Here is a 57,671-nt window from a genome sequence, read left to right as displayed (position 1 = left end):
GCGACTAAATCAGCCGGAGCATTGTTGCCATTCTGGTTACGATGTACCTTATGAATGACTGCGCTTTGTTTCACTTTCAAATCAGATAATCGCACGCAACTAACCCTAAAAAATTTTGAACATTATACAAACAAATGAGAATAATTAACAAATCGGATTCGATTTCAATTCTCATTTAACAATCTAGCATCGACACGACTATTTTTTTAAATTACATTGCATTAAACCATTGTGATTTCTTGGTTTAATTTCAAAAATGAGCGGCACATGTTAAATAAAAAACCACGAATCCCGACCCCAGTCCAAATTCCAGAAACACTCAGTTTTTTACACGGATATCGTGATGATTTAATAGCTCAAACCGTCAGTCCACACACTCGAAATGCATATTTATCTGATTTAATTCAATGCAGTGAGTGTCATACGCATGTCATGACTGATTGGAGCAGTGACGACATTTCAGATGTCTTGCTCAGCCTGACTAAACAAGGAAAAAGTCCACGCTCGATCGCCCGCTCACTTTCTGCACTGCGTTCATTTTTCAAGTTCTTACGCGAACAAAAAATACGCAGCGACAATCCAGTTGCAATCCACAAAACACCCAAATTGGGTCGTGCCCTACCAAAGGATTTATCTGAAGCAGATGTTGAAGCCCTGATTAATGCCCCAGACCTCAACACCGCATTGGGTCTACGTGATCGTGCCATGCTCGAAGTGCTGTATGCCTGTGGTTTACGTGTCTCTGAGTTATTAAATTTAAGATTAGAACTGATCAATCTGAAACAAGGCTATTTACGGATTACCGGTAAAGGCAATAAAGAGCGCTTAGTTCCTTTAGGTCAAATGGCGGTGGAATGGATCGAGAAATATTTAGCTGAAGCACGTCCCGTCTTATACAAAAGCGCAACCGATGCTTTATTTCTCACTCAACTCGGTGGAATGATGAGTCGCCAAAACTTTTGGTACGCGATTAAACGCTATGCGCTCATTGCAGGTATTCAAGCCGAATTATCACCACATACCTTGCGTCATGCCTTTGCCACGCATTTGCTCAACCACGGTGCCGACTTACGTGTCGTGCAGATGCTGCTCGGCCACAGTGACTTGTCTACCACGCAAATTTATACCCATGTCGCGCAAGTTCGTATGCAAAAATTACATGCAGACTATCATCCAAGAGCTTAACGGCAGGAAATATCAGACCAAGAAGTTCTATCGTGCCCGATATTTTTTGCTATGCTTACTCACCTGTTTGATAAAGCTAAAAGAAAAGGGTTGTTTATGTTATTTACCCGTTCAAAAATTTTTCTCGCATCGACACTTGTTGCCAGTATGGCGTTAGTGGCTTGTTCTAATTCAAATAATGACGAAAAGAAAGACGCGACATTAACGGCAAGTACACCTGCAACTGGTGAAGCTTCGAATTTATCTGAACGTAATGCTCAGCAGCGTTTAATTGATACTTTGCAATCCAATTTGCAAAAAGCCAATATCAATGCCAAAGTCACTGGGGTGAAAGCGACTGAAGTTCCTAATTTGTTTTGGGTGAGTTTTGAAGGCATGCCTGCAGTCTATGCTACAGCTGATGGTAAATACATTTTCCAAGGCGACGTGGTTCGTTTGGGTGAAAAACAACTCTTTAATGTAGGCGATACGCTACAAGCAGACGCCAACAAAAAACTATTTGATCAATTAAAAACCGAAGACTTACTAATCTATAAAGCCAAAGGTAAAACCAAACACGTGGTTTATGTGTTTACCGATGTCAGCTGTCCTTATTGCCATAAGTTACATGAACAAATGGATGATATTAATGCCCGTGGCATTGAAGTCCGTTACATCGCTTGGCCACGTGGTGAACAACACATGCCAATGATGGAAACTATCTGGTGTAGCAAAGACCGTCGTGCCGCATTTGATAAAGCCATTGCCGGTGAGCAAATCGAGCCAGCATCATGTAAAAACCCAGTGCGCAGCATGTATGAAATGGGTCTAAATATTGGTGTGAATGGTACGCCAGCGATCTATAACGCAGAAGGCAAACACATCGGTGCTTACATGTCGGCTTCCGAACTTGAAAGTGCGCTTAAATAACTAATTTTTATAGGCTAAATGAATGTTTTTTATGGGTGGGAATAAAGTGATTTCTACCCTAGAGTCCGAACGTTTTTTTAGCTATGATCTAAACTCACTTAAAGCAATGATGAAATAAATGGAGTGTGACGTGAAACCAGTTCGTCTGGCAATCCTCGGTCTTGGTACTGTGGGTGGTGGTGCCCTTAAACTACTAAAAGAAAATGCTGCTGAGATTAAACGTCGCACCGGTCGTGAAATTGAAATTACCCATGTGGGTACGCGTCGCCCTCGTCCTGATTTAGAACTACCTGCTTCAGTGAAGCAAAGTGCTGATTTATTAGATATCGTCCGTCAACCCGATGTAGACGTTGTGGTTGAAGTTATGGGCGGCATTCACCCTGCGTATGAAGTAATTCGTGAAGCAATCGTTCATGGCAAACAAGTGGTTACAGCCAACAAAGCTTTATTAGCTGAACACGGCAATGAATTATTTAAATTGGCCGATGATCATCACGTTCAGATTGCTTATGAAGCAGCTGTCGCAGGCGGTATCCCAATTATTAAAGTCCTCCGTGAAGGTTTGGCAGCCAATAAAATTGACTGGCTTGCAGGTATTATTAACGGTACAGGTAACTTTATCCTGACTGAAATGCGTGAAAAAGGTCGTGCCTTTGCAGACGTTCTCAAAGAAGCGCAAGAACTCGGTTATGCCGAAGCAGATCCAACTTTCGACGTCGAAGGAATCGATGCAGCGCACAAGTTAACATTGCTGGCTTCTATTGCTTTTGGTATCCCACTCCAGTTTAACAAAGTCTTCACTGAAGGCATCAGCAAAGTCACTGCGCAAGATGTCAAATATGCAGAAGACCTTGGTTTCCGTATTAAACATTTAGGTATTGCACGTCGTGCTGCAACGGGTATTGAGCTTCGTGTTCATCCAACGCTGATCCCTGAAGACCAACTGATTGCCAATGTAAATGGCGTTAAAAATGCTGTATTGGTTCAAGCCAATGCTGTTGGTCCAACGCTTTACTATGGCGCAGGCGCAGGTGCAGGCCCGACAGCATCAGCGGTGGTTGCTGACGTTGTCGATATTGTCCGTGACATCTCATATACCGAAGATGGCGCTGGTACAATTCCACAGCTTGCTTTTGAAGCACTGACCGATTTACCAATTCTTCCACGTGAAGAAATGACCACAGGATACTACATCCGTATTAATGCCGAAGATCAAACTGGCGTTCTTGCTGATGTCACTACGATTTTAAGCCGTGCAGGAATCAGCATCGATGCGATCATGCAACAGCCGCGCTTAAAAGACCTTATTCCTATCGTGATTCTGACTGATCCAGTCAAAGAATCTAAAATGGATGAAGCCCTTCAACAAATTCAAGCATTGCCTGTCATTCATGGCGAAATTGTACGAATTCGTTTAGAATCGCTTGATAATTAATCGGGTCGAGGGGAATATTTCAGTTCCTCTCGCCAAGCTCTACACACAATTGGAACATCATCATGTCTAATGCCAATCGTTATACTGGTTTAGTTGACCGCTATCGCGACCGTTTACCCGTATCTGCAACTACTCGCGCAATTTCTTTGGGCGAAGGTAATACGCCACTGATTAAGCTTGAGAACATTCCACGCATTATTGGCAAAAATGTTGAAATTTATGTGAAGTACGAGGGCTTAAACCCGACTGGTTCATTTAAAGACCGTGGTATGACCATGGCCGTAACAAAAGCAGTGGAAGCAGGCTCAAAAGCGATTATTTGTGCCTCTACAGGTAATACATCTGCTGCCGCAGCGGCGTATGCTGCACGTGCGGGTATTAAAGCATTCGTGTTAATCCCAGAAGGCAAAATTGCCATGGGTAAAATGGCACAAGCGATGATGTATGGCGCGGTAACGATGCAAATCCACGGTAACTTCGATGACGGTATGCGTCTTGTAAAAGAAGTTGCGGATCAAGCACCAGTTACGATTGTAAACTCAATCAACCCATACCGTCTGCAAGGTCAAAAAACCATTGCTTACGAAATCGTGGATGAGTTAGGTCGTGCACCAGACTACCACTGCCTACCTGTAGGTAATGCGGGTAACATCACAGCACATTGGATGGGTTATACCGAAGCTGTGGCGAATCAGCCTAAAGAAGAATTTGTACAAGTAGTTTATGATCCTGAAACTGATCAATTCACAGGTCCAAAACCTGCGGGTCTACCAACAATGGTGGGTTACCAAGCTGCTGGCGCGGCACCATTCCTACGCGGCGCACCTGTAGAAAACCCTGAAACTGTAGCAACTGCGATCCGTATTGGTAATCCACAAAGCTGGAACCATGCTAAAGCCGTAGTCCGCGACTCAGAAGGTTGGTTTGACGAACTGCAAGATGCTGAAATCTTAGAAGCACAGCGTCTACTATCTATGTACGAAGGTGTATTCGTAGAACCTGCTTCTGCAGCTTCTATCGGTGGCGCGATTCGTGACATCAAAGCAGGTAAAATTGCTGAAGGTTCTGTGATCGTATGTACTGTAACAGGTAACGGTTTAAAAGATCCTGACACTGCCATCAAGCAATGCCAAGATGCCGTAATGTTGTCGATTGATGCAACTATGGATCAAGTTCGTGATTCAATTCTGTCAAATATGTAATTTATATGCTGACTGAATAAAAAAAAGCCCTGCTCTTGCAGGGCTTTTTTTATATCTTGCATTCACTTCAGCATTTAAACGTTGAGTAAATCTAAATACTGAAAGAATGAAAAATCTGAAATCTTGTTAAATACGTTTTGGTAACTGGCTCGCCCAGTTCATTAAACGAGTCGCATCATTGGTTCGTGCCACTGAAGAATCCGCACCCAATAACACCACCACCGCTGGACGGTTATTCAGTGTGGTATGCATCACAACACAGCGCCCTGCTTCATTAATAAATCCTGTTTTTGAAATATTAATATTCCAACCACCATTACGCACTAAAGCATTAGTATTGTTTGATTTCAACACGCGGTAGCCCAAATTAAAGTCATAACTTGGTGTGGTTGAAAATTGACGAATCAAACCATACTGCGAAGCGGTATTCACCAAAATCCCCAAGTCACGTGCCGAAGCGACATTGCCTGGGTGCAAGCCAGTCGATTCCATATAATGAGTCGAGTTCATCCCTAATGAGCGTGCTTTCGCATTCATCGCTGAAATAAATGCAGAACGACCACCTGGATAAGTACGTGCTAATGCCGAAGCCGCTGGGTTTTCAGATTTCATCAAAGCAAATAGCAAAGCTTCTGCGCGGTTCATACTGTCGCCAGCACGCAGCGTTGAACTTGAGCTTTTACAGCCTGAACATGAGAAATCAGACTGTTGTAAGGTAATCTTTTCAGACATGTTTAATCGGGCATCTGAAATCACTACTGCTGTCATGAGTTTGGTAATTGATGCAATCGGTAAAGCGGTATTGCTATTTTTGCTATATAGCACTTCACCAGTTTGACCATCCATAACCAGTGCTGCACGCGCATTTACAGAGGGCTGTCCTGCGTATTGATTGGTATCAATAATACGGACCGTTTTCGATGGTGCTGTCTGTACCACACCGCCTGTACTACGTACAGAAGTAGTCACTTTCGTTGACCCTTGAGGAGATGGCTCTTCAGCGCTATAAGACACGTCACCGTTGAGTAACTGGTTTGCATCTTCAGATGACCAGCTAATATTTGACTGCTGATTTGCAGCACTATTCATCACAATTTCAGCAGAACTGAAACTGCTCATACTGAATAAAATTGACATGCCCAAAACGTGCATGAAGGATTTATTTAATTTTTTCACCATTGCTCACTCAACTCAGGATACTAAACATTTGCGCAAGACCAGCAATATGCCGTACATTGGTCACAACTACGAACATTTTTTGCTCACACATTGTGTATGAAGTTTTTCATTTCATATAAGAATAGGATTGCTAATTTTGTCGTTTCATTGCAAGCTTATTTTGCTTTATGTAACAAAAAAAACAGATTTTGATTTGAGGGAGAGTGTAGGTGATCACAGTTTTGGTGGTAGATGACCATGAATTAGTCCGTACTGGTATTTGCCGTATGCTCGAAGACCATGCAGATGTCCAAGTCATTGGACAAGCCGAATCGGGTGAAGATGCGATTACACTTGTTCGCCAACACCATCCAAATGTCGTTCTATTAGATGTCAATATGCCGGGGATCGGAGGTGTAGAAACCACACGTCGCCTACTTCAAACAGCGCCAGATACAAAAGTCCTCGCAGTCAGTGGACTTGCTGAAGAACCCTACCCGTCTTTATTGTTAAAAGCAGGTGCCAAAGGCTATATCACCAAAGGTGCACCAGTTACTGAAATGGTCCGTGCGATTAATAAAGTGATGCAAGGTGGCAAATATTTCAGTGCAGACATTGCGGAACAACTGGCTAGCTCATATTTGTCTGATACACAACAATCACCTTTTGACGCCCTGTCTGAGCGTGAAATGCAAGTTGCCATGATGGTGGTCAATTGTATTAGTGCACAAGAAATTTCCGATAAATTATTTGTTAGCGTTAAAACGGTGAATACCTACCGTTACCGCATTTTTGAAAAACTGAATATTGATAGTGATGTCAAACTAACTCACTTGGCGATTCGCTACGGGTTAATCAAACCTTAACACAACGTACATCCTGTTACTTATGACACAGCGTTCAATTCATAGTGAATTGAACCAGTATCATTTAGGCCTTTGGTACAGTGCTTATCGCTTTATCATCAGTGCCTGTCTGTTACTGGTCTTTTTACTGACCTACACTCAATTCAGTTCAGATTATGAATACCCACGTTTATACCTATATGTATTGACGATTTATTTGCTGTTTACCAGCATTCAATTCATGTCACTTGGACGTTTCAAAGTCCGGATCCCAAACCAGTTACTACTGTTATTCATTGTAGATGTCATTTCGCTGAGCTTACTGACCTTAGCCATCGATGGACCCAATTTACATTTGAGTTTGCTGTTTGTGATTACGATTTTTGCAGCATCCCTGTTATTAGATGCCCAAAAAGCTTTGGTCATCACCCTCATCGCTGTGATTTGCGTGGTGTATCAACTGTTTTTAGGTTCAATTCTTGAATTTACCTCACTCAAAAATTTAACCAACAGTGCGATTTTGGCTTTTTTATTTTGTGTGGTGTATGGCAGTGCGCAAATTGCCGTGAAACGTTTCCAGTTACTAGAAAATCTGAATTTTTCGCAATCCTTAGAGCTACATCGACTACAAAACATTAACCGCTATATCTTGGAGCAGATTGATACGGGCTATTTGGTGTTGGATGAAAACTGTCATGTGGTGCTGAGTAATCCTGCTGCTTGCCATTTACTCGGCATGCCAAATTTTTATCATCATGATCAATATCCACTGTATACCACGCAGCCCGATTTATTTGAATTACTCAAATTTGAAGATTTAAAAAGCGGTGAAAAATTCCAATTTGAATCCCAACAAAGCCAATACCACATTCAGGTACTCGTACAAAAACTCGTTGTGCCGCATCAAATGCTGACCTTGCTGATTTTACAAGATGCACAAAAACTCAATCAGCAAGTGCAACAACTAAAATTAGCCGCTTTAGGGCAACTCTCCGCCAGTATTGCACATGAAATTCGTAATCCTTTAGCGGCGATTGTGCATGCCAATGATTTATATCCGCAAAGTGATACCGAACAACAGCACATGTTGAATCATATGATTTCACGTCAAGCGGTGCGGATTGACCGAATTATTCAAGACACGCTAAATATGGTGCGTAATAAAGAAACCCACCCTACTCGTCTGAATTTAGAACAATTTTTACCGCTGTTCCTGCACGAAGATCTGGCAGACATTCAACAGAACATTCGGCTCAATGTACAGGCCAAAACCTTGATCGATTTTGATGAGGCACAGTTTAGACAAATTTTAATCAACCTGATTCGTAATGCGATTCGCCATAACAATCCGGACATGTCGTATATCGAAGTGGTGGCGCGTACGGATCAGAAAAAAGTCCAGATCGATGTCCGAGATTTCGGTCATGGGGTTGCTTTACAAAACCGCGCACAGTTATTTCAACCATTTTTTAGTACCGAAATTACTGGAACTGGTTTAGGATTATATCTTGCTCATAGCTTCTGTGAAGCGAATCAAGCACAGCTTTCCTATGTAGAAAAAAAACAGGGAGCTTGCTTTAGGATTGAGTGCTTACAAGCTGTTATTTAATTGTTTTTAGGGGAAAACTGTGGATTCACAACCACTGGTATTGTTAGTTGATGACGAAGAAGACTTATGTATGCTGATGCAGATGTCTTTATCAAGGATGGGGGTTAAAACGCATGTTGCACATCGCCTCGACGAAGCTAAAAAAGCCTTGTCTACCTATAGCTACGATGCCTGCCTAACCGATCTCAACTTACCCGATGGTAATGGTCTACAGCTCTTAGATTGGATGAATGAACACTGTCCTACACTTCCTGTTGCTGTGCTAACAGCCTATGGCAACATGGACATTGCCATTGCCGCATTAAAGGCGGGAGCATTCGATTTTGTCAGCAAACCGATCAATCCCAAACATCTTGAACAACTGCTACAAAAAGCCCTGAATAAGCCATTGGCTGAAGACATTACTTCGCAAGATGCTTTAGAACATAAAATGTTGATTGGTGAATCGCTTCCAATCCAGCAATTGCGTCGAACCTTAAAGAAAATTGCACGTTCACAAGCACCTGTTTTTATTACGGGTGAATCTGGTACGGGTAAAGAGGTCGTAGCCAATCTGGTTCACCGTTTAAGCAACCGTAATGAAGGGCCCTTTATTGCCATTAACTGTGGGGCAATTCCCACAGAGTTAATGGAAAGTGAACTTTTTGGCCATAAAAAAGGCAGCTTTAGTGGTGCCACCCAAGACAAACAAGGTCTGATTCAATCTGCACATGGCGGTAGCTTATTTCTGGATGAAATTGCCGAACTACCTTTAGCCATGCAAGTTAAATTGCTACGCGCAGTACAGGAAAAACGTATTCGTCCTGTAGGTTCAGACTGTGAAATTGATGTCGACTTCCGTGTGATCAGCGCCAGCCATCAGGACTTAGAAGCACTCGTCCAACAAGGTCGCTTCCGCCAAGATTTATTCTTCCGCATCCATGTGATGGATTTAGTGTTGCCTGCCTTACGTGAACGTGGCGACGATATCCTCTTATTGGCTCAACATTTTATTCAAAAAATTAGCCATGAATGGGAAATTGCTACTAAGCCTCTAACTGAACGTGCGAAGAGTTTCCTGCTCAGCCAATATTATCCAGGTAATGTGCGTGAACTCCGCAATATTATCGAACGCGCTATGACCCTCTGCGATGATGATCAGATTGATCTTCAACATCTGCAAAGTGCGCCATTAAGACAACCAAGTGCTCAGTTCAATTCCGCTCCAACAACGAATGAATCCGCTCAGCTTGCTGCAAACAGCAACGAACAGAGTGTGGTCCCTCGCAAACTACCTGAAGAAGGCTTAGAGCTCTTTTTAGAAAATATCGAAAAAGAAGTGCTCATGAATGCGTTGAACATCACCCACTGGAACCGAACCCTTGCCGCAAAAAAATTAGGCATGTCATTCCGTTCATTGCGCTATCGTTTGAAAAAATTCGGTTTAGATACCGAAGACGAAGAGTAAAAGTTTTCCAGCGTATTGCTGTTTATTTTTGATTCAGCAATAACTCTGCAACATGATCGACATAGTGATCTTCACGTGCATCATGTTGCAGCGGATAGTTATAGTCTGGCTGCACTCCAATTCCTTCAATCATTTTGCCATTCGGTGTCAGATATTGCGACACAGTCATTTGTAAAGCCGCACCATTACTCAATGGAAATAGTTTTTGAACCACACCTTTACCATAACTTTTCTCACCCGCTACCCATGCACGTTTATGCTCTTTTAATGCTGCGGTAAAGACCTCTGCGGCAGAAGCAGAACGATTGTTGATTAAAATACCAACTTTCATATTTTGAAATTCAAAACTCGGTAAAGCCTGAAACTGTTGGTCACCCTCAGATCGACTTCGAGTCGACACAATAATGCCCTGATTCAAAAATAAATCGGCAGACTCCACTGCTGCGGACAATAACCCACCGGGGTTATTTCTTAAATCAAACAATACAGCTTTGACACGTGAACCGTGACTTTCAATTAAACGCTTAATTTCATTGGCTGTATCTTGTTGAAAAACTTTTACGTGTAAAACTAAAACCTGATTATTTAATAATTTAGATTCTATATCTGTTTCAACTTTAGTGTTTCTGACCAAATTAACCGGTTGACTTGCAGTTATCAACTGTAGATTCAGCGTCGATCCGATACTGCCTGTGAGCAGGTGTCGCACTTGATCTTGATTAAGTTTTTTGAGTTCTTGATCATCAATTTTAAACACCGCCGCGCCATTTTTCAGACCTAGCTTTGCTGAATCGGCATCAGGCTTTAAATTGGTGATGACCCATTGCTGTAAACCTACATCAAAGCGCAAATTGAAATCGACACTCGCAATATCCCCTTCAGTGTATTGCAAAAGCTGCTTATAGTCTTCAGGTGAAAGATATCGTGAATAGCGGTCTAAACCACTGACCATGCCTTTGATGGCTTGTTGGAATAATGCATCGTCATTTTTTTCAACGACATAATTTTCTTTGACAATGCCATAGATCTGAACAAATTGTTGGATTGATTCGACAGGTACTTCGGCATAACTTTGTTCATAGCTGCCATCAAATTCATCGAAAGCCGACTTTGCTTTGTCGGCTCCCCATGTCGAATGACTAGAACACAGCAGCAAGGCTGTAAGGCTTACAACTGACATCCAGTGTGCTTTAGTCATTCATGCTTCCTTACATTTTAAGCTTCAAGAGTAATCAAGTTACGACCTTGCATTTCTGTTGGTACAGGAATGTGCATAAGCGTTAAAAGTGTCGGCGCTACGTCAGCCAAAACACCACCTTCTGCAATTGTTGCATTGGTCGGACCAACATAGATAAACGGCACAAGTTCAGTGGTATGTTGAGTATGCACCTGACCACTTTGATAATCCTGCATTTGCTCTACGTTACCATGATCGGCGGTCACTAGCATGTGACCTTTATTTGCCATCACAGCTTCATATACACGACCTAGGCACGTGTCTACGGCTTCAACCGCTTTGACTGCTGCATCAAATACACCAGTATGACCAACCATATCACCATTGGCATAGTTCACCACCAGTAAGTCGTACTCACCTGAATTAATTGCGGCAACCAATTCATCAGTGACTTCATAAGCACTCATTTCTGGTTTTAAATCATAAGTCGCAACGTTTGGTGATGGAATCAAAATACGTTTTTCACCCGGATATTCATCTTCACGACCACCACTGAAGAAGAAGGTCACGTGTGCATATTTTTCAGTTTCAGCAATACGAAGTTGTGTTTTACCCAAATTAGACAGGTATTCACCAATCGAGTTATGCAACGCTTCTGGCATATAAGCCACAGGTGCATCAATTGTTGCTTGGTAACGTGTCAACATGACAAATTTTGATAAAGCGGGAACCACTTTACGTTCAAAACCTGCAAAATCTTTTTCCACAAATGCTTTGGTAATTTCACGCGCACGGTCAGCACGGAAGTTCATAAAGACAACGCTATCACCATCTTGAATCGGTGCTAAATCACCAATACGCGTCGCTTTCACAAATTCATCTGATTCTTCAGCAGCATAAGCCTGCTCTAGACCTTCAACAGCGGTCGCTGCTGTACGCACTGCTTCACCTTCAGTTAAAAGACGATAGGCTTGCTCAACACGATCCCAACGGTTGTCACGATCCATTGCAAAGTAGCGACCAATCATGGTGGCAATACGACCTTGACCCGGATACTGAGCAAACAGTGCATCTAATTTTTCAAGCGAAGGTTGTGCACTTTTTGGCGGTGTATCACGACCATCAAGGAATGCATGAAGATAAACTTTTGCACCGCGTTTTAATGCCAATTCAGCCATCGCCGCAATGTGATCTTCATGTGAATGCACACCACCTTCAGACAACAAGCCCATAATATGTACAGCACGATTTGCTGTTTTGGCTTTTTCGACCGCATCGACTAAAACGTCATGTTCAAAGAACGCACCGGTACGAATATCTTTGGTAATACGAGTAAAGTCTTGATACAGCACACGTCCTGCACCAAGGTTCATGTGACCCACTTCAGAGTTACCCATTTGACCATCAGGTAAACCAACGTCTTCGCCAGAGCCTGAAATCAATCCATGCGGATGCTTTTCCTGCATTGCAGTCAAGTTTGGTCGTTTTGCTGCTAAAAAGGCATTGTCCTCGACCGCTTCGCGATGACCCACACCATCCATAATTACCAATACGTGTGGGATTTTGCCAGCAGTTGCATCCGTCATAATGAACACTCTTTCGTTTATAAATTAATCATACTATCTTACCGAATTTTCGGTGAAGACTCTATGTGACAACCATGGTTTATCTAGGTCATCAACATTGTTTTACTCAATCTTGCATGCACTTAACGTGCGCGGTGCAGCAGGTAGCCACCCGCTACAAACATCAAAATAATCGGTATAAAGACGAACCATGCAGGCGATGGTGCGTACACCAAACTTGCATAACCTAAGAAATCTTGTAAGTAGTAAAAGCCCAGTCCAGCAAATAAGGCAATCACTAAGCGGAAACCCATCGACTGTTGACGTAAAGGTCCAAAAATAAAAGAACACGCGATCACCACCAAGGCAATTAAAGCAAAGGGTGAACCAAACTTTTGCCAAAACGCCAATTGGTAAGTCTTCGGGACTTGGCTATATTCATGCATATAGCTCATAAAGCTCACCAATTGACTCGGTGATAGGTCTTCAGGGTCAATGGTAACCATATGCACATATTTAGGTTGCAACGCCAATGAAAGCGGCTGTTCAGCATTTTGCTTCGCCACGGCATCACCCGTCGCTAAGAGATCGACTTGGGTTGAATTTTGTAGCGACCAAGAGCCATTTTTGACAAAATTCCCTTGCTCCGCATCCAAAGTGCCTCGCAAACGATATTTTTCATCAAAATCAATAACCTGAACATCTTTAATTTGACCTTGCGAATTGGCATAGTCAATATAAATAAAGCGCTGACCTTCACGCGACCAATAGCCTTTGACTTCGCCCAGTTCAGCCGCAGTGCGGTGACTTTTGACGCTTTTGGCTTGTTCATTGGTATAGGGAATGACCCATTCGCTTAATGCAAAGGATAAAACCACCAAAATGAGTGCCGAACGAATCACCCAGCCCACAATCCGCCAAAGGCTGATGCCGACCGAACGCATCACAATCAATTCACTGTTTGAAGCTAGAGTCCCTAAACCCAGTACCGCTCCAATCAAGGCTGAAATTGGTAAAATTTCATATAAATAATTCGGTGAACTCCATAACACATACTGCAAAGCATTCCATGCGTTATAGCCTTCTTTCAGCGAGCCCAATTCACCTAAATAAGTAAAAAGCACTTGTAAGCCAGCCAATACCGCGGTCGAACCAAGCATGGCTAAAGCAGTAGTTTTGGTCACATGTTTTGCAACTATACGACGTGCCAACATTTTAAGACCTCACTCGCTGAATTTGTTTCTTAATTTTGGGCGCTAATTTTTGTTTACGCGAGAACAATGCTGCTGCAATACCGTAAATCACTAAGACCAGTGGATAAGCCCAGATGCCCATTTCATCTTTACTGATTCGCGTTTTGATCGCCATTAAAGCTACGATTAAACTGGCAAAAATAAGTAAGGCTGGGAACAGTTTTAGGTAACGCCCTTGACGAGGACTTACCTCAGACAAAGCGGTGGCAAGCAATAACGCCACCAAAATAGCGAACGGCACAAAAATTCGCCAACCAAGTTCACTGGCAACCACAGGATCATGACGGTTATCCCATAACTTCGAGGTTGGCAAAGCTTCTACTTCGGTACTTTCAAATTTTGCTTCTTTATCATTTTCTAAACGTAAACGATAGTTTTGGAATTCAGCTTGAGAATAGCGTGGTTGTCCCGGATAGATTTCGTAACGGCGACCTTCAACTAAGTCAACCACATTGGCATTATCATTGGGCACTTCGACGCGGGTCGCTTCTTTTGCCAAAATAATGACATCAGGCTTACCCTCTTTTTCTGCACGCTGATAAAAGAAAATATCTTTTAAGTTTTTACGGTCTTCTGACAAGTCCCCTGCATAAATGGTATAGGGCCCAGAGGAAATAAACTCTTTTGGTCGAACCAAGTCAAAGCCTGTTCGTACCGCTTGCGAAGTCGTTAATGCTTCAAACTGACGGATGCCCCAAGGCGAAGCCCACAGCATCAAAAATGCTTGAACAGCCATAAAGACCACAGTCATCGGCACCAATAAACGTGACAATTGATTTCGACTGACACCACTACCATTGAGCACAGCCATTTCATGATCGACATACAGACGACCAAAGACCAACATCAGACCAATAAAGAAACCGAGCGGAAGAATTAAGGTTAAAAATTCAGGCAAACGGTAGCCAATAATGCTAAATAAAATACTTGCATCTAAACGACCTTGCGCCGCCACACCAAAGTACTTGATCAAACGACCACCCATCATGATCAAGGTCAATAAGGCAATCACAACCAGTGATGTCGACACCACTTGCTTGACCAGATAACGCCGAATAATCAAATTAATTCTTCCAAAAATAGGGCCAATAAAAACTAGCGTTAGTTTACCCGAATGTAGAAAATATAAAACCTATACCCTTGTTGCTCATTGAAACTCTATTCATATAAATGTTTCAATGGTTTAATGGTTTATAAATTTAAAAAGGCATAAATACCGCACATGAAACTTTCTATTAATACGTCATTCCAAGCGAATGCGTCCAGCCAATATTTGTTGATATTAGTAGATTCTGAGCACGTTACAAATGCAGCTACTTCATATCAAATCAATGATTTAGATAATTTAATTGAAGCAACTCAATTTAAAGCAGCACTCAATGAAAGCCTGCCTTTGGTGGCGAACATTGCCGCTTGTCGCAATAGCGCTCTTTTAGGCCTCGGCAAAGTTGCTGAATTACAGGTCAATAAATTTGCAAAAATTGCACAAACCATTATTAAAGCGTCACAAAAAAAATTCAAACAGATCAGTGTCGATATCTCTGCCCTACCACAAGAACAACATTATTTATTTGCACTTAGCCTGACCCAAGCGGCTTATGCATTTGATGAATACAAGTCTAAGAAAAATGAATTTGTTTTGGAGCAGATCCATTTAATCGCTGCTGAAAGTCCATTAACCACTGCACAGCTTGAATTAATTTCTGCAGTGCAATCAGGTCAAAGTTTTACTCGTGACCTAGGTAACCGTCCGGGCAATATCTGCTTCCCTGAATATTTAGCCGAACAAGCTCAAGCGCTTGCAGCTGAATTCCCTGATCAACTCAAAGTGACTGTACTCGATGAACAGCAAATGGCTGATCTCGGTATGGGTGCTTTCCTTGCTGTGAGCAAAGGTTCTGACCGTCCAGGCCGTATTATTACCATCGAATACCTATCAAACCGTGAAGAAGCACCAGTGGTGCTTGTTGGTAAAGGTGTGACTTTTGATACGGGTGGTATCTCACTTAAACCAGGTGCAGGCATGGACGAAATGAAATTCGATATGTGCGGCTCTGCTTCGGTATTGGGTACTATCCGTGCGTTATGTGAAGCGAAATTACCGATTCATGTTGTGGGCGCAATTGCTGCTGCAGAAAACATGCCGTCTGGTCATGCCACTCGCCCAGGTGATATCGTGACGACCATGAGCGGTCAAACCGTTGAAATTTTAAATACCGATGCCGAAGGTCGTTTGGTGCTGTGCGATACCTTGACCTATGTAAAACGCTTTAACCCTGCACTGGTGATTGATATCGCAACCCTCACTGGTGCATGTGTTGTGGCATTGGGTTCAGTCCTTACTGGTATGTTCACTCCGGATGATGAACTTGCGGCTGAATTGACTGCTGCAGGTCAACATAGCTTTGACCGCGTATGGCGCATGCCCGTAATTGAAGATTATCAAGAACAACTTGATTCTCCATTTGCAGATATTGCCAACATTGGTGGTCCAAAAGCAGGTTCTGTAACAGCTGCATGTTTCCTTCAACGCTTTACGCGTGAATATCGTTGGGCGCATTTAGACATTGCTGGTACTGCATGGAACTCAGGTGCAAATAAAGGCGCAACAGGTCGTCCTGTGCCATTATTAATGCAATTCTTAGCGAATCGTGCTCAAGCGAATGGCTAAAGTTAGCTTTTATTTATTTGAAAAAAGTCCTGAACGACAAGTCGAAAGCACTTGTCGTTTATGCCGTAAGATCCTGCGTCAGCCTGTACGTATTTGGCTACATTGTGCTGACCCAGACTTACAGCAACAACTTGATGAACGCCTGTGGAGTTTCGATCACACAGGTTTCATTCCCCATGGTATCGATCAAGCCGAGGCAACGGTCTGTATTTCTGCCCAATTGCCTGAGCAAGCCGACTGGATTGTGTTTAATTTTAACGATCAAGCACTTGAACAGTTCGCGAGTTTTAGTCACATTATCGAAATTATTGAAAATAACGAACCCGCTAAAATTATCGGGCGTGAAAAATATAAACAATATCGACGTTTGGGCGTTCAACCACAGACCCATAAACTTTAACGTGATATTGGTTTTACCCTATTTGCAAGGAGATGCACCATGGCATTGAATGTCGGTCCAGACTTTAAACAGCGCTGGTTAAAAGTACCTGAAGCTATTCGTCAGACCTTTATTGATGACCTTGGTCGCGTTTGCGATGTACTCAATCCCAGTACAGACATTCAACAATGGCTGGTCAATGACCAACAACAGCAGCAAGTGTCTTTTGACAAAATTGAGTCTGCTTATGAAGATTTGAAAGCACAGCTGATTGAAGATGCTCGTATTCGCAAACAATTGGCTTTAGAAAAAGCCTTAGAAGAAAAACGTGAAGCTGAACAAGCCTATGCAGAACAACTGAGACGCGACGAAGAGTTACGCTTTGCTGCACAAACGCAAGCGCTCACCATGATGCAGCATAATCTTGATCGTGAAGTACAACACTATGCCGCTCGCTATCATAAAAACCCTGAAACGGGTTTAGCGGGATTAAGCCAAAGCTTATCGGTCAGCGAAGGACAAATGTTGTCAGAACTTGAAAGTGTACGCGTGCGTTTGGAACTTGAGGCAGAAACGCAAATCGAGATGGCCGTCAGTGATTTCCGTGCAAAATTGAAAGCTGCTGCACAAGAAGAAATTGACTATATCTTAGAAAACTCCAATTTTTCGACAGAATCTACATCGTCCCAAGCATCTTAAGCCGTCCATCGAAATCTGGTCACTGTCATTAAACTGACATGTATTTGCAACATGATGTTCATATGCCTGAAGCATTGTCCCTCAAAATACAATGCTTCAGGCATCCTAAAAATATAATCATGCATCCAGATGGGAATTCAATATGGACATCATTCACCAGATTACCCAGAAAATATCCTCTCTATCTGCTGGAGAACAATGGGACATTCGTGCCAAAGATCTTTGGCTGAGTCATTCAGACTTTCACAGTATTTCGGTTTATCTCAGCCGTGAATCAGAAAAAGGTGGTTTTAGCATTCAGCAACCGCCCCACAGCTCGATTTTTCAAACCCTTGATGTAGTGACCGTTACAAAACACTAAATTGTCATCTACTCCATAAAAAAAGCCCACAACTGTGGGCTTTTTTTATGTTTAAGTTTGGCTTAGACCAAATCTGCAACTGCAGAAACGGTATGTCCTAGGAAATAACCGATACCGAGTAGTAATCCAATCCAGATGAAACCACCTAGCACATTATAAAACATAAATGTGCCAAGGTTCATGCGTGCAGATCCAGCAGCAAAAGGCGCAAAAGAACGTACAAAGGGTACAAAGCGTGCGACTAAAATCGTTTTACCACCATGCTTCATAAAATATTTATTGGTTTTGACCATATATTCGGGCTTAAAGTAACGTGTGTGCTTATTAAAGTACTTAATGCCTAGCACGCTGCCCGTATAGTAATTGACGCAGTAGCCCAAGACCGATGCGACAAATAACATCAGCCCCATGGTGTGTAAATGCACCACTTCCGTCGTTGAGCATAATGCGCCGATGGCAAGCAAAAGGCTGTCTCCCGGCAGGAAGAACATAAATACTGAACCCGTTTCTGAAAATATCACCAGAAATAAAATGGCATAAATCCACACACCATAATTTTCCAATAACATGGGTAACCACTGTTCCAGATTCAGTAAGAAATCAATCATTATCACCTGTCTGATTATTCATCATATATGTCATTCCGCGACGCATTATCACCAAAAATAAAAAAACAGTCTAATTTTTCAATCAGACTGTTTGGTTTTCTTCGGTATCAACTTATTTCAAGAAGCCATTTTCAGCGAGAAAATCTAAGCTAATTTTTGATTGCGCTGTGGTCTCAGCGGCTTTATCGCCGAGCAATAAACGCTCAATATAACGTGCTAAAACATCTACTTCCAAGTTCACTTTAGCCCCAGCCTTCCATGTACCGATATTGGTTCGTTCCGCCGTATGCGGAATTAAATTTAAGCTCAGCACATTGCCACGTAAATGGTTAATCGTCAGGCTAATACCATCCACGGTCACAGAGCCTTTTTCCGCTAAATAGCGTGCAATTTCTTTCGGTGCGGTCACTTCAAAATAAATTGAACGTGCATCTGAACGAACTTGAGTGATTTCACCCACTGCATCGACATGACCACTGACAATATGTCCACCAAAACGCGTGGTCGGCAACATGGCTTTTTCCACATTTACTGCCTGCCCTGCTTTCCAGTGTTCCAAAGTGGTCCGATTTAAACTTTCACGTGATACATCAGCTGCATACCAATTGCTACCAAAGTCAATCACGGTTAAGCAAATGCCATTGGTGGCAATAGAATCTCCCAAATGCACATCCGACATGTCTAAATCTGTCTGGATACGCAAGCGGACATCGCCACCCACGTTTTGAATGCTTTCAACTTTACCTAGACTTTCAATAATGCCTGTAAACATGTTCAATCCCTGAAAAATATGGGGCGATGATTTTTACCACAAATCAAGTTGCGTGCTCACGCCAGAGGTATCGACACCACCTAATTCTGCAAAATGGTGCAATTGACTCAACAACTGACGGATTGGTGGACCTGATTTGGCATGCGTATCCGTGATGACAATAAACTCTAGTACGCGTGCACGTTCAGACTGACGCTGCTTACTCACGCGGTAACGTGGTACATCTTGCGTCAATAAGCTTACTCTGCCACGTTTTAAATTGGCTTGTAACAAATCTGTGGCGCTGATATTACCATCGGTTGAATAGCTCGTCAGGATGTAACGTGCATTGATGGTTTCTAATAATTTTTCATAAGCTTCTTTCGCATGCTTCGAAGAATTATATGGACTTGGACGTTCTTTACGCCATGCACGGTCGATTCCGCTCTTAAAGCCTTTGGTATCTGGCGTTGGTAAATCCACCTGATCCCATAACGTTAAGGCATTCAACACATGGTAGTTACTGCTATAAGCATGTTGGTTATATGGTGGATCGAGATAAGCCACATCTACTTCAAAGCCGCTCATTTGATTGGCCAAATGCTGTGCGTCGACACACCACATTTCCGCGGCGGGTTTTTTCGGATCACCAATTTCACAAAAACGACTTGGGGTCAGCCATAACAATGAACCGATACGATCTAAGGCTGCTTGGGTTTTACCGCCCCAACCATGATGGAAGCTTTTAAATACACCGCTGGTATTACTGACAAAACTTGCTGAATACAATAACGGTGCCAACAAAGCACTCATTTCCACATCATCAATTGCGCCTTGAGCTTGCCAAGTTGCAATTTGCTGACGAATCGCATCGATGCGCATGCCGTTACGACGTTTAAAGAATAAACGGTCACGTGCAGGATCGTAGATTTCATCATTACGTGGACACAAGTTATGGGTCACCCAACCTTTAACTTCTGGCAAACGGTTCAGATAATCAATCGCTTTCTGATAGCCACCCAACTCTTTAAACGCAGGTGCTTCAACGCAAGAGAGAATCGCGCTGTTCAAGGCATGGCTGTAGGGTTCCCAGTCATTGGCAATAACACGATAGCCGTTTTGACGTGCCAACCGTGACACCACACCCGAACCTGCAAAAAAGTCAGCAAATATCGGCGCACGACCATCTTCGCGTTTTAAGGTTCCCGTTTGCTCAAGTGCTTCTAAAATCAGATGTAATAGGCGGCGTTTGTTTCCCAAATAAGGAACCAACTGATGGAAAAGATATTCGTCTGTGGTACGAGCCGCATGACGACGTTTGTGATAAACCGTAGACTCTGAATTCATAGCGTCTCTTGAGAAGGGATTAACCTTAAGCGAATGTCATCACCCAATTGAGTGACATCTTTCAGCTTAAATCGAAGCTGCTCTGCCATGCGGTCAAATTCCGCATTAAACATCGCACGTGCTGACTGACCCAACAAGGTCGGTGCAACATAACTGATCATTTCATCGATCAAATGTTCTTGTAAGAAAGCGGTCGAAAGTGTCGCACCGGCTTCCACAAGGACATCATAAATTTGGAACTGTTGAACGCATGCTGCTAACAGATCGGCCAAAGGCTGAATTTCAAATTGTACCACGCCCAAGTCAGCAAGTTCCTGACGATATGGCCCCATGACCATCACGGTTTCAGGTTGCTGCAATATTTTTGCGCTTAATGGCAAGCGGCCTTGGCGATCTAGCACGATACGTTTCGGCTGAACCACGCTTCGCATATCAACAGCATCATCGAGTTGACGTACGTTGAGTAAGCAATCATCTGCTAATACTGTTTCCATCCCAGTAATCACAGCACCTGATATCGCACGCCAATGCTGTACATCTTGTCGCGCCATTGCACCGGTAATCCATTTAGACTCACCCGAGGCCATGGCAGTACGCCCATCCAGGCTCGATGCGACTTTGAGCCGGACATAAGGCATGCCCGTCGCCATGGCTTTTAAAAAGCCCAAGTTCAATTGATGCGCTTCTGCTTCACAAATACCTGTGATCACTTCAATGCCAGCATCACGTAGGATTTGTACACCTTTACCCGCAACCAATGGATTCGGATCGGGACATGCTACAACGACTTGAGCAACACCTGCTTCTACCAAACCTTTGGCACAAGGTGGCGTACGTCCATAGTGTGCGCAAGGCTCTAAAGTCACATAAGCGGTTGCGCCACGTGCGGCCTCACCTGCATCACGCATTGCAAAGACTTCGGCATGCGGCTGACCCGCTTTGGGATGAAAGCCTTCACCAACCAATTGACCGTCTTTGACAATTACACAGCCCACATTGGGATTGGGACGAGTGCTGTATTGCCCCTGCTGTGCCAATGCAATTGCACGCCGCATCCACTGTTGATGCTGCTGCAAAGGCACTTGATCTAACTCAGACATGTAATCACTCATGATAAAAATGGAAGCAGATGTGCATTAGTGCTCACGCTGCTGCATTTGTTCAATTTGACGACGAAAAGCTTCTACATCTTGGAAGTCTTGATACACAGAAGCAAAACGTACATAAGCCACATGATCTAAAGCAAACAAAGACTGCATGACAATTTCACCAATGGTGCGTGATTTCACGTCACGTTCACCCAAACGGCGAATTTGCAATTGAATATCACTGAGTACCGTTTCAATTTGCTCTTGCGTTACTGGACGCTTTTGCAAGGCATGCATGAGCGAGCGGCGGAGCTTGGCTTCATCAAAAGGTTCACTCTTTGAATCAGACTTGATGACACGCGGCATCACCACTTCATAGCTTTCAAAAGTTGTAAAACGTTCACCGCAACTAATACATTCACGGCGGCGGCGTATCTGACAGCCTTCAGCAGCAAGACGTGAGTCAATCACTTTACTGTCTTCAGCGTTGCAAAATGGACAATGCATAGCGGTTAAATTGAACAAATCCGAATGGATTTAGAGTGTAGCAAAAATTTTGAAATTTGTAGAGCTTTACGCTAGATATGGAAAAAAAACAGCCCTTTCGGGCTGTTTTACACAATATATTGATTTACTGTGATCTTATTATTCTACACGTTCACCATGTTGACTTAAGTCTAGACCCATACGTTCGTCATCAGCTTCAACACGGATGCCAATCACTAGATCAATCACTTTCAAGATAATGAATGTCATCACTGCTGAGTAAGCAATAGTCGCTAGTACGCCTTCGACTTGAACCCATAATTGATGCATTAAGTCGCTCGGTGCTTTATCACCCATGATGAATTCGCTGGCAAAGAATGCTGTAAGGATCGCACCCACGATACCACCGACACCATGTAGACCAAACGCATCCAAAGAGTCATCCGCTTTCAACGCACGTTTCAGCGCAGTAATCCCCCAGAAGCAAACCACACCACCGATCAGACCCATCGCTAAAGCACCACCAACTGTTACGAAACCTGCCGCAGGTGTAATCACCACAAGACCTGCTACTGCACCAGAAGCACCACCCAAGACAGACGCTTTACCACGAACCACTTTTTCAGTAATTAACCATGCCACTGCTGCTGCCGCTGCTGCAACTTGTGTTACCACCAATGCATAACCAGCTGAACCATTTGCACCTAGTGCAGAACCACCGTTGAAACCGAACCAACCTACCCATACAAGGCTTGCACCGATGACGGTTAACGTTAGATTATGTGGTGCCATAGATTCACGGCCAAGCCCCATACGTTTACCAAGCATGTACGCTGCAACAAGACCCGCAACACCTGAGTTGATGTGAACAACTGTACCACCCGCAAAATCAAGCGCACCGTCGTTACCTAACCAACCACCACCCCATACCCAGTGAGTAATTGGCGCATAAACCACGACACTCCAAATTGCGATAAAAGCAACAAAAGCACCGAATTTCATACGTTCTGCAATCGAACCACTAATAATGGCAACGGTAATGATGGCAAATGTCATTTGGAAAATAACAAAAAGAATCTCTGGAATCGTACCCGTCAACGCTTCTGTAGTGATACCCGACAACATAAATTTGTCTAAGCTACCGATAAAGGCATTGCCTTCACCAAATGCTAAGGTATAACCCACAATCACCCACGTTAAGCTCACGACACCTGCCGCAACAAAACTGTGTGCCATGGTGCTGAGTACATTTTTCTTACGGACCATACCGCCGTAAAATAATGCTAAACCGGGAATTGTCATGAGTAAAACAAGTGCAGTGGACACTAAAATCCATGCTGTATCACCTGTATCGAGCTTAGGTTCTTCTTCTGTAGGTGCTGGTTCTGCAGGTGCTGGCGCTGCTTCAACTGGAACTGCAGCTTCTGTTGTATTTAGCGTTGTTGTATTTGCAGTATCAACTACTGTGACTTCTTCTGTAGGTGCTGTTGCGCTTTCTTCAGCCCACGCAACAGAACCACCTAAAAGTGCACTGGACAAGCCGAGTGCAATTAGCATTTTTTTCATTCGTATCCCCCGACCTGATTTTCTGAGTTATTAGCTACTCAGCAAACTTCATGCCAATTTTTTAAACGGCATCTGCACCTGTTTCACCAGTACGGATACGGATGACTTGTTCCAGATTGCTTACAAAAATTTTACCGTCGCCAATTTTTCCTGTGCTTGCAACACGAGTAATTGATTCAATTACGGTATCGACCATTTCATCACTGATTGCGATTTCGATTTTTACTTTTGGTAAGAAATCAACCACATATTCAGCACCACGATAAAGTTCAGTGTGACCTTTCTGGCGACCGAAGCCTTTAACTTCAGTGACAGTGATCCCTTGAACACCATTTTCAGAGAGTGCTTCACGCACGTCATCTAATTTAAAAGGTTTTACAATTGCAGTTACGAGCTTCATGTTTTGTTTTCCTTCGGCTTATTTCACCTGTAAGGTTTTATGTTCAATTTTCATGCCAATATGACTACAGTCGGGGGAAAATAGTCAGCCCAGCATGAGATTTCTTTATAACCTATTTTATACGGATAATCTTGCGTATGCTTATAAAAATAGACGTTTTTACTAGAAGAATTACGATTTTACTGATCGATTAAACGCATATTTAAATAAAAGCACTATGGTCATGAATGTGGCGATGTTAAACTGCTGCCACCAATTCACTGAGGATGGTCAAAACAATGATTGAAACCTTATTACAAGCGATATTAGAACAAATCGATCAGCCGAAAAAAGACGTCGAACATAATCTTCGCAGCTTACTCAATGAAGCTGTGAGCAAAATGGATCTCGTATCTAAAGAAGAAATCGAACGCCAACGTACTGCACTGAATAATGCCAATTTACGTTTAAATGAATTGTTGAAACACGTCGAAGAACTCGAACAAAAAATTCAGAACAAAAAATAAGCACCTTTTTAGTGCAACAAAAGACGCATAACGATTAAAAATAATGCACCATAACGGAACAATAATATGTCTTTTGCCAAAATCTATACTCGGGGTTTGCTCGGCTTAAATGCACCCCAAATTGAAGTTGAAGTTCATGTCAGCCAAGGCCTACCGTCATTGACCATTGTGGGCCTACCTGAGGCCGCCGTCCGTGAAAGTAAAGACCGTGTCCGCTCTGCGATTATTAATAGCGGCTTTCAGTTTCCGACCAAACGTCTGACCATTAATCTAGCACCCGCAGATTTACCCAAAGATGGTTCACGTTTAGATCTCGCCATTGCTTTAGGGATTCTGATCGCGTCGGGACAACTTCCTGAAAATGCAGCAGATGGTTTTGAATTTATTGGAGAATTGGCACTTGATGGTTATTTACGACCTGTCAGTGGCATCTTAAGTATAGCCATTGCCTGTCAGCATATCGGGCATCATCTGATTCTACCGGCACTCAATGCCGATGAAGCGGCGCAACTGCCGGAGTTCCAAGTCTTTCCTGCACAGCATCTTAAGGATGTATGTGAACATTTAAGTCGTTCAGCCTTAATCAGTAGCCACCCTTCAACATCGTCAGCCAATCAACACAGTTACCCTTTTGATTTATCTGATGTGAAAGGTCAACTGAGACCACGTCGTGCTTTAGAAATTGCGGCGGCTGGCGGTCATTCCCTGCTATTTCGTGGCCCTCCAGGCACAGGTAAAACTCTACTCGCCTCGCGTTTGGCCAGCATTCTTCCGCCCTTAGATATGCAAGAAAATTTGCAAGTCGCGAGTATTTATTCCATTGCAGGTGCAAATCATCATTTTGGGCAGCGTCCATTTCGTGCGCCGCACCATACTGCGTCTGCGATCGCCCTCGTCGGTGGAGGATCAAATCCTAAACCGGGTGAAATCACCTTGGCACATTTAGGGGTTTTATTTTTAGATGAGCTGCCTGAATTTGATCGAAAGGTATTGGAGGTATTACGGCAACCACTCGAATCCAAAGAAATTGTGATTTCACGGGCTTCTCGTCAAATCACCTTCCCCGCAAATTTTCAATTGATCGCGGCAATGAATCCTTGCCCATGTGGCTATGCCTTTAATCAAGACAGCCGCTGTCAATGTAGTGCTGAAAGTATTAAACGCTATCAAAACCGTATTTCAGGTCCATTATTAGATCGTATTGATTTACATATAGATGTCCCGCCACTGGCAGCGCATGAATTACAAAGTTCGCAAGAGGTTGAAAGCTCAAGTACGGTTAGGCATCGTGTCATTCGTGCCTATGAGTTACAAATAGAGCGTCAGCAAAAATCCAATATGGCACTGACGCCGACGCAATTGGAGCAACAAGCAGTTTTGGATGCTACTGCACAGAATATTTTACAGTTAGCCCAGCAGAGAATGAATTTATCTGCGCGTGCTTATCATCGCGTATTACGTGTTGCCAGAACCATTGCCGACTTGGCTCAAAGTGAACACATTCAAGCTCAACACGTTTCTGAAGCGCTGTCCTATCGAAGCCAACTCAATGCTTAAAAAAATGGCGACCTAAGGTCGCCATTTTTAATGCTCTTTAAAATTAGAATTCGTATTTCAAACCAAATACGACTTTATTCTTTTGTTTTTCATCCGCACGGTCATAACCACCAACTGTGTAATTCATGCTTGCGGTAACACCTGTATCTGCTAAAGGCTTGCTTAGACCAATATCAAAGTGACGGAAACCAAAGCTTTCTGTTGTTCCTAAATTTTCTTCAAAATCACCTGAATCTTGATATGCATATAAACCAAGCGCGGTATCTAGACTGAAGTCTTTAGGAAGTGCATAGCTATATGATGCTTTGATATAAGTATCACCTGCATTACCCCATGAAACATCTTCAAGCAAAGTTTGCGCTGTTAAGCCAAAATCTTTATAGCTTAGCCCAAGCATTGTTTCTAAACCGTTTGCATCACTTGTATCAATATCATAGTAATAGTAGTAAGTTAGACCTGCTGTGTAACCAAGATCATCATTAATTGAACCGTTATAGCCCGCATAAAAATCATTTTCAAAACCATTCGGTAGGTCATCACCATAGTTTAATGTTGAACCCCACCAACCTGCATAGAAGCCTGATGCATGGCTATAATCCAAACCACCTTGGATTGTCGCATCTTTATTTTCAGGCACATTGGTAATACCACGTAAATTATAGCTAGACAGTACGCCGATATTTCCAGATACAGAATGCTCTGAAGCAGGTGCTTCAGCAAATGTAAACGTCGATGCTGCTCCAAGTACAGCGATTGATAAAGCTTTAAGTGCAAATTTCATGGTTTGTTCCCCCACATCGTGCGACGACGTATTTTTTGGTTATTTCGTTGAACTCAATGAGGTATTAGCAAGCGCTGTGCCATGTTAAAAAATATACACATATTTTTTTTATAAAGGTCACGATTTTGGCTTTCATAAAACATATAAGATACTGTTTTTATTTGTTATTTTTTAATTACTCTATTTAACTATTTTTCTCTAAATTTTTTTTTAGAATGCAGATTGTCAACTATTCAGATTATTTAAATCCTTAGGTTGATAGTTGTAACAGGATTTTAAAAATGCGCTTTTTTGAGTATATTTTTTCAACACCGATCTCAAAAATGCATAAAAAAAGTGCACAATCACCATTGTGCACTTTCAAAAATATGACCGAATACGATCAACTCGTTAATGTTAGAAAGAATAGGTCAATCCAACCACAACGTTATCGTCTAATTCCTCGCCTTCACGATCTTTACCGCCCCATACATAGTCAGCAGCAATTTCAAATCCAGTATCCGCAATCGGTTTACTCAAGCCTAAACGTGCTTCAGTGAACACCACATCTTCTGTGGTTGTTAATAGGCTATCATCACGACTGTCATTAAAAACAGAAACACCAAGCGATGAATTTAATGAAACATCATAAGGTAATGCATAGCTATAAGCAGCATTCAGATACACATCGCCTGCGTTGCCATAATTAACATCAGACAACAATACAGCCATGCTTGCAGTTAAATCTTTATAACTTATGTCCTGAATAAATTCGACGCCTGTCGTGCGACGCTTTTCAGAGCGGTCATCGTTATAAACTGAACCGCCACCTTGATAGACATAGGCCATCACTTGTGACTTATAGCTCCAATCTTCATTCAGTTCACGTCCATATCCAACATAGAAATCATGTTCAAAACCATGTGACTGACTGTCGTCCGTAGGGTCATAGTTGAGTCTAGAACCCCAATAGCCCGCGAACAGCCCACTGTTGTGTGCATATTCAAGTCCGGCTTGTAATGCAGCTTGATCATTTTCTTCACTCGCACGGTACACATATTTGTTTACCACGCCCAAACTTCCAGACCAATTCCCTTGTGCAGTTGTGGCTTGTTCAGTTTGTTCTGCAAATGCAGGGACTGTACCTAGGGTCACTAAAATACTTAAAATTGCTTTTTTATAAAATTGAATCATGTTTAGTCCCCACATCGGATCGATCGTGGATTGGGTTGAGTAAAATTTAGCGCCGATTTTAATCGATTTTACCGCACTGTATAGCCCCTTTTTTCTTATTTTGATCAATTAAATCATTTAAAAACAAAGGTAAGATTATATAAAATAGTAAAAAATAAGCTTTTGATTCATAAAATATCTTTTATCGTGTTCCAGTCTTTAACAATGATTTAATGTTTTAATTTATATGTATTTATCACGATTATTATCATCTTTTATTGAGCTAGATTTTAAGGAAAACATTTCTGACGACTTCGCTAAAAGTCATTCTCTATTTACAAAAAAACACGCCAACAGTACTTACTTAGCCTGAACATTGATGCCATGCACCTCAGCAGTTTTTATACTTTTTGATCAAAATACCAATTTAAATTCAGCACAAATTGTCGCGAAGAGTAATGATAAATCAGCAAGTTAAATGAAAGTTTTTACCGTTTTTTATATTTTTTTATGATAAGCAATGAAGAAACTTCTCTTTAGCTTAATATATATTCAATTTAAATAAACTATTTGTTAAACAACAATAACATACGAAACATTTGCTTATTACAGATTGACCGATGATCTGAATGTTTTCTAACTTTAGTGTAATAAGCGCATTAAAAATAGTGATTTTTTTAAGAAAAAATATACAATCGCACTACATATTAACCAAATTTGCATGAGGCTCTCTCCCAATGCTTAAAGCTCAACAACTAACACTTGCAGTATTAGTAAACGCTGCTCTTATTTCTACTGCTTTTGCTAGCGAACAAAGCGAATCTAAAGGCTTTGTGGAAGATGCCGAAGGCTCTGTATTGTTCCGTACAGGTTATTTACATCGTGATAAAAAAAATGGCGTAGATGATACTAGCTCTTTTGCGCAAACTGCTATCGTAAATCTTGATTCAGGTTTTACCAAAGGCACTGTTGGTTTTGCAGCGGGTATCATAGGCGATGCATCAATCAAACTTGGTGAAAATGCTCATACCGGTAACGATATGATTCCAACGCATGGTAGCAAAGATGCGAATGGTAAAGTTGATGCTTATGATCACTGGGCGCGTGGCGGTGCATATGTAAAAGCACGTATTTCAAATACGACTGCAACTTACGGTACACAACTTCTCGACATCCCTGTTTTAGCAAGTAATACTGCACGACTAGTACCTGAATACTACACAGGTGTTTTGGTTGAAAGTAATGAGATTAATAATCTTAACCTGATCGCTGGTAAATTCACTGAAAATCAATTATCAAATCAAATTAATTCTGATGGTGCTAAGTTAGACCGCGCAATTGTTTGGGGTGCAAAATATAAAGCAAATGATCAATTAAATCTTGCTTACTATGGTACAGATATTAAAGATCGTTTAGATCGTCATTATATCAATGCCAATTTTACTCAAGGTTTAGCTGATAAAAGCTCATTGACTTATGATTTAAGCGCTTATCACACAAAATGGGATAAAGATGCTAATCAATACTTATATTCTCAAATTGGTGAAAGCAACGACTCATTCGATAACTCAATCGCTGCCCTTTCTACAACATATAATCGTGGTCCACACAATGTCATGGTTGCTTACCAACAAAACTTTGGTAATACCGGTTACGACTATGGCTTAGGTACAAACGTTGGTGATGGTAAACAATCTATTTACATGCCAAACTCGTATCTATCTGACTTTATTGGTAATGATGAAAAGTCTGTACAACTTCAATATACCTATGACTTTGGCGCATTAAATGTTCCAGGCCTATCTTGGACTTCAGCATTTGTTTACGGTTGGGATATTAAAGCCACTAATAATGCTGGCACAATGATTAGCGACAATGAAGAAGAACGCGAATTCTTTAACCAAGTGAAATATACCGTTCAATCTGGTTTTGCCAAAGATGCAAGCTTACGCCTTCGTCATTCTTACTACCGCGCTAGTAATAACTACCAAAACAACTATATTGGTGATACCAATGAATGGCGTATTTGGTTAGACATACCTGTGAAATTATTTTAATTTCACAGCTACTCTAAGATAGCGAAAAAAAACCTGCACACTGTGCAGGTTTTTTTATGAGCATCGTTTTCATCTAAAAACGATGCTCAGCTTAAAACAATATTATTTGTTCGCAGCTTTGTAAGCTTCAATTGAGCTCAGTACTTCTTGTTTCGCAACATCAGCACCTTCCCAACCACTTAACTTAACCCATTTACCAGGTTCTAAGTCTTTGTAGTGTTGGAAGAAATGTTCAATTTGATTGATCAATAATGCAGGAAGATCTGTATATTCTTGAACATCTTTATAAAGCGGAGTCAATTTGTCGTGTGGAACCGCAACGAGTTTTGCGTCAACACCACCGTCATCTTCCATGTTCAATTTACCAACAGGACGGCAACGAATTACAGAACCTGGCTCTACTGGATGTGGAGTTACCACAAGTACGTCTAGTGGGTCACCATCCAAAGATAATGTATTTGGAACATAACCATAGTTCGCTGGGTAGAACATTGCAGTACCCATGAAACGGTCTACAAATAACGCATCAGAATCTTTATCGATTTCGTATTTGATTGGTGCTGCATTTGCAGGAATTTCAATAATGACATAGATGTCGTTTGGTGCATCTTTACCCGCTGGGATATTGCTGTAGCTCATAGCATCACTCTTTAAACAAAGTTAAATCTTTTAATCCGGCACAATTATAACGGTTTTATCGCTTTTTTTGTGATTTTAGCGATCATGCTGATAATTTAATCATCAAGCAGAACATTTAGCTTAATTTAATGACCAATAACATCAGACAAATTGGGCATAACATCGACAAGGTCCAAATAATTGAACGTAAAGTTGCCCAATTGGCTAAATAACATAGCCCATAAATAACGCGTAAAACGAGATAGGCAATCCCAAAGGTCATGATGTATTGTTGATGAATCACCATGTATTCAGCCATTAGAATAGCCGCAATAAATAAAGGTAAACTTTCAAAACTATTTTGCTGCACTGCATGTGCGCGGCTCGCCAATCCTGTAGAGCGCGCTAAAACTTCACGTGGATTTTGATTATCACTCGACTTAAAACCTGCAGCTCGCTTCGCAATAAATGTAAATACATATGGCAATAAACAAGCGGCCAAAATGAGATAGATGATCCCACTGATGCTGTGCATGTGTTTTTTCTCAGGAAGATTTTATGGCTGCTATAATACCATGGCATTTCGTGAATAATTTTTGTTAAATATAGTGTTTTTATAATCGGCAGATGAAAGGATCCTCTATGAGCACTTCTGATCAAGATCAATTATTTGAAGTTCTTGAAGAGCAAAAACGCCATCAGCTTCGCGTCGATCGTGTCTTAAAAATCGTCATTCCAGTGACTGCATTTTTACTTGCTGTGATTTGCGCCAACTTAAATGTCTGGTCGACTGTTTTCAGCTTTGTCATCATGTGGATTGCATTCTATGCAGTTTCCATCAAGCAACTTCCCCTTTGGCATTGGGTCATTGTCATTGCCCTATATTGCTTAGTCGACAATATTTTAACCTATGGCAGCTATAACCAATCCGGCTTTAGTCGTCAGTTCGGCGCGATGTTTATTTTCTTGGGTGTTTTTGGTGTAGGACGTCGCTACTTTGATCGCTGGTCGATGAATAAAGGTAAAATTTAATGATCTAAATTTAAAGCGATAAAAAAAGCGCCCGAAGGCGCTTTTTTTATGCATCGTATTATGCGGTTTTACGCAAATCTTTACGTAGAATTTTACCAACGTTCGATTTTGGTAATTCATCCATAAATTCAACATAACGTGGACGCTTATAGCCAGTTAAGTTTTCTTTTGCGAATGCCAAAACTTCTTCAGTTGTTAAAGATGGATCTTTTTTCACAACGAATAATTTAGGTACTTCACCTGATTTTTCATCAGGAACACCAATCGCAGCAACTTCTAGTACTTTTGGATGTTTTGCAACAACTTCTTCAATTTCAGAAGGATAAACGTTGAAGCCAGACACCAAAATCATGTCTTTTTTACGGTCTACAATCTTCACATAACCGCGTGGATCCATGACACCAATGTCACCTGTACGGAAGAAACCGTCCGCCGTCATTACTTTGGCAGTTTCATCTGGACGGTTCCAATAGCCTTTCATGACTTGAGGACCACGAATCGAAATTTCACCTTGCTCACCTTGAGCAACTTCATTGCCATCATCATCTAAAATAGCAACTTCAGTCAGTGGCAATGGAATACCAATCGTACCGCTGAATTCCATTGATGCTGGAGGGTTTGCGGTTGCAACAGGTGAAGTTTCTGATAAACCATAACCTTCGATAATATTGGTACCTGTAACTTTCTTCCACGCTTCTGCAGTCGAAGGAAGCACTGCCATACCACCACCCATCGCCATTTTTAGCTTACTGTGGTCAAGTTGCTTGAACTCTTCATTGTTCACCAAAGCATTGAACAATGTGTTCACTGCTGGGAAGAATGAAGGTTGGTATTTACGTAATTCTTTCATTACCGCAGGTAGGTCACGCGGGTTAGGAATCAATACGTTCGCCTGACCTTTGTACATGCCGTAAAGTGCACACACCATAAATGCAAAGATGTGATACAGCGGTAATGCACAGAAGATACGATCATCTGGCTGACCATCTTGCTGACCAAATTTACTTTGGAAAATACCATCACACTGCAACATGTTTGACACAAGGTTACGATGTGTCAATTCTGCGCCTTTAGATACGCCAGTTGTACCACCAGTATATTGAAGTACTGCAGTATCACTTAGAGTTAAGTTTGGACGTTTGTAATTGTTTGCACTCACTTTAGACATTGCTGCATTAAAGCGAATATGACCTGGAATGTTCCAAGCTGGAATTTGTTTACGTACTGAACGTAATACAAAGTTAACCAATGTACCTTTCAGCGTACCAAGCATGTCACCCACAGATGCCACGATCACATGTTTTACTGGGGTTTTACCAATAATCGCTTGGTAAACAGATGCAAAGTTTTCAATAATAACTAGAGCTTCTGTTCCAGAGTCATTCAATTGATGCTCAAGTTCACGAGAGGTATACAGTGGATTCACGTTGACCAATACCAGGCCAGCGCGGAATACACCCAATGCGACAACAGGATATTGAAGAACGTTCGGCATCATGACTGCAACGCGTGAACCTTTGGCCAAACCTAAGCTTTGCAAATAAGTTGCAAATTTACGGCTAGCTTCATCAAGTTCTTTAAAAGTTAAGACTTTATCCATGAAGATAAAGGCATCTCTTGAGCCAAACTTCTGAAAATTACGCTCAAAAATATCGACCAATGAGGTATTTTCTGCGGGTAATTCTACAGTTTCTGGAATCCCTGTCTTTTGGTATTCAGCGAACCAAATCTTTTCCATAACGCCCAATTCTCCTGTCGTAATCCTTAATAATCCAACTGTTTTTTTTCAATATTAAGCGGTCATTATTTAACTTGTTTGTGCTTAATATTGCATCCATTTCACGAATAACAGCATATATAACGTATTTCGTTCCATGGATGCTAGTATTATCTTTGAATGAACAGTTTATTTGCTTTTTGATATCCACGTGGTAACAACACGCCTTTCGATGCACGTTTACCCACATATTTTTGCAGATCGTCGCCTTTAAGCTTTAATTGTTGATTTCCTGCAAGCACTTGAATTATTTCATCTAAATTCAAAGTTGTCATGGATACTATTTGATCTTTTGCTTCAAGTTGTATCAATTTATTACCTTTACCCTTATTTAGGACTGGTAATTCATCAAGTTCAACCAACAGCAAACGCCCTGCAGAACTGAGGAGTGCAAGATGTGTTGCATTCTCAATCGCCGTTAAATTCATGACCGCCGCGCCTTCAGATAAGGTAAGGAAGGCTTTACCTGCTTTTGCATTGGTATCGAGGTTTTTGGCTTGGGTTTTAAAGCCATAGCCTTTACTACTCATCGCCAAGACTTCTGTTTCATCTTCAGCAATAAATACTTGTTTAAAGCCGACACCACTTGCAGGTGCAAGTTTAGAACTCAGAGGCTCACCTAAACCACGCGCGGATGGTAAAGTATTGATGCCCAAAGCATAGCTACGACCGGCATCATCTAAGACATAAACGCGTTGATTTGATTTACCTTGCGCATGGCTGAGATATTGGTCACCTGCACGGAAATTTAAGTTCTCAGCATCGACTTCATGACCTTTCGCCGAGCGAATCCAACCCGCTTCAGACAACACCACAGTCACAGGATCTGCAGGAAGCATATCTTGTTCATTAATCGCATGGGCTTCTGCACGTTTCACAATTGGAGAACGGCGGTCATCACCAAATTTCTTCGCATCTTCTTTAAGTTCATTAATGATCAATGCTTTTAATGACTCAGGGTTCGCCAATTGTTCACGAATAATGGCTGCTTTGGCTTCCAATTCTTCTTGTTCACGGCGCATTTCCATTTCTTCAAGTTTTGCCAAATGACGTAACTTGAGTTCTAAAATGGCTTCGGCTTGAATTTCATCGATATTAAAATGCGTCATTAACACAGGTTTAGGCTGATCTTCTTCTCGAATAATTCGAATCACTTCATCAATATTCAGATAGGCAATAATCAAGCCTGCAAGTATATGTAACCGTTTTTCAATTTTATTCAGATGATAAGTCAAACGACGTGTCACGGTATTTTTACGGATTTCGATCCATTCCAACAAAATACGGCGGATCGATTTCACTTGCGGACGACCGTCAGCGCCAATCATGTTCATATTGACACGATAGCTCGACTCTAAGTCAGTGGTTGCAAATAGATGACTCATCACCGATTCAGCATCAATACGGTTTGAGCGCAGGACAATCACTAAACGTGTTGGGTTTTTATGATCTGACTCATCACGTAAGTCCGTGACCAATGGCAACTTCTTCGCCTGCATTTGATCTGCAATCTGCGTGATCACTTTCGAACCTGAAACCTGATACGGTAACTCCGTAATCACGATTTCATTTTTCTCAATACTGTACACAGCACGAGTTCGATAACTTCCGCGACCCGTGGTTTGAATTTTAAGTAATTCTTCTGGAGAGGTAATAATTTCCGCACGTGTAGGCAAATCAGGTGCAGGAATATATTCTGCGACTTTCTCATCGGTTAAGTTTGGATTGCGAATTAAGGCGATGGTGCCCTTCACCACTTCACGTAAGTTATGCGGTGGAATATCCGTTGCCATACCCACAGCAATACCCGTTGTACCGTTGAGTAAAATATTTGGAACACGTGCCGGTAAATTCACTGGCTCTTTCATCGAACCATCAAAGTTATCCTGCCAATCACAGGTTCCTTGTCCTAACTCAGACAATAATAAATCACTATAAGCAGACAGTTTTGCTTCGGTATATCGCATCGCTGCGAAGGATTTCGGATCATCTGGTGAGCCCCAGTTTCCCTGACCTTCAATAAATGGATAGCGATAACTAAACGGCTGCGCCATGAGGACCATGGCTTCATAACAAGCTGAGTCACCGTGAGGATGGTATTTACCCAGTACATCACCAACCGTACGTGCAGATTTTTTTGGCTTACCCGTTGGCTTTAACCCGAGCTCGCTCATCGCATAGACGATACGACGCTGAACGGGTTTTAGACCATCACTGATATGTGGCAATGCACGATCCATAATCACGTACATGGCGTAGTTGAGATATGCTTGTTCGGTAAATTCTGCTACGGAACGGTTTTCTGTCGCATGATGCGCAAGGCTTGTCATAACAACCTGTAATCCTAAATTGTTCGTTCTTTATTGGGTTCTTATGCTATGTCGCAGGTGTCCCCTATACAAGGGGATGATCTAACACTCTGCGACAAATTGTGTCTTATGGCGTAAAAATATCCATTTTATTCACCATGATCAACTAAAAATTCAACAGTCTCTATAGACCAATGGATTCTAAAGTTTTGCCTTTGGTTTCCTCACCTAAAACCAAAATCACCACGGCAACTGCAATTAAGACTGCTGTAAACATCATAAAGACATAGCTAAAACCATGATCCATATCCATCATATGTGTCACGGCAAAAGGTGCTGCAATGCCCCCAATCCGACCAATGGCACCCGCCCAGCCCGAACCAAAGGCACGAATATTGGCCGGATATTGTTCTGGTGTATAGGTATAAAGTACGCCCCAAGCACCGAGATTAAAGAAAGACATTAAACAGCCCCAAATCACAATCTCTGTCACACTGCCAGACTGACCGAAGAAATATGCCGAAATGGCACACATCCCAATGAAGCCCGCCAAAGTAGCTTTACGACCCAATTTTTCGACCAACCATGCCGCTGCAATATAACCCGGCAATTGTGCCAAAATCATGACCAAGACATATTCAAAGGATTGAACAATGGTGTAGCCTTCTTTGACCAATAAACTTGGTAACCACGTAAAAATACCGTAGTAAGAAAAAACGATACCGAACCAAATGAGCCAAAGCATTAAAGTACGACGTGCAAAAATGCCTGACCAAAGCTGTGAAAAACTGATGTTGTGCTTTTCTGCAACCGGTTTGACCTCAAAAATTTCAACAACTTGCACACCACATTTGGCTTCAATCTTTTTCACCAATGCGTGTGCTTCATCAAAACGTCCACGGTTAATCAAATAAGGCACCGATTCGGGCACCATTTTCCAAATCACGATCGCATATAACGCAGGAATACCGCCAATCAAGAACGCTGCATGCCAGCCAAAATCAGGAATAATAAAGCGTGAGACCAATGCAGCAACCAACCAGCCCAGTCCCCAAAAACTTTCTAGTAAGACAATAAAACGGCCACGCACATGCGCTGGAATATATTCACTGACCAAAGTCACCGCGACTGGGAGTTGTCCACCTAAACCTAAGCCGACAATAAAACGAAATACCAACAACCAAGTTAGATTAGGTGCAAACGCACATGCAGCGGTGGCTAAGCTATAAATCACCAATGTCCATGCAAAGACTGTTTTTCGGCCGAAGCGATCTGCCAGTCCTCCAGAAAACACCGCGCCGATCGCCATCCCAACAAAACCAATCGAAACCACCCAACTTTTATCATTTGGCGTCATGGCCCAATCTTCAGCCATTTTCGCTAAGATAAAGGAAATGAGTCCCGTATCCATGGCATCAAACATCCAGCCAAGGCCAATAACCCAAAGTAAAGTGTAGTGAAACTTACCGATGGGTAAGCGTTGTATACGTGAGACTAAGTCCATAACAAGATCTCTGAACTGGTGGAAGGATGAACACTGCTTTCCCAACAGGATGTATGATTTTGCGTTTTTTAGTATAGATCCATGCAAAAGACCGACCATTGATCCGCCTTTTCAGCATTTTAATGTGATGTTATAGCAACGCGGCTATGACAAATCTTTTGAAGATACTGACTGATCATCATCATCTTTATAAATAAATTTAGGCATTTCTAAGCCAAAGTAAATGGCGATCAGACGTAAGGTGAAACCGAAAATGAGCGTCGCAATGACGGTCAATTCTAGCGATAAGCCAATCTCAATGCAGAGCCAATAACAAATCACGGACACAAAAGAAATACTGGCATAAAGTTCACGACGGAACACCAGCGGGACATCGTTACACAGGATGTCTCGTAAAATACCGCCAGAGACGCCCGTTAGTACCCCTGCTACCGCAGAAACGACAAAACCATGTCCCATTTCTAAAGCGATTTGACAGCCAATGATGGTAAAACCAATGAGACCCAAGGCATCGAGAACCAAGAAGATATTACGCAGATGACGCATCCACTTTGCAATCAGGATGGTGACAAATGCAGCAAAGCAGGTCAGCATGAGATATTCAGGATGCTTAACCCACGTCAGTGGATAGTGCCCAAGTAGCACATCACGAACCGAACCGCCCCCCAGTGCCGTGACACAGGCAATCAATGTTACCCCAAACCAGTCCATACTCCGCCGACCCGCAGACAATGCACCTGTCATTGCTTCTGCCGTGATTGCGATAATATAAATAACGGTAAGTAACATCGCCCTTCTTCCACTGAGGGTTGAGATGCGCGCTATTCTAAGCTAAATCTGCTCAAATGTTATAAAAATTGCGCACAACATTGTTTAAATTTTCGTCCAGAACCACAAATACACGGCTGCTTCATGGTGATTTGCATCTCTGTGGTCGGATCAAGGAAATACCAGCGTTGCTCGAACTTCACAAAGTGTGAAATTTCATGATGTACCTGCGCTTGCTGCCCATCGTGATAATGGGCTTTAAATTCAACTTGAGCATGGTTTTTATCGAGTTTTTCTTGGGCTTGGACAACCTCAAGCTTTAACCACTGATTGGCCTGACTCCACGCTGCAATGGCACTGACATCTAAGGCTTGCTGCTGTCCAAGCGCAGTTGTTTGTACAATATAATCAATCTCATGCTGTGCAAAAGCACTATAACGTGAACGCATCAACTGCTCTGCGCTCTGTGCATTTTCACGCCCCGCATGTAAGGGCTGACAACAGTTGGCATACTCACCTTTGCCACATGGACATTGGACTTGTGACATGTTTGTTTCCATAAAAAATAGCCTGACAATGCAGGCTATTTTAACGGATCTTTCCACACAATTTTCATCAGTAGATCCGTATCGATTCAAATAAAAGAATGATACACGGTAAGGTCATCCGCAAGTGTTTGAGACAGGACTACTTCTAATCAAAAATGTTTTTGCAATGCTTTGAATAATTTGACGGTAGTGAACGAGTTTTGCGGATGACAATGGTTTTGGGTACTTTTGCCGAAACAAAAGTACCTCCAGCCGAAGGCTAATCCCTTTATTTAAACCCTAGATGTAAGACTCCGTCGAATAGACTTAAAAATCATTTTAAAAATGCGTAATTACTTTTACGTGCGTAACATCAGTGATCTATATAGATTACCCCCCGATACGCAACTTAATCTTCAGTTGGCATGGGAATGACATGCACTTTTTCGATCTTATGACCATCCATCGTAACCACTTCAAAAATGTGTTCATCCGCTTTGAATTTTTCACCATTGGCTGGTAAACGACCCAAATGGAATAAGATATATCCGGACAGAGTTGAATACTGTTCAGCATCATCCACCAAATCACGACCCAACAATAAAGACACATGACGAATGTCGGTTGAGCCATCGAGTAACAATGAACCATCATCGAGACTTTCTGCTGCCGTCTCAGGTTCATCTTCATCGGGGAACTCACCAGCAATCGCTTCTAAGACATCAATCGGTGTAGCAATCCCTTCAATTGAACCGTATTCGTTCAACACTAAGGCCATTTGTAACGGCGCTTGACGCAGTTGCTCCATCACCATCAAGACTTGTGCATTTTCATGTACCACCACAGGCTCACGGAGATGCTTTTCAAAATCGAGTACGCCTGTTTCAATATAGTCATTCATGACTTTATGAGTCAGTACCGCACCCGCGATATTGTCTAACTCACCGTGTGCCACAATCAAACGTGAATGCGTGGTACTGAGTAATTGAGCACGAATCGCCTCAGGCGCTTCATCCAAGTCAATCCATTCCAGTTCAGGACGAGGTGTCATCACCGACTTCACTGGACGTTCAGATAAACCCAGTACACCTTGCACCATGACACTGTGGTAAACACCGTTGTCTTCATCAAAGACTTCATCAGCAAAGGCACGTGTTGCAAGCACATCTTCATTTTCATTTTGATTGTCTGCAACATTTTTCCCACCGAGCATACGCATCACCGCTGAGGCAGTGCGATAACGTAAGTCTGTGGTTGTCACCATTTTTTCCTGATTATGACGCATGGTTTGGTTCAAGAACTCAATCAGGACGGAGAAACCAATGGCTGCGTATAAGTAGCCTTTTGGAATGTGGAAACCAAAGCCTTCGACTAAGAGCGAGAAACCAATCATCATCAAGAAGCACAGGCACAGAATCACCACCGTTGGGTGACGGTTCACGAAGTTCATCAGTGGTTTAGATGCCCACAGCATAATGCCGACAGCAATAATGACCGCAATCATCATGACAGAAAGGTGTTTCACCATCCCGACAGCGGTAATCACGCTATCGAGCGAGAACACGGCATCGAGCACCACAATCTGCACAATCACCATCCAAAACGTCGCATGCACAGGATTTTCTTCCTTTAGCATCGGCTTGTTTTCAAGACGTTCACGCAGTTCCATGGTGCCTTTAAATAGCAAGAACACCCCACCAAACAGTAAAATTAGATCTCGACCGGAAAATGGATGGTCGAAAATATGGAACAGTGGGTTGGTTAGAGTCACCACCCATGCAATTGAGGCCAGTAAGACCAATCGCATACACAGTGCAAGCAATAAGCCGACAATCCGTGCGGTATTACGCTGTTCTGGCGGTAATTTTTCCGCAAGAATCGCAATAAAAACCAGGTTATCGATACCTAAAACAATCTCAAGCACCACCAGTGTTAATAAACCCACCCATGCAGAAGGATCGGACATCCATTCAAAGATCATGGTTGTATCTCCTGAATGTTATTCACACGTAGATCATGCTGATTTGAAAATGAAATGCATTGGACATGCGCAAACGCTTTTAATGGCGTTCTTTCTAATATTTTGATGTGTGCTGAGTGACAACAACCACTACCCATGACGGTTCTTTAGCTTAAAATGAAGTTTTAAGTATAGCAAGTTAAGGTAAAAATTCACCCTTTTTTACCAAAGTACAATCTCTGTATGGAAGAATTTAAACCCAATGATGACATTAAATTGTCATATTTAGCTGCCAATGTAGTGTCATAAAAAATAACATGCTAAGGTAAAATTAAAACGTAATGAATAGCGGATTAAAAATGACAGAAAAACGTGGTAATCCTTCTCCTGCTACAACACAACCTTTAATCGCACTGTATTGCGGCTCCCGCTCTGGTAACAATCCAATTTATCAAGAAAAAGCCATCGCATTAGCGCAAGGCTTGGCTGAACATGGTTTTGGTCTGGTCTATGGTGGCGCCAGTATTGGCCTGATGGGTCAAGTTGCTGACGCTGTGGTCGATCATGGCGGCGAAGCTGTGGGTGTGATTCCTGAGTTTATGTTGGATTATGAAATTGCACATAATCATTTGACTGAATTACACGTCGTACGCAGTATGCATGAGCGTAAAGCCATGATGGCAGAACGTGCCAGTGCCTTTGTTGCTCTGCCCGGTGGTCTCGGTACATTCGAAGAAATTTTAGAAATCGCCACTTGGGGACAGTTGAATCAACACCAAAAACCGATGATGCTGTATAACGTCAATGGCTTCTATGATGCACTGATTGCACAATTAGACCATGCGGTCGCTGAAGGTTTCTTGCCGCCGCAGCATCGTGCCAAACTGATCGTATGTAATTCTTCGAAGCAGATCTTTAGTGCACTGAAAAATTTAGATTGCCCGAAAAATTTCGTGGTCTAACTGTATTTTAGATGTCAAAAAGGGGAATAAATTATTCCCCTTTTTTTTATTGCTCGATGTCCTACTTCAAATCGAGATCGTGCCGAATTAACCGGACACCACACGATAGAACCATGGCAAGGTTGTCGCTAAGAAAATACTCATCAATAAACCAAGCATCAACTTCATCGCATCTTTGCTGACATTTCGTGAAGTTCGATATTTATTCACTTCATGTAAATGCATGGACATGGCAAATTCACGTCCTGCAAGTAAGCCCAAGAACACCCAAGTGGTACTCATTGGAATATTACTCCACTCTTTGAACACCAATAAAATCAAGGCATACATAAAGTCGATAATGGTTGCCGAGCGGATATCAGCCACACCCGTTTTGGTGTCGATAATGCCCTGAATCGCCCCACCACGTTGGTACAAAATGATCCCAAGCAGTACGATAAACACCACAATTGCAAAAATCAGGAACTCCAGCGGCACCTGACGAGGGACGTAGACAAAAATATTGGCCAAATCCTGAATCAGCCACTGACTCCATAAAAATGCCGTCGAAACCCACTGTAGTCCCACCCAAATATTCGAGGGTGTTTCATCACGTGTTTTACTGAAATAAACCGAGATGCCTTTAATCACAAAACGATAAACAATAATCGCAACAACAAAAGCTACCGCATAACCCATCATGGACTTGGTTAACATCGAGCCAAGACTACTCGGAGAGAAAATCGTTAACACTAAGAATGTGGTGCTGACCGGGATTCCGTAGCGAGTCAAAATGATCAGTAAGATCGGTGGCACAATATAGAGCCACGTGACCCCTTCTGCGGGAAATGGAATCGTTTCTAAACGACCATAAGATGCATCCCCCACGCCAGAACTGTACCAACCATAAACCAATACAATGGCTAGAATACTGCTGACATAGATCCACAACAGCCACCAAGGGCGATGCGCATTGGATGAAATAAAGGTTCCCAATGTCTGTGGCACATCATTACCGACAATAGAATAGGCCGCGAGACAGAAGCCTATGACCATCAGAATTTCGATTGTCATAAAAACAAAACACCTTTGCCATAAAGAAAAAGCCCTCCAATAAATGAAGGACTTGAGCGCATTATGACAGTTTATCTGGCGTTCATACAATTTCGTGCCGTGCTTTTCTCGACACTAAAATAAAAACCTCAAATAAAACAATTGCTTTAAACTTTAATTATTTCAATTTAATCTGATAAACCGCCGTGCTACCGCTCACTTCATTTCCAACCACCAACAAAGGTTGAGCATTAGGTGAATCTTTGGCCGCAATAAAAATCAGACCTTCGGGCCCTAAATCGCCCTGCTTAGTTATATCGGTTTGCGCAATATCCCGTGTATTAAAATACTGAACAAATTTCGCCTGTTGCGGCAGTGTGATGTCATACACCATGATCCCACTGGCCCGCTCTAGCCCGATAAAGGCATAGGTTTTTTGACCAATTTTACCCAGTGTGATGCCTTCAGGTTCAGGGCCTTTATTGTCACTGCGGTCATCAAATTTAAAGGCTTCATGATTACTATTAAATTGGGCTGGAAACAATTCAGCAATTTTGCGTTCAAACTCACTGCCCGAATCCCAAACAATTTTTCGACTGATGGGATCGACAATACTGAACGAGCGCCCACCATAGGTATACAATTTGTCATAAACCAACTTACCGTCTTCCAATACAGGTTTTCCGGCAGTATCACGTTTAAAACCTTGCGTCCAACTGATGGTTAAACGGCCAATCTGTGCATCTTTGATCAAGTTATCCGCACAAATTTCTGTCGGCGCTGTGGTGGTACAAGCTTTAAAGACGCTCGGATCGAGTTTTGCACCAACGACACCAGGCACCAAATGACGTAAATGGGCTGCATAATCCCCTTTTGCATCAAAACCGGCTTTTTTAAACAGATGCTTAACTCGAATTTCTTCGGTATAGCCTTGGCTTAAATCATCGCCCGTAAAATACTGCGTTTCGTCTTTTAACCACTCTCGGGCATCGCCTTCATTGGCAGTGACCAAATAACTTTTTCCATCCGCTTGATAATGTGCAATGGCATCAGGCATATACATACCATACAGCTCAGGCCATGCCTGAATATTGATCATCCCTGCATCTTTTGCACAGCTCTCGACCTGACGGCCTACGCTGTCCGTCGCACCAACCACACAATCACGATCACTGCCATCGAGTGCATTTTCAGGCAAGCTGTGATCTTTATAGCCCATCGGAAAGATATCAATAAATTCCGCTTTCACTAGATCGAGCACGGCAATCGCATTGTTCTCTTGTAAGCTCACCCATGCCGTTTGACCATCTTGGCTCACCGCAATGTACTCAGGTTCTAGGTCTTGAGCCACACTCGTGGTTTGTACACCTTGCGTCTTCACATCGGCATATTGTGCGGTGTCGGGTCCAAAAATGCGAACGCCAGCATCAATTAGCTCTTGTTTACGAGCATTCCACGCACGGAAATCCACCAATTTCGCCGTTGGCTTTTCAATCTGAGTTAGATCAATAATACTGACTGAACCTTCAGGGTCGACTGCATAACCTTCATTTGGTTCGCCTTCATTAGCGACCAATACTTTTTTGCCATCTGGGCTAAAGGTCAGCATGTCTGGCAAAGCCCCAACTTCGACCTGACTGATAAAACTTAAATCTTGTGCTTTAAAAAAGGCCACGATGCCCGGCTGCGTTTTATCGGCCGCTTGCACCGCGAGTGCCACGATGCCATTGTGTACAGCAACGCTATTCACTTCAGAATCGGCCAAATATTTTTTAGCATCTAAAGATTGTAAATATGTAGGCTGTGCTGGTTGTTTTAAATCCAGTACATCAACCACACCAGCTTTGGCATTGACCACAAATACGCGCTGACTTTGAGCATCATAAGCAGGAATTTCTGCTGCACTCGCGCCAAAAATACCCGATTCATAACGCCCAATCTGTTCCAACGCGATAGTGTTTGGCGTGACTTCTTCGACCACTGGAGGAGGTGTTTGCACTTGCGCATCATCATTGCTGTCATTACACGCCACTAGCCCCACAGACAACATGGCACACATCAGTACCGAAACTTGTAGTTTCATGTTTTCATTCGTCTTTTATTTAAATATGACCAAGTTATAAACATTAGATTGCATAGAGATTAAACTTTCATTGCATTTTTCTTGCAATTTTTTGGCTCAATTATGCAAAGCTTTTACTACATCCGAATGGCAATATTCATTTAAACTGTTTAAAAATCTCAGCTTTATTGACTTATGAATAGCACGCCAACGCATCAGGCTTTACAACCCGAATTTAGACTTCTAGTGCTATTGGTCTCTATTGGCTTTTTTATGCAAGGCCTGGATACGACCATCGTCAATACAGCAATCCCAGCGATGGCAAGAAGTTTGGGCGAAGACCCGCTACAAATGCATAGTGTGGTCGTGGCCTATGTCTTGTCCGTTGCGGCGTGTATTCCCTTAAGTGGTTGGTTGGCCGATCGCTTTGGTGTACGAAATACGTATTTCACAGCCATTATTATTTTTACGTTAGCATCGCTAGGCTGCGGCATGGCCAATAGCCTGAATGAGCTGCTGGTTTATCGGGTAATTCAAGGTATAGGTGGCGCATTACTGCTGCCTGTTGGGCGTTTGGCGATGCTCAAAGTGATTCCTCGGACACAGTTTTTATCGGCTATGAGTCTGATGAGCCTTGCCGGTTTAATGGGCCCCTTAATTGGTCCTACCCTTGGTGGTTGGATGGTGGAAGTCGCAACATGGCATTGGATCTTTTTAATTAACATTCCAATGGGACTGCTAGGGGTACTCATTACCTTTAAAGCCATGCCCAATGTGACCGAACCGAGCGTACAACGCTTCGACTTTATGGGTTTTTTCTTATTGGTCATCGCCATGGTGGGTTTATCGTTAGGCATTGAAAACTTTGCTAGCCCGCATCTGCCGCTATGGTGGAGCCTGCTTTTGGTCGCTGCAGGCATCATCGCCAGTTTGATCTATGCCTTTCATGCACATACCCATGCCAATGCGCTGTTTCGCAGTAAATTATTTCAAAATCGGATCTATGCCATCGGTATTATCGGCAACTTCTTTGCTCGCCTTGGCGGCAATGCCATGCCATTTTTGATTCCTTTAATGCTACAAGTGGTTTTTGGCTTTGAACCGTTTATCACAGGCTTATTGATGATACCGACGGTACTCGGTTCATTGGCATCCAAACCGATAATTCGTCAAATTATTCAACGCTTTGGCTATCGTAAAGTGTTATTGGTAAATACCCTCTTGGTCGGCGCCTGTATTTGCAGTTTTGCACTCTCTACGGCTGAAACCCCAACTTGGTTACGTGCCTTACATTTTTTTATTTTTGGTATTTTAAACTCCCTGCAATTCGTTTCGATGAATACCTTAACCCTCAAAGATTTACCCCAACAAGATGCCAGCAGTGGCAACAGTTTCTTGTCGATGATTATGATGGTGTCGATGAGTATCGGTGTGGCTTTGGCAGGGACTTTAGTCAACGTGTTTACGGCTTATTATGGTCCTGCACAAATCGAAACAGCATTCCATAGCACCTTGATTTTACTCGGCTGCATTAACCTAATTACCGCAGCGATTTTTTGGCAGATTCCTAAACATGTGGATGTCTAAACCTGTGTCATCGGGCAAATCTATGACAGATCAGCCCTTAAAGGGTTATGATAAAATGGATACTTGGATACATTTTCATGCCTAAAAAAGCCAAATCACGTACCACAAAAAGTTCACTCAAAAAATACAGCCCGATTATTGCACTCAGCGCTATCAGCGGCGTCTTGGTGGTGGCAGGACTGGGTTATTTAGCCGTTATGCCGCATCGCCCTGCATCTGCAGAAGAATATCCAGTCAAAGGTTTTGATGTTTCCCATCATCAAAAAGATATTCAATGGTCAAAAATTTCACCTAAAAAATACCAATTCGTTTATCTCAAAGCCACAGAAGGTGGTGATTTTAAAGATCGGAAATTTCAAGATAACTGGCTGCAAGCGCGGGAAAACGGCTTTTTAGTTGGGGCCTATCATTTTTACCGTCTGTGCCGTGATGGCAGGATTCAGGCAGAAAATTTTATTGCTTCCGTGCCGAAAAAAGCCGATGCCCTTCCCCCAGTGATTGATTTGGAATATGACACCAACTGCATTAACACCTACAGCAAAGAGCAGTTACTCAAAGAAATCACTTATATGCATGATCGCTTGCACCACCATTATGGCAAACAACCGATTTTTTATACCTCGAAGTCTTTTTATAATATTGTCTTAGCTGGCGAGTTTAAACAGACGCCGCTGTGGGTCCGTGAATATAAAGGCCCACCCGATCTAAAAAACAATCCGAAATGGCTGATTTGGCAACATACCAATCAAGGACAAATTCAAGGTATCTCGACCACTGTCGATTTAAATGTATTTTCAGGTGATGCCAAGGCATGGACTGATTTTTTAGACAAAAATGGCGTTTCCCCGATCAAACCCCGTTGATTTATTCACCGACTCAGGACAACATCGAAGCAAATAATCCATGAAAACTGAGTCGCAGGATGCGTATTTTAAAAACTTTTCTTATTATATTTTCAGTCTTTATGATCCTCGCCATCGGGATATTGGCATATTTGATCCAACCTTCAGGGACCTTGGCAGCGTTTAAAACGTGGCATTATCAACTTCCCACACAAAGCACTACAGATACTCGCTCAGCGGCGCCCTATCACGTCAAATTCTTTGGCGTTTCCACCTTACTTTTTGACGATGGCCAAGAGCAAATTCTCATAGACGGCTTCTTTAGTCGACCTTCACTCAGTCGGACCGTATTTACTCAAATCCAAAGTGATCAGCCTTTATTACATAGCTATATCGACCAATACGACTTAAAACGCACTCGTGCTATTTTCGTGACTCATTCGCATTATGATCATGCGCTCGATATTCCAATGTTGGCCCACCAACTCCCCAAGGCCATAATTATCGGCTCTAAAAGTACCTTAAATATCGCACGGGCGATGCCAATCGCTGAATCACAATTACACGAAGTTCAAGCTTGGCAACCGATGCAAATCGGTAAATTCACCATTACTGCCATCCCCTCGCAACATACACCGCCAACGGCCGTTAATGATGATTTGGGAGAAGAAATTTCGCAGCCACTGCAACTCCCTGCACATTTTAGTGCGTTTAAAGAAGGTGGATCGTATGATTATCTCATCCAACATGGGCCGCATTACAGTTTAGTCAAAGCCAGTACTGGTGCTGTGCCCAAACAGTTGCAAAAACTAAAAGTCGATACTTTATTTTTAGGCATTGCCCAACTTTCCAAGCAAACGGCAGCGTTTCAACAGCAATATTTCAAAGAAACCTTAGCGATTCTTCAACCCAGTACCGTGATTCCAATTCATTGGGATAATTTTTTCAAACCACTGAATCCAGAGCTCGAATTTTTGCCCCGCTTTGCCGATGACACCCCTCAAAGCCTAAATCTATTAATACAGTCGGCAGCAACTCAAAACACCAAGGTGGTTTTACTCAGTCAACCTGTGTCGTTCGAGTTAAAAAATTGAGGAAAGAGCTGGATTGACTGTGCGATACTGACATTCAATTTTTAGGCATTGATCTAACTAGGCATGAGGAAAATCATACATATCGACATGGATGCATTCTTTGCATCAGTAGAGCTGCGGGAACGTCCAGAACTCAAGCAGCTTCCTGTTGTTGTGTCTTCACATCACCCTCGTGCGGTCATCTGTGCCGCATCCTATCCTGCACGTGAGTTTGGTTTACGCTCTGCGATGTCGATGGCACAGGCCCGTAAACTCTGCCCACAGGTCGTGGTGATCGAACCTAATTTTGAAAAATATCGTGCTGTTTCGGCGCAAATTCATGCCATTTTTCAACGCTATACGTCGCTGATTGAACCACTATCTTTAGACGAAGCTTATTTGGATGTCACAGAAAATTTACAACACATTCCGAGTGCCACTGAAGTCGCTATGCGAATTCAGGCAGAGATTTTACAAAGCACTGGTTTAACTGCCTCTGCAGGTGTCGCGCCCAATAAATTTTTGGCTAAAGTCGCTTCTGATTGGAACAAACCCAATGGCATTTGTATTATCAAACCATCACAAGTTCTGCATTTCATCCATGACTTGGCACTGAAAAAAATTCCTGGCGTGGGAAAAGTGACTCAAGAAAAATTAAAAGCCATGCAACTCAATACATTAGGTGATTTACAACAAATTGAAGAAGCCGTTCTGATTCATCATTTCGGTAAATATGGACGACAACTCTATCTGTATGCACAAGGCATTGATGAACGACCGGTCCAATCTAGCCGTGAACGTCAACAGATTTCCAAAGAAACCACTTTTGATGATGATCTCACATTGAGCCAATGTCAGCCCTATTGGCCCAAACTGATTGATCAAGTCTGGTCTAGTTTAGAAAAAAAGCAGTTAAGCGCACGCGGTGTATCGGCCAAATTAAAACTGAAGAATTTCCAAGTGCTACAGCACAGTAAAAGTTTTAAAACTTCACTGAATCATCGTGAAGACCTTGCGCAGGTGTTACAGCAATTACTGCATGAAATGCATATTTCTGAGGAAGATCAATTTCGCCTGATTGGCGTAGGGGTCTATCAATTAAGTGCGCAAAACCAAGAAACACAACTTTCGCTGCTCTAAAAACTTCATGAAGATCGTATTTGCTTAAGATTTAGGCAGAAGAACAAATTTAAAGCAATTTTCTATTCACAAAGCCTAAAATTAGAGTACTCTATCAGCGCACTACATTATCCGTGTATGCGCTGAGATGCTGAAAATCACCTTTACTTTCAGCATGCTGTCCTGTGATTGGCGTGACGATCAAATCCGAATATTACAGGGCAACTCTGTTGTCAATCATGGAATACCCCGCTGTATGCCTTCTGAAAAATCTGCTCCAAATCCTCAAAATATTTCACAAAATCAAGAACAACGCGCTCGTAAAGCCGCATTAAGTAGCTTCATTGGTGCCGTAGTCGATTGGTACGATTTTTTACTTTATGGCATTGTTGCCGCACTCATTTTCAAAGATCAGTTTTTCCCCAGTATTGGCAACAATATGGGCACACTTGCTGCCTTGGCGACCTTTGGCGTTGGCTTCTTGTTCCGCCCCTTAGGCGGCATTGTGTTTGGACATTTTGGTGACAAGCTGGGTCGTAAGAAAATGTTGGTGCTCACCGTCATCCTGATGGGTATTTCGACGGTCGGCATTGGTTTATTACCCAATTTTGCGGCCATCGGTTGGTGGGCCCCGATCCTGCTCGTGACACTTCGAGCAATACAGGGTTTTGCGGTTGGTGGAGAATGGGGCGGCGCTGCCCTGATGGCTGTAGAAAATGCCCCGAAAGGCAAAAAAGCCTTTTACAGCAGTGGTGTACAAATTGGCTATGGCGTAGGACTTGTTCTGGCAACAGGCGCTGTGTCTTTGATTATTGCCACTTTGGGCGAAGATGCTTTTGCTGATTGGGCATGGCGAATTCCCTTTATTGCCAGTATTGTCTTGCTGGCTATCGCGATGTGGATTCGACGTGATCAAGACGAATCACAAGAATTCATCGACAATGTGGTCAAAGCTCGACAAACGCCGCAAAAATTACCGATTCTGCAAGCGATTAGCCAACACCCAAAAGCCTTTTTCTACATTATTGCGCTGCGCCTGACCGAGTTACTCACCATGTATTTGGTGACGAACTTTGCACTGAATTATTCCACCGCTCAATTGGGCATGGACAAACAGTTCTTCCTCAATATCACCTTAATGGTTGGTGCCATTAGCTGCTTCAGCATTCCCCTCTTTGCGTGGCTAGCAGATCGATTTGATCATCGTAAAATGTGTGTTCTGGGTGGATTGATTGGTGCGCTTTCTGCCTTTCCATTCTTCATGGCCCTTGATGCTCAAAATACTTGGCTGATTATTGTCGGTGCAATTTTCCTTGCCAATATTGCCCATGATATGGTGGTGAGTGTACACCAGCCGATTTTCACCTCCCTGTTTGGTACCACCTATCGCTACAGTGGCGCAGGTGTCGGCTATCAAGTGGCCAGTATTATCGGTGGTGGCTTTACCCCAATGATTGCAGCAGCTTTGGTGATTTGGGGTGATGGTTCATGGCATTATGTAGCAATCTACCTTGCTGTTGGCTGTTTATTGACGGCCTTAGTTGCAGCTACAATGCCTAAAACTCAAGATTAAGTGACCTTTTTGCTTTCAGGATATTCCGCATGACCATCCAACGCCTGCATGTTTCAAAACGCTTCTCCGAAATCGCTATTTCCGGTCAATTGATCCATTTGGCAGGTCAATTGGCAACAGACCTTGATTTAGACATCAAAGGACAAACACAGCAAACATTTGAGATCATTGATCAATTTCTTGCAGATGCCGGTACAGATAAAAACCAGATTATGTCAGTGACCATTTATCTGAAAGATATTGAACAGGATTATGCCGCATTCAATGAGGTATGGGATGCGTGGGTGTCAGACATTGAAGCATTACCACGGACTTGTGTTGAAGCCAAATTATACGACCCGCGTGTACTGGTAGAATTAACCGTCGTAGCCGTTAAGCCTGAATAATCATTAAGCCTAAATAACCATTAAAAAAAAGCATGTCTAAAGACACGCTTTTTTTTGCAAAAGGCTTTGCTCTTTGAATCCCTAAGATCCAATAATTTTGATCTTTTTACGTTCCAAATCTGAATATAAATGATATTTTTTCAAATCATTAACCGGTACAAATGGCGCTTGTACACGCTGCTCATTTAAGAAATCTTCGCGTAATTGAACGTACTCAGGCACATCATCATAACGAATGACCCGATAGCCTGCCAAAGCGAGCAAAGCATCTTGATATTGCGACTGCTGCATCCGTTTGAGTACCATTGGATCATCTAAAGCGACGATCGCTAAGATTTGGTGCTGTTCATCGAGGACGACAAAGTCCGCCACCATATTTCGATACTTGTTCCGCGTCCGATAATATTTCGTGGTCAACAGTGCATCAAAAGACACATGCGCAAGGATTGTATGCTTAGGCAAAATTTCTTTTAAACGCGTGTAGGTTAATTGCTCATTAATGTTGAAAATAGCACGTTGTTTCAATGCGCTATCTTGTTGCTTAGAATCACCTTCTAAACTTTTCCAAGCCATTATGAGCACACAGAAGAGTAAAATACTCCCTATTACTATGTATATAGTCATCTCATAATCCTTTATATTTCTTATATTTTTGGTTTTTGACATACTTCTTATGAATACGAAGTATACAACCAGTATTATTTTTTTAATTTCCTATTAAAAAAAATAACTCTAACTTTCACACAATACGTATTTAAACTGACAAAAAGTTGCAAACTTAAAGCGTCAAACATCACATGCCACTTCGTTCAGAGTAATAGCATCCATTGCTATATATTGATACTTTAGATCATTCGCTAAAACGACAGCAAGTGCATTTCCTCTCACTGTCTGACAATTCCGATAAGCTGTCAAATTTTGCTCGTATTTCATTGAGATAACCGACGCACATATGGCATTAAGCTTGTAACAACATATAAAAATGCAAACTGTCTGATGCTGCCGAGCATATCAGCCATAAAAAAAGACACCGAAGTGTCTTTTTTTATTTCATCATTTTAAGCGCGTGATTTAGGCTTCGATTTTCCTTTGGGTTTCGAACCGCCAAAAGGTTTTTTCGCTTCACCCGTTTCACGCGGCGGCAGACCAGTATGCTGCGTCAAAATTTGACCACGCTCAGGACGCTTCTTGGTATTTGAAGGACGCGATTGAGCAGCCTTCGTCCGATTACCTTGTTCACCTGTACGTTTTTGTGAATCACCCGCAATACTTGAGTTCTTTTTACGCGCAGACTGGTATTGACCCTCAGCACTACCCGCAGGCTGATACGTCGGAATCAAATGCTGTTTTGAGTTCCCGATCAGATCCTGACGCCCCATTTCTTTGAGCGCTTCACGTAGCAATGGCCAGTTGTTTGGATCATGGTAACGCAAGAAGGCTTTATGCAAACGACGGCGTTTTTCACCTTTCACGATATCGACATTTTCGGTATAACGCGCCACTTTAGCCAACGGGTTTTTACCTGTGTAGTACATGGTCGTTGCAGTCGCCATTGGTGATGGATAGAAGGTTTGCACCTGATCGGCACGGAAACCATTCTTCTTCAGCCAAATCGCTAAGTTCATCATGTCATAGTCCGTCGTACCCGGATGCGCTGCAATAAAGTAAGGAATGAGATACTGCTCTTTCCCTGCTTCCTTACTGAAACGATCAAACATTTGTTTGAAACGGTCATAGGTCCCGATCCCCGGTTTCATCATCTTCGATAATGGACCTTTTTCGGTATGTTCAGGCGCAATCTTCAAGTAACCGCCGACGTGATGTGTCACCAATTCTTTGACATATTCTGGGTTTAACACCGCAAGGTCATAGCGTAAACCAGAACCGATCAGAATCTTTTTAATCCCCGGCAATGAACGCGCTTTACGGTATAACTGGGTTAAAGGTGCATGATCTGTGTGCAAGTTTTGACACACACCAGGGAATACACACGACGGCTTACGGCAGTTCTTTTCAATCTCAGGATCTTTACATGCCAAACGGTACATATTGGCCGTTGGGCCGCCTAAGTCAGAAATGATCCCAGTAAAGCCCGGTGCGGTATCACGAATTTTTTCAACTTCACGCAAAATCGATTCTTCAGAACGGTTTTGGATGATACGCCCTTCATGCTCTGTAATTGAGCAGAAGGTACAGCCGCCAAAACAGCCGCGCATAATGTTCACAGAGAACTTAATCATGTCAAAGGCAGGAAAACGCGCTTCACCATAAGCTGGATGCGGCAGACGCGCATACGGCAAGTCAAACACATAATCCATTTCTTCTGTAGTCAATGGAATCGGCGGCGCATTCAGCCAAACATCACGCTCACCATGCTTTTGCACCATCGCGCGCGCATTGCCCGGATTGGTTTCCAAATGCAAAATACGGTTGGCGTGTGCATACAGCACAGGATCATTCGCCACATCTTCATAGGCAGGCAAACGAATCACCGCCAATTCACGCGGCGGCAATTTATGCTTAATGGCTTTTGATGCAGGCTGCAGCTGCACGATTTGCGTATCGGCGTCTAAGTTATCGCCTTCACGAACAATCGGATTTGCTACCGCCTCTTTTTGGAAGCCCTGATATTGCGTAACGCTGTCTTTGCCTTTCTCGATTTCACAGCCTTCAAGGTCTTCAGTCATCACGTACGGGTTAATGATTGGATCGACACGGCCAATCGCATCGACATCATTCGATGCAATTTCAACAAACTTCGCTTTTGAAGCCCGGTTATTTTTATTCACAATAAATGCTGTACCGCGGACATCCGTAATCTCTTGGATTTTTTCACCGCGGGCCAAACGATGCATGATTTCCGTGATTGAACGTTCACCATTACCATACATCAATAGGTCGGCTTTCGAGTCCATCAATACTGAACGGCGGACTTTGTCTGACCAATAATCATAATGTGCAATACGTCGCAGCGAGGCTTCAATACCGCCCAATAATACAGGCACATCTGGATAAGCTTCACGCACACGCTGGCAATATACCGTTGCTGCACGGTCTGGACGTTTATTCGGTTGATTATCTGGAGAATACGCATCATCCGAACGGATTTTACGGTCTGCCGTATAGCGGTTTATCATCGAATCCATATTGCCGGCTGTTACGCCCCAAGCAATATTCGGTTTACCCAATACACGGAACGCTTCTACATTAGTCCAGTCTGGCTGAGCAATAATCCCGACACGGAAACCTTGCGCTTCAAGGGTACGGCCGATGATCCCTGAACAGAATGATGGATGATCGATATACGCATCACCACAAACCAAAATAAAGTCGCAGCTGTCCCAACCGAGTTGATCCATTTCTTCGCGTGACATCGGCAAAAATGGCGCAGGGTCAAAACAAGACGCCCAATATTTGTCGTAATCAAACAACGCTTTTGGCGCAGTCTGCATAGTATAAGCAGTAGACATGGCTAGCAATTCTCGGCTGGCAGATGGAATGATCTGAAAAAAGATCAAAGAAGATGAAAGCCGATCATTTTACCATGAATTCCATTCATCATGCTTGATTATAATTTATACAACAGCTACAGAATCATTGAATTGTTTTATATAGACATCAGATGTAATCGTGCTGTAGCAGGACTATAAAACAAGATTTAAATAAATCATTTGTAACTTTGCTTTAGTTTAAATCAACCTAGAATGTGCCATGAGTTATCGCATTTTATTCAACATTAAAGCCTGCGCCTGTTGAAATTTGATGTGCATTTCAGGTAAATATTTTTCAATATAAATCTTACGCTTATCTATACTGTCTTGAGTCATCAATGGTTTTACATCAAGCATTTGACGGCGTGTCGTTTCCTGCTGATATTTTTGCCAAAAACTCAATGCTGCATTTGGGTCAAAGCCCGCTTTCGACATCAGATCAAGTGCAAGGACATCAGCTTCTAGTTCAAATTTTGAAACTTTAGGCAGAAAAACCGCTTGCCCAGTCACACTACTGGCAGCCGTTGCAAGCGCGCCGATACCCGCAGTCGAAGAAATCATCGCCACCTGACTAGCAAACAGCAAAGAAATCTTTTCACGATGATGATCACGCAATGCATGTGCCATTTCATGCGCCATCACAAATGCCAATTCATCTTCAGTCAGCTTTAAACTCCAATACAAACCCGTGTTAATGACAATTTTCCCACTTGGAAAACCATGTGCATTTAAATCTTTATTGAGATTCCCACTGACTTGCCAATCCCATTGACTCGAACCTTGACGGTAAAACTCCGCATTTTTTTTGAGTTTATTTAAAACCTGATCCAATTTCGGATCAATGATCAAAAGTTGTTTGTCTTTAGACTGATGAATAAATTGTTGATAAGATCTGTCCGCCTGTTTAGTTAATAATTTTTGAGGAACGATAAAAAACTGTTTACGTTCTGCACCAGCTGTCCCTAAATTCGTGGTACTTACACAAGCTGAAATTAAGATAAAAAATAAAGCCATCATTAAAATAGTTATATTTTTCATAATCGCCTTAATTTTAATACCAATATTGATCTATATATAATTCCAACTAAAAATAAATGCAAAAAAATACGAACAATACGTATAAATGTTAAATATCAACAACTTGAAAATATATTAGATTTTAAAAATGATAACCAAAAATATTTTATTTATAATATTGTGATGTATTTCATTATTATGAGGCACCTTTTAAAAGGCATATTAGACCAAAATTGTATAATCATAAAAATAGTAAACTTAGCCATTTTTATAGCGTTATTTATATTAAAAATAGATGTAAAACGAATATTTAATAATAACTTATTCACATATTTCTATCTTTATTTATTCAATTGTATTGCTAAAAATAAACCAATCATCAAGATAACAGCAATAAAGCTCGTCAACCCAATCCAACCAGAAATTTCCCAAACCAAACCACTACTACTACCCAAAATACTAGAACCTAAGTAATAGCAAAATAAATATAAAGATGAACCTACGGCACGGTATTGCAGGGATTGAACTGATACCCAACTACTTGCCGTGGAATGCGCTGCAAAAAAAGCAAAAGTGAATACAATCAGCCCCAAAATGACTGACCAAAATGCCGGAATGAGCATGATCAACAGCCCGAACAACATCATGAGCAGCATCGAAGGTAAAACTTTTACCCGGCCAAAGCGTTTCCCCCAACTTGCAGCCCGAGGTGAACTATATATTCCTGCCAAATATGCTATGGAGATTAGTCCAATCCATGTTTGAGAAAGTTGATAAGGTTCTTCTAATAGGTGGTAGCTCATATAGTTAAATATAGAGACAAAACATCCCATGAGGATAAAGCCTTGAAGGAATAAAATTCTCAGCTTTGGATCTGCTAAGTTTTTAACGAAAGATTCATAAAATCGGTTGAAACGAATGGGATAAGCTTGAAAATGTTGAGATGCTGGAAGTAATAAAAAGAATGCTGTGGCTATACATAGGTTAATGATACCAATAATCATCATGGCATTTTGCCAACTAATATAATCAATCAATACCCCTGCAATGAGACGACCACCCATTCCGCCAATTGCAGTACCTGAAATATACAGGCCCATTGCAAAGCCTATATCTTTTTGCGCAATTTCCTCTCCAATATAAGTCATTGCAACAGCAGCAACACCACTCACACTTAAACCAATCAGCACGCGATTCAGTAGAAATACTTCCCAAAGCGGAAATATAGAACTGATTATTAAAAGTGACGCTGCCAAAAATAAAGCGGTGACCATTACAGGCTTACGGCCGAATCGATCTGAAATCAAACCAGTGAACAGCAGCCCTACCGCTAAGGCAATGGTTGAAAAAGATAATGGAAAGCTGCTATGTGTCGGACTGACATGAAAATAATCAGCAAAAATGGGCATCATCGGTTGTACACAATACAACGATGAAAAAATTGCGAAGCCCGCTAAAAATAAAGAAAATAAAATGGCAAGAAATGGCCGTGTGCCATATTCAATATAAGGAGAATTTGAGGCTAAATCAGACATGAGCTTTCCATCAATGACATGGATAGTATACGCCTTTCAGCCTTTAATTTAAAAATCACATAAAAATGAATGAAGAATTCTTTATTTTCTTCTCCCCCATTCTCCTTTCTCCCTTTTCTCCCTTTTCTCCCTTTTTCTTCGACATAAAAAAACACCCCCTGAGATATCAGGGGGTGTTTCGAATAATGAGCTGGCGATGACTTACTCTCACATGGGTAACCCCACACTACCATCAGCGCTAAGAGGTTTCACTTCTGAGTTCGGGAAGGGATCAGGTGGTTCACTCTTGCTATTGTCGCCAGC

Annotated in this window: 51 protein-coding genes and 1 rRNA gene (1 of these 52 running past the window's edge); 22 read left to right on the top strand and 30 right to left on the bottom strand. The window is 42.3% G+C overall.

Annotated elements, in window-relative coordinates:
- Positions 1-95 carry the beginning of a FeoA family protein gene (locus tag FTT72_RS06445; protein WP_111884859.1) on the bottom strand. Its footprint begins 169 nt before the window's first position, so the window shows 95 of its 264 coding nt (coding positions 1-95); its start codon is at positions 93-95; its stop codon lies beyond the left edge, outside the window.
- 172 nt (positions 96-267) lie between these two features.
- Between FTT72_RS06445 and xerD the strand changes: the two genes are divergently transcribed.
- The 4 genes from xerD to thrC all read left to right on the top strand — a co-directional run bounded on the left by xerD (position 268) and on the right by thrC (position 4,731).
- Positions 268-1,185: a site-specific tyrosine recombinase XerD gene (xerD, locus tag FTT72_RS06440; protein WP_180010677.1), complete on the top strand. Its 918-nt coding sequence runs from the start codon at positions 268-270 to the stop codon at positions 1,183-1,185.
- Between the two features lie 96 nt (positions 1,186-1,281).
- Positions 1,282-2,094 (top strand): DsbC family protein, encoded by an 813-nt coding sequence (locus FTT72_RS06435; RefSeq protein WP_180010679.1) that lies wholly within the window; start codon positions 1,282-1,284, stop codon positions 2,092-2,094.
- Between the two features lie 130 nt (positions 2,095-2,224).
- On the top strand, positions 2,225-3,529 hold the full coding sequence (locus FTT72_RS06430; protein ID WP_180008061.1) for a homoserine dehydrogenase: 1,305 nt from the start codon (positions 2,225-2,227) through the stop codon (positions 3,527-3,529).
- A 62-nt stretch (positions 3,530-3,591) separates the two neighbouring features.
- Entirely contained in the window at positions 3,592-4,731 is a 1,140-nt protein-coding gene (gene thrC, locus FTT72_RS06425; RefSeq protein WP_078189447.1) for a threonine synthase, read from the top strand.
- Between the two features lie 126 nt (positions 4,732-4,857).
- On the opposite strand, the gene FTT72_RS06420 is transcribed toward thrC, so the two are convergent.
- Positions 4,858-5,907, bottom strand: coding sequence for a serine hydrolase (locus FTT72_RS06420; RefSeq protein ID WP_180004717.1), 1,050 nt, complete (start codon positions 5,905-5,907; stop codon positions 4,858-4,860).
- Positions 5,908-6,119: 212 nt separating this feature from the next.
- On the opposite strand from FTT72_RS06420, the gene FTT72_RS06415 reads away from it, so the two are divergent.
- From FTT72_RS06415 to FTT72_RS06405, 3 genes are read left to right on the top strand one after another with little or no spacing between them, the layout of a single operon-like run.
- Positions 6,120-6,755, top strand: coding sequence for a response regulator (locus FTT72_RS06415; protein WP_078189449.1), 636 nt, complete (start codon positions 6,120-6,122; stop codon positions 6,753-6,755).
- A gap of 22 nt (positions 6,756-6,777) precedes the next feature.
- Complete coding sequence (locus tag FTT72_RS06410; RefSeq protein WP_180010681.1) at positions 6,778-8,343, top strand: PAS domain-containing sensor histidine kinase; 1,566 nt, start codon at positions 6,778-6,780, stop codon at positions 8,341-8,343.
- Between the two features lie 19 nt (positions 8,344-8,362).
- Positions 8,363-9,790, top strand: a complete 1,428-nt coding sequence (locus tag FTT72_RS06405; protein WP_180010683.1) for a sigma-54 dependent transcriptional regulator — start codon at positions 8,363-8,365, stop codon at positions 9,788-9,790.
- A gap of 22 nt (positions 9,791-9,812) precedes the next feature.
- Here FTT72_RS06405 and FTT72_RS06400 read toward each other — a convergent pair whose 3' ends face one another.
- The 4 genes from FTT72_RS06400 to lptF all read right to left on the bottom strand — a co-directional run bounded on the left by FTT72_RS06400 (position 9,813) and on the right by lptF (position 14,848).
- Positions 9,813-10,988: a S41 family peptidase gene (locus FTT72_RS06400; RefSeq protein WP_168378227.1), complete on the bottom strand. Its 1,176-nt coding sequence runs from the start codon at positions 10,986-10,988 to the stop codon at positions 9,813-9,815.
- A gap of 17 nt (positions 10,989-11,005) precedes the next feature.
- Positions 11,006-12,553 carry a 2,3-bisphosphoglycerate-independent phosphoglycerate mutase gene (gpmI, locus tag FTT72_RS06395; RefSeq protein ID WP_180178060.1) on the bottom strand — a complete coding sequence of 516 codons (1,548 nt, stop codon included), beginning with the start codon at positions 12,551-12,553 and terminating at the stop codon, positions 11,006-11,008.
- A 122-nt stretch (positions 12,554-12,675) separates the two neighbouring features.
- Positions 12,676-13,746, bottom strand: a complete 1,071-nt coding sequence (lptG, locus tag FTT72_RS06390; RefSeq protein WP_180178059.1) for an LPS export ABC transporter permease LptG — start codon at positions 13,744-13,746, stop codon at positions 12,676-12,678.
- 1 nt (position 13,747) lies between these two features.
- Positions 13,748-14,848, bottom strand: coding sequence for an LPS export ABC transporter permease LptF (gene lptF, locus FTT72_RS06385; RefSeq protein WP_180039927.1), 1,101 nt, complete (start codon positions 14,846-14,848; stop codon positions 13,748-13,750).
- Positions 14,849-15,007: 159 nt separating this feature from the next.
- Here lptF and FTT72_RS06380 point away from each other — a divergent pair, with 159 nt between their 5' ends.
- The 4 genes from FTT72_RS06380 to FTT72_RS06365 all read left to right on the top strand — a co-directional run bounded on the left by FTT72_RS06380 (position 15,008) and on the right by FTT72_RS06365 (position 17,895).
- Entirely contained in the window at positions 15,008-16,456 is a 1,449-nt protein-coding gene (locus FTT72_RS06380) for a leucyl aminopeptidase (protein WP_180126987.1), read from the top strand.
- Positions 16,449-16,856, top strand: a complete 408-nt coding sequence (locus tag FTT72_RS06375; protein WP_078189457.1) for a DNA polymerase III subunit chi — start codon at positions 16,449-16,451, stop codon at positions 16,854-16,856. The genes FTT72_RS06380 and FTT72_RS06375 overlap by 8 nt, the downstream gene beginning before the upstream one ends.
- Positions 16,857-16,895: 39 nt before the next feature.
- Complete coding sequence (locus tag FTT72_RS06370; RefSeq protein WP_180178058.1) at positions 16,896-17,534, top strand: hypothetical protein; 639 nt, start codon at positions 16,896-16,898, stop codon at positions 17,532-17,534.
- Positions 17,535-17,676: 142 nt separating this feature from the next.
- The gene (locus tag FTT72_RS06365; protein WP_078192596.1) at positions 17,677-17,895 is read left to right on the top strand and encodes a hypothetical protein; all 219 of its coding nucleotides are present in this window, start codon (positions 17,677-17,679) and stop codon (positions 17,893-17,895) included.
- 62 nt (positions 17,896-17,957) lie between these two features.
- On the opposite strand, the gene FTT72_RS06360 is transcribed toward FTT72_RS06365, so the two are convergent.
- The 7 genes from FTT72_RS06360 to glnK all read right to left on the bottom strand — a co-directional run bounded on the left by FTT72_RS06360 (position 17,958) and on the right by glnK (position 24,141).
- Positions 17,958-18,503, bottom strand: a complete 546-nt coding sequence (locus tag FTT72_RS06360; RefSeq protein WP_111884846.1) for a VTT domain-containing protein — start codon at positions 18,501-18,503, stop codon at positions 17,958-17,960.
- Between the two features lie 112 nt (positions 18,504-18,615).
- A complete protein-coding gene (locus FTT72_RS06355) occupies positions 18,616-19,275 on the bottom strand; it encodes a riboflavin synthase (protein ID WP_078192598.1) in 660 nt (219 codons plus the stop codon).
- Positions 19,276-19,308: 33 nt separating this feature from the next.
- Entirely contained in the window at positions 19,309-20,601 is a 1,293-nt protein-coding gene (locus tag FTT72_RS06350) for a DNA adenine methylase (protein ID WP_078189462.1), read from the bottom strand.
- On the bottom strand, positions 20,598-21,701 hold the full coding sequence (gene ribD, locus FTT72_RS06345; RefSeq protein ID WP_180059117.1) for a bifunctional diaminohydroxyphosphoribosylaminopyrimidine deaminase/5-amino-6-(5-phosphoribosylamino)uracil reductase RibD: 1,104 nt from the start codon (positions 21,699-21,701) through the stop codon (positions 20,598-20,600). The genes FTT72_RS06350 and ribD overlap by 4 nt, the downstream gene beginning before the upstream one ends.
- A gap of 36 nt (positions 21,702-21,737) precedes the next feature.
- Positions 21,738-22,196, bottom strand: a complete 459-nt coding sequence (gene nrdR, locus FTT72_RS06340) for a transcriptional regulator NrdR (RefSeq protein WP_067763170.1) — start codon at positions 22,194-22,196, stop codon at positions 21,738-21,740.
- 138 nt (positions 22,197-22,334) lie between these two features.
- Positions 22,335-23,741 (bottom strand): ammonium transporter, encoded by a 1,407-nt coding sequence (locus tag FTT72_RS06335; protein WP_180004703.1) that lies wholly within the window; start codon positions 23,739-23,741, stop codon positions 22,335-22,337.
- A gap of 61 nt (positions 23,742-23,802) precedes the next feature.
- The gene (gene glnK, locus FTT72_RS06330) at positions 23,803-24,141 is read right to left on the bottom strand and encodes a P-II family nitrogen regulator (RefSeq protein ID WP_067763174.1); all 339 of its coding nucleotides are present in this window, start codon (positions 24,139-24,141) and stop codon (positions 23,803-23,805) included.
- Positions 24,142-24,419: 278 nt separating this feature from the next.
- Between glnK and FTT72_RS06325 the strand changes: the two genes are divergently transcribed.
- Both FTT72_RS06325 and FTT72_RS06320 read left to right on the top strand, forming a co-directional pair.
- Positions 24,420-24,647 (top strand): accessory factor UbiK family protein, encoded by a 228-nt coding sequence (locus tag FTT72_RS06325; protein ID WP_078189551.1) that lies wholly within the window; start codon positions 24,420-24,422, stop codon positions 24,645-24,647.
- Positions 24,648-24,713: 66 nt separating this feature from the next.
- Positions 24,714-26,204, top strand: coding sequence for a YifB family Mg chelatase-like AAA ATPase (locus tag FTT72_RS06320; protein WP_180173756.1), 1,491 nt, complete (start codon positions 24,714-24,716; stop codon positions 26,202-26,204).
- A gap of 43 nt (positions 26,205-26,247) precedes the next feature.
- On the opposite strand, the gene FTT72_RS06315 is transcribed toward FTT72_RS06320, so the two are convergent.
- A complete protein-coding gene (locus tag FTT72_RS06315) occupies positions 26,248-26,985 on the bottom strand; it encodes a TorF family putative porin (protein WP_180049875.1) in 738 nt (245 codons plus the stop codon).
- Positions 26,986-27,381: 396 nt separating this feature from the next.
- The gene (locus FTT72_RS06310; protein ID WP_180178057.1) at positions 27,382-28,158 is read right to left on the bottom strand and encodes a TorF family putative porin; all 777 of its coding nucleotides are present in this window, start codon (positions 28,156-28,158) and stop codon (positions 27,382-27,384) included.
- A 716-nt stretch (positions 28,159-28,874) separates the two neighbouring features.
- Between FTT72_RS06310 and FTT72_RS06305 the strand changes: the two genes are divergently transcribed.
- Complete coding sequence (locus FTT72_RS06305; RefSeq protein WP_180026517.1) at positions 28,875-30,194, top strand: OprD family outer membrane porin; 1,320 nt, start codon at positions 28,875-28,877, stop codon at positions 30,192-30,194.
- A 102-nt stretch (positions 30,195-30,296) separates the two neighbouring features.
- Here the strand turns inward: FTT72_RS06305 and ppa are convergent, their stop codons facing one another.
- Positions 30,297-30,833, bottom strand: coding sequence for an inorganic diphosphatase (gene ppa / locus FTT72_RS06300; RefSeq protein WP_078189469.1), 537 nt, complete (start codon positions 30,831-30,833; stop codon positions 30,297-30,299).
- 115 nt (positions 30,834-30,948) lie between these two features.
- Positions 30,949-31,347 (bottom strand): MAPEG family protein, encoded by a 399-nt coding sequence (locus FTT72_RS06295; RefSeq protein WP_078189470.1) that lies wholly within the window; start codon positions 31,345-31,347, stop codon positions 30,949-30,951.
- 107 nt (positions 31,348-31,454) lie between these two features.
- On the opposite strand from FTT72_RS06295, the gene FTT72_RS06290 reads away from it, so the two are divergent.
- Positions 31,455-31,844, top strand: a complete 390-nt coding sequence (locus FTT72_RS06290; RefSeq protein WP_180026516.1) for a hypothetical protein — start codon at positions 31,455-31,457, stop codon at positions 31,842-31,844.
- A gap of 58 nt (positions 31,845-31,902) precedes the next feature.
- Here the strand turns inward: FTT72_RS06290 and FTT72_RS06285 are convergent, their stop codons facing one another.
- The 6 genes from FTT72_RS06285 to FTT72_RS06260 all read right to left on the bottom strand — a co-directional run bounded on the left by FTT72_RS06285 (position 31,903) and on the right by FTT72_RS06260 (position 40,710).
- Positions 31,903-33,582: a long-chain-fatty-acid--CoA ligase gene (locus FTT72_RS06285; protein ID WP_180008091.1), complete on the bottom strand. Its 1,680-nt coding sequence runs from the start codon at positions 33,580-33,582 to the stop codon at positions 31,903-31,905.
- A 149-nt stretch (positions 33,583-33,731) separates the two neighbouring features.
- Complete coding sequence (gene parC, locus FTT72_RS06280) at positions 33,732-35,951, bottom strand: DNA topoisomerase IV subunit A (protein ID WP_078189473.1); 2,220 nt, start codon at positions 35,949-35,951, stop codon at positions 33,732-33,734.
- A gap of 163 nt (positions 35,952-36,114) precedes the next feature.
- A complete protein-coding gene (locus FTT72_RS06275) occupies positions 36,115-37,434 on the bottom strand; it encodes an MFS transporter (protein ID WP_168378243.1) in 1,320 nt (439 codons plus the stop codon).
- A 144-nt stretch (positions 37,435-37,578) separates the two neighbouring features.
- A complete protein-coding gene (locus FTT72_RS06270) occupies positions 37,579-38,223 on the bottom strand; it encodes a trimeric intracellular cation channel family protein (RefSeq protein WP_078189475.1) in 645 nt (214 codons plus the stop codon).
- A gap of 59 nt (positions 38,224-38,282) precedes the next feature.
- The gene (locus FTT72_RS06265) at positions 38,283-38,750 is read right to left on the bottom strand and encodes a YchJ family protein (protein ID WP_168378244.1); all 468 of its coding nucleotides are present in this window, start codon (positions 38,748-38,750) and stop codon (positions 38,283-38,285) included.
- A gap of 388 nt (positions 38,751-39,138) precedes the next feature.
- Positions 39,139-40,710 carry a TerC family protein gene (locus tag FTT72_RS06260; protein WP_168378245.1) on the bottom strand — a complete coding sequence of 524 codons (1,572 nt, stop codon included), beginning with the start codon at positions 40,708-40,710 and terminating at the stop codon, positions 39,139-39,141.
- A gap of 320 nt (positions 40,711-41,030) precedes the next feature.
- Here FTT72_RS06260 and FTT72_RS06255 point away from each other — a divergent pair, with 320 nt between their 5' ends.
- Positions 41,031-41,651 carry a TIGR00730 family Rossman fold protein gene (locus FTT72_RS06255; protein ID WP_078192607.1) on the top strand — a complete coding sequence of 207 codons (621 nt, stop codon included), beginning with the start codon at positions 41,031-41,033 and terminating at the stop codon, positions 41,649-41,651.
- A gap of 87 nt (positions 41,652-41,738) precedes the next feature.
- Here the strand turns inward: FTT72_RS06255 and FTT72_RS06250 are convergent, their stop codons facing one another.
- Both FTT72_RS06250 and FTT72_RS06245 read right to left on the bottom strand, forming a co-directional pair.
- Positions 41,739-42,704 (bottom strand): hypothetical protein, encoded by a 966-nt coding sequence (locus FTT72_RS06250; protein ID WP_078189479.1) that lies wholly within the window; start codon positions 42,702-42,704, stop codon positions 41,739-41,741.
- Between the two features lie 157 nt (positions 42,705-42,861).
- Entirely contained in the window at positions 42,862-44,766 is a 1,905-nt protein-coding gene (locus tag FTT72_RS06245) for a choice-of-anchor I family protein (protein WP_180178056.1), read from the bottom strand.
- A 174-nt stretch (positions 44,767-44,940) separates the two neighbouring features.
- On the opposite strand from FTT72_RS06245, the gene mdtD reads away from it, so the two are divergent.
- The 6 genes from mdtD to FTT72_RS06215 all read left to right on the top strand — a co-directional run bounded on the left by mdtD (position 44,941) and on the right by FTT72_RS06215 (position 51,325).
- Positions 44,941-46,332, top strand: a complete 1,392-nt coding sequence (gene mdtD, locus FTT72_RS06240) for a multidrug transporter subunit MdtD (RefSeq protein WP_180178055.1) — start codon at positions 44,941-44,943, stop codon at positions 46,330-46,332.
- A 77-nt stretch (positions 46,333-46,409) separates the two neighbouring features.
- Entirely contained in the window at positions 46,410-47,195 is a 786-nt protein-coding gene (locus tag FTT72_RS06235) for a GH25 family lysozyme (RefSeq protein WP_180005210.1), read from the top strand.
- Between the two features lie 59 nt (positions 47,196-47,254).
- Positions 47,255-48,268 carry an MBL fold metallo-hydrolase gene (locus FTT72_RS06230; protein ID WP_180178054.1) on the top strand — a complete coding sequence of 338 codons (1,014 nt, stop codon included), beginning with the start codon at positions 47,255-47,257 and terminating at the stop codon, positions 48,266-48,268.
- Between the two features lie 63 nt (positions 48,269-48,331).
- Positions 48,332-49,387, top strand: a complete 1,056-nt coding sequence (dinB, locus tag FTT72_RS06225) for a DNA polymerase IV (protein ID WP_180110442.1) — start codon at positions 48,332-48,334, stop codon at positions 49,385-49,387.
- A 235-nt stretch (positions 49,388-49,622) separates the two neighbouring features.
- Positions 49,623-50,939 carry a shikimate transporter gene (shiA, locus tag FTT72_RS06220; RefSeq protein WP_180178102.1) on the top strand — a complete coding sequence of 439 codons (1,317 nt, stop codon included), beginning with the start codon at positions 49,623-49,625 and terminating at the stop codon, positions 50,937-50,939.
- 29 nt (positions 50,940-50,968) lie between these two features.
- Positions 50,969-51,325, top strand: coding sequence for a RidA family protein (locus tag FTT72_RS06215; RefSeq protein ID WP_180178053.1), 357 nt, complete (start codon positions 50,969-50,971; stop codon positions 51,323-51,325).
- A gap of 81 nt (positions 51,326-51,406) precedes the next feature.
- Here FTT72_RS06215 and FTT72_RS06210 read toward each other — a convergent pair whose 3' ends face one another.
- The 5 genes from FTT72_RS06210 to rrf form a co-directional block, all read right to left on the bottom strand.
- Positions 51,407-51,949, bottom strand: coding sequence for a DUF2726 domain-containing protein (locus tag FTT72_RS06210; protein ID WP_078189487.1), 543 nt, complete (start codon positions 51,947-51,949; stop codon positions 51,407-51,409).
- Positions 51,950-52,383: 434 nt separating this feature from the next.
- Positions 52,384-54,795 (bottom strand): YgiQ family radical SAM protein, encoded by a 2,412-nt coding sequence (locus FTT72_RS06205; protein WP_180055481.1) that lies wholly within the window; start codon positions 54,793-54,795, stop codon positions 52,384-52,386.
- A 246-nt stretch (positions 54,796-55,041) separates the two neighbouring features.
- Positions 55,042-55,854: a M48 family metallopeptidase gene (locus FTT72_RS06200; RefSeq protein ID WP_180105620.1), complete on the bottom strand. Its 813-nt coding sequence runs from the start codon at positions 55,852-55,854 to the stop codon at positions 55,042-55,044.
- A 320-nt stretch (positions 55,855-56,174) separates the two neighbouring features.
- Positions 56,175-57,368, bottom strand: coding sequence for an MFS transporter (locus FTT72_RS06195; RefSeq protein ID WP_180178052.1), 1,194 nt, complete (start codon positions 57,366-57,368; stop codon positions 56,175-56,177).
- Positions 57,369-57,556: 188 nt separating this feature from the next.
- A 5S ribosomal RNA gene (gene rrf / locus FTT72_RS06190) occupies positions 57,557-57,671 on the bottom strand.

The organism is Acinetobacter sp. YH01005 (assembly GCF_013420465.1).
In the GTDB taxonomy this organism is placed as follows: Bacteria; Pseudomonadota; Gammaproteobacteria; order Pseudomonadales; family Moraxellaceae; genus Acinetobacter; species Acinetobacter amyesii.
This window is presented reverse-complemented; position numbering and strand designations above follow the sequence as displayed.

Bases quoted from the DNA above. Each gene is read 5' to 3' on its own strand.
- FTT72_RS06410 (WP_180010681.1), top strand. From the start codon at position 6,778: ATGACACAGCGTTCAATTCATAGTGAATTGAACCAGTATCATTTAGGC.
- FTT72_RS06215 (WP_180178053.1), top strand. From the start codon at position 50,969: ATGACCATCCAACGCCTGCATGTTTCAAAACGCTTCTCCGAAATCGCT.
- FTT72_RS06205 (WP_180055481.1), bottom strand. From the start codon at position 54,795: ATGTCTACTGCTTATACTATGCAGACTGCGCCAAAAGCGTTGTTTGAT.
- FTT72_RS06255 (WP_078192607.1), top strand. From the start codon at position 41,031: ATGAATAGCGGATTAAAAATGACAGAAAAACGTGGTAATCCTTCTCCT.
- FTT72_RS06195 (WP_180178052.1), bottom strand. From the start codon at position 57,368: ATGTCTGATTTAGCCTCAAATTCTCCTTATATTGAATATGGCACACGG.
- FTT72_RS06285 (WP_180008091.1), bottom strand. From the start codon at position 33,582: ATGGAAAAGATTTGGTTCGCTGAATACCAAAAGACAGGGATTCCAGAA.
- FTT72_RS06320 (WP_180173756.1), top strand. From the start codon at position 24,714: ATGTCTTTTGCCAAAATCTATACTCGGGGTTTGCTCGGCTTAAATGCA.
- FTT72_RS06210 (WP_078189487.1), bottom strand. From the start codon at position 51,949: ATGACTATATACATAGTAATAGGGAGTATTTTACTCTTCTGTGTGCTC.
- dinB (WP_180110442.1), top strand. From the start codon at position 48,332: ATGAGGAAAATCATACATATCGACATGGATGCATTCTTTGCATCAGTA.
- parC (WP_078189473.1), bottom strand. From the start codon at position 35,951: ATGACAAGCCTTGCGCATCATGCGACAGAAAACCGTTCCGTAGCAGAA.
- FTT72_RS06250 (WP_078189479.1), bottom strand. From the start codon at position 42,704: ATGACAATCGAAATTCTGATGGTCATAGGCTTCTGTCTCGCGGCCTAT.
- FTT72_RS06315 (WP_180049875.1), bottom strand. From the start codon at position 26,985: ATGAAATTTGCACTTAAAGCTTTATCAATCGCTGTACTTGGAGCAGCA.
- FTT72_RS06295 (WP_078189470.1), bottom strand. From the start codon at position 31,347: ATGCACAGCATCAGTGGGATCATCTATCTCATTTTGGCCGCTTGTTTA.
- FTT72_RS06400 (WP_168378227.1), bottom strand. From the start codon at position 10,988: ATGACTAAAGCACACTGGATGTCAGTTGTAAGCCTTACAGCCTTGCTG.
- FTT72_RS06270 (WP_078189475.1), bottom strand. From the start codon at position 38,223: ATGTTACTTACCGTTATTTATATTATCGCAATCACGGCAGAAGCAATG.
- FTT72_RS06265 (WP_168378244.1), bottom strand. From the start codon at position 38,750: ATGTCACAAGTCCAATGTCCATGTGGCAAAGGTGAGTATGCCAACTGT.
- gpmI (WP_180178060.1), bottom strand. From the start codon at position 12,553: ATGACGGATGCAACTGCTGGCAAAATCCCACACGTATTGGTAATTATG.
- FTT72_RS06375 (WP_078189457.1), top strand. From the start codon at position 16,449: ATGGCTAAAGTTAGCTTTTATTTATTTGAAAAAAGTCCTGAACGACAA.
- glnK (WP_067763174.1), bottom strand. From the start codon at position 24,141: ATGAAGCTCGTAACTGCAATTGTAAAACCTTTTAAATTAGATGACGTG.
- shiA (WP_180178102.1), top strand. From the start codon at position 49,623: ATGCCTTCTGAAAAATCTGCTCCAAATCCTCAAAATATTTCACAAAAT.
- FTT72_RS06310 (WP_180178057.1), bottom strand. From the start codon at position 28,158: ATGATTCAATTTTATAAAAAAGCAATTTTAAGTATTTTAGTGACCCTA.
- FTT72_RS06260 (WP_168378245.1), bottom strand. From the start codon at position 40,710: ATGATCTTTGAATGGATGTCCGATCCTTCTGCATGGGTGGGTTTATTA.
- FTT72_RS06235 (WP_180005210.1), top strand. From the start codon at position 46,410: ATGCCTAAAAAAGCCAAATCACGTACCACAAAAAGTTCACTCAAAAAA.
- FTT72_RS06370 (WP_180178058.1), top strand. From the start codon at position 16,896: ATGGCATTGAATGTCGGTCCAGACTTTAAACAGCGCTGGTTAAAAGTA.
- FTT72_RS06380 (WP_180126987.1), top strand. From the start codon at position 15,008: ATGAAACTTTCTATTAATACGTCATTCCAAGCGAATGCGTCCAGCCAA.
- FTT72_RS06325 (WP_078189551.1), top strand. From the start codon at position 24,420: ATGATTGAAACCTTATTACAAGCGATATTAGAACAAATCGATCAGCCG.
- lptG (WP_180178059.1), bottom strand. From the start codon at position 13,746: ATGTTGGCACGTCGTATAGTTGCAAAACATGTGACCAAAACTACTGCT.
- thrC (WP_078189447.1), top strand. From the start codon at position 3,592: ATGTCTAATGCCAATCGTTATACTGGTTTAGTTGACCGCTATCGCGAC.
- mdtD (WP_180178055.1), top strand. From the start codon at position 44,941: ATGAATAGCACGCCAACGCATCAGGCTTTACAACCCGAATTTAGACTT.
- xerD (WP_180010677.1), top strand. From the start codon at position 268: ATGTTAAATAAAAAACCACGAATCCCGACCCCAGTCCAAATTCCAGAA.
- FTT72_RS06350 (WP_078189462.1), bottom strand. From the start codon at position 20,601: ATGAATTCAGAGTCTACGGTTTATCACAAACGTCGTCATGCGGCTCGT.
- FTT72_RS06355 (WP_078192598.1), bottom strand. From the start codon at position 19,275: ATGTTTACAGGCATTATTGAAAGTCTAGGTAAAGTTGAAAGCATTCAA.
- nrdR (WP_067763170.1), bottom strand. From the start codon at position 22,196: ATGCATTGTCCATTTTGCAACGCTGAAGACAGTAAAGTGATTGACTCA.
- FTT72_RS06335 (WP_180004703.1), bottom strand. From the start codon at position 23,741: ATGAAAAAAATGCTAATTGCACTCGGCTTGTCCAGTGCACTTTTAGGT.
- FTT72_RS06290 (WP_180026516.1), top strand. From the start codon at position 31,455: ATGAGCACTTCTGATCAAGATCAATTATTTGAAGTTCTTGAAGAGCAA.
- FTT72_RS06230 (WP_180178054.1), top strand. From the start codon at position 47,255: ATGCGTATTTTAAAAACTTTTCTTATTATATTTTCAGTCTTTATGATC.
- FTT72_RS06360 (WP_111884846.1), bottom strand. From the start codon at position 18,503: ATGATTGATTTCTTACTGAATCTGGAACAGTGGTTACCCATGTTATTG.
- FTT72_RS06275 (WP_168378243.1), bottom strand. From the start codon at position 37,434: ATGGACTTAGTCTCACGTATACAACGCTTACCCATCGGTAAGTTTCAC.
- ribD (WP_180059117.1), bottom strand. From the start codon at position 21,701: ATGTCTGAGTTAGATCAAGTGCCTTTGCAGCAGCATCAACAGTGGATG.
- FTT72_RS06435 (WP_180010679.1), top strand. From the start codon at position 1,282: ATGTTATTTACCCGTTCAAAAATTTTTCTCGCATCGACACTTGTTGCC.
- FTT72_RS06245 (WP_180178056.1), bottom strand. From the start codon at position 44,766: ATGAAACTACAAGTTTCGGTACTGATGTGTGCCATGTTGTCTGTGGGG.
- FTT72_RS06305 (WP_180026517.1), top strand. From the start codon at position 28,875: ATGCTTAAAGCTCAACAACTAACACTTGCAGTATTAGTAAACGCTGCT.
- FTT72_RS06365 (WP_078192596.1), top strand. From the start codon at position 17,677: ATGGACATCATTCACCAGATTACCCAGAAAATATCCTCTCTATCTGCT.
- ppa (WP_078189469.1), bottom strand. From the start codon at position 30,833: ATGAGCTACAGCAATATCCCAGCGGGTAAAGATGCACCAAACGACATC.
- FTT72_RS06200 (WP_180105620.1), bottom strand. From the start codon at position 55,854: ATGAAAAATATAACTATTTTAATGATGGCTTTATTTTTTATCTTAATT.